Annotated in this window: 60 protein-coding genes (2 of these 60 cut by a window edge); 36 read left to right on the top strand and 24 right to left on the bottom strand. The window is 60.3% G+C overall.

The genetic code is table 11. The annotated features are described in order from the left end of the window. The 8 genes from ACXX9E_RS06210 to ACXX9E_RS06175 form a co-directional block, all read left to right on the top strand. Positions 1–281, top strand: the final stretch of a protein-coding gene (locus tag ACXX9E_RS06210; RefSeq protein ID WP_123470289.1) for an NAD(P)(+) transhydrogenase (Re/Si-specific) subunit beta. 1,153 nt of this gene lie to the left of the window's left edge; only the last 281 of its 1,434 coding nucleotides appear in the window; the start codon falls outside the window, past its left edge; the stop codon is at positions 279–281. A gap of 214 nt (positions 282–495) precedes the next feature. Beyond that, complete coding sequence (gene scpC, locus ACXX9E_RS06205) at positions 496–1,989, top strand: succinyl-CoA:acetate CoA-transferase ScpC (RefSeq protein WP_123470288.1); 1,494 nt, start codon at positions 496–498, stop codon at positions 1,987–1,989. Positions 1,990–2,309: 320 nt separating this feature from the next. Beyond that, positions 2,310–2,525: a DUF1127 domain-containing protein gene (locus tag ACXX9E_RS06200; RefSeq protein ID WP_041074721.1), complete on the top strand. Its 216-nt coding sequence runs from the start codon at positions 2,310–2,312 to the stop codon at positions 2,523–2,525. A 255-nt stretch (positions 2,526–2,780) separates the two neighbouring features. Then, positions 2,781–2,990, top strand: a complete 210-nt coding sequence (locus tag ACXX9E_RS06195; protein ID WP_458555167.1) for a DUF1127 domain-containing protein — start codon at positions 2,781–2,783, stop codon at positions 2,988–2,990. Positions 2,991–3,124: 134 nt separating this feature from the next. Beyond that, positions 3,125–3,442 (top strand): DUF2388 domain-containing protein, encoded by a 318-nt coding sequence (locus ACXX9E_RS06190; RefSeq protein WP_123470284.1) that lies wholly within the window; start codon positions 3,125–3,127, stop codon positions 3,440–3,442. 106 nt (positions 3,443–3,548) lie between these two features. Further along, on the top strand, positions 3,549–3,857 hold the full coding sequence (locus ACXX9E_RS06185; RefSeq protein ID WP_123470282.1) for a DUF2388 domain-containing protein: 309 nt from the start codon (positions 3,549–3,551) through the stop codon (positions 3,855–3,857). Between the two features lie 43 nt (positions 3,858–3,900). Beyond that, on the top strand, positions 3,901–4,221 hold the full coding sequence (locus ACXX9E_RS06180; protein ID WP_123470280.1) for a DUF2388 domain-containing protein: 321 nt from the start codon (positions 3,901–3,903) through the stop codon (positions 4,219–4,221). Then, positions 4,218–6,179: a DUF7844 domain-containing protein gene (locus tag ACXX9E_RS06175; protein WP_128615288.1), complete on the top strand. Its 1,962-nt coding sequence runs from the start codon at positions 4,218–4,220 to the stop codon at positions 6,177–6,179. The genes ACXX9E_RS06180 and ACXX9E_RS06175 overlap by 4 nt, the downstream gene beginning before the upstream one ends. Positions 6,180–6,244: 65 nt before the next feature. Here ACXX9E_RS06175 and ACXX9E_RS06170 read toward each other — a convergent pair whose 3' ends face one another. The 3 genes from ACXX9E_RS06170 to trpB form a co-directional block, all read right to left on the bottom strand. Next, positions 6,245–6,685, bottom strand: coding sequence for an anti-virulence regulator CigR family protein (locus ACXX9E_RS06170; RefSeq protein WP_123470276.1), 441 nt, complete (start codon positions 6,683–6,685; stop codon positions 6,245–6,247). Between the two features lie 122 nt (positions 6,686–6,807). Next, on the bottom strand, positions 6,808–7,620 hold the full coding sequence (trpA, locus tag ACXX9E_RS06165) for a tryptophan synthase subunit alpha (protein WP_123470274.1): 813 nt from the start codon (positions 7,618–7,620) through the stop codon (positions 6,808–6,810). Then, entirely contained in the window at positions 7,620–8,852 is a 1,233-nt protein-coding gene (trpB, locus tag ACXX9E_RS06160; RefSeq protein ID WP_123470272.1) for a tryptophan synthase subunit beta, read from the bottom strand. The genes trpA and trpB overlap by 1 nt, the downstream gene beginning before the upstream one ends. Before the next feature lie 114 nt (positions 8,853–8,966). Between trpB and ACXX9E_RS06155 the strand changes: the two genes are divergently transcribed. Beyond that, complete coding sequence (locus ACXX9E_RS06155; protein ID WP_123470270.1) at positions 8,967–9,884, top strand: LysR family transcriptional regulator; 918 nt, start codon at positions 8,967–8,969, stop codon at positions 9,882–9,884. On the opposite strand, the gene ACXX9E_RS06150 is transcribed toward ACXX9E_RS06155, so the two are convergent. Further along, positions 9,857–10,183, bottom strand: coding sequence for an ElaB/YgaM/YqjD family protein (locus tag ACXX9E_RS06150; RefSeq protein WP_007911686.1), 327 nt, complete (start codon positions 10,181–10,183; stop codon positions 9,857–9,859). The genes ACXX9E_RS06155 and ACXX9E_RS06150 overlap by 28 nt on opposite strands. Before the next feature lie 156 nt (positions 10,184–10,339). On the opposite strand from ACXX9E_RS06150, the gene ACXX9E_RS06145 reads away from it, so the two are divergent. Beyond that, a complete protein-coding gene (locus ACXX9E_RS06145; protein WP_027610201.1) occupies positions 10,340–10,555 on the top strand; it encodes a dodecin in 216 nt (71 codons plus the stop codon). 127 nt (positions 10,556–10,682) lie between these two features. Further along, a complete protein-coding gene (locus ACXX9E_RS06140; protein WP_458555166.1) occupies positions 10,683–10,901 on the top strand; it encodes a DUF1161 domain-containing protein in 219 nt (72 codons plus the stop codon). A gap of 260 nt (positions 10,902–11,161) precedes the next feature. Here ACXX9E_RS06140 and ACXX9E_RS06135 read toward each other — a convergent pair whose 3' ends face one another. After that, on the bottom strand, positions 11,162–12,163 hold the full coding sequence (locus ACXX9E_RS06135; RefSeq protein WP_458555165.1) for an LLM class flavin-dependent oxidoreductase: 1,002 nt from the start codon (positions 12,161–12,163) through the stop codon (positions 11,162–11,164). A 242-nt stretch (positions 12,164–12,405) separates the two neighbouring features. Between ACXX9E_RS06135 and ACXX9E_RS06130 the strand changes: the two genes are divergently transcribed. Next, positions 12,406–12,837 (top strand): OsmC family protein, encoded by a 432-nt coding sequence (locus ACXX9E_RS06130; protein ID WP_267795648.1) that lies wholly within the window; start codon positions 12,406–12,408, stop codon positions 12,835–12,837. A 242-nt stretch (positions 12,838–13,079) separates the two neighbouring features. After that, positions 13,080–13,319 (top strand): DUF1161 domain-containing protein, encoded by a 240-nt coding sequence (locus ACXX9E_RS06125; RefSeq protein WP_128615226.1) that lies wholly within the window; start codon positions 13,080–13,082, stop codon positions 13,317–13,319. A 6-nt stretch (positions 13,320–13,325) separates the two neighbouring features. On the opposite strand, the gene ACXX9E_RS06120 is transcribed toward ACXX9E_RS06125, so the two are convergent. Continuing rightward, positions 13,326–13,745, bottom strand: a complete 420-nt coding sequence (locus ACXX9E_RS06120; protein WP_123470264.1) for a PA0061/PA0062 family lipoprotein — start codon at positions 13,743–13,745, stop codon at positions 13,326–13,328. Positions 13,746–13,785: 40 nt separating this feature from the next. After that, complete coding sequence (locus tag ACXX9E_RS06115; protein ID WP_123470262.1) at positions 13,786–14,208, bottom strand: PA0061/PA0062 family lipoprotein; 423 nt, start codon at positions 14,206–14,208, stop codon at positions 13,786–13,788. Between the two features lie 58 nt (positions 14,209–14,266). Between ACXX9E_RS06115 and ACXX9E_RS06110 the strand changes: the two genes are divergently transcribed. After that, entirely contained in the window at positions 14,267–15,358 is a 1,092-nt protein-coding gene (locus ACXX9E_RS06110; protein WP_186747041.1) for an aminopeptidase, read from the top strand. A gap of 100 nt (positions 15,359–15,458) precedes the next feature. Here ACXX9E_RS06110 and ACXX9E_RS06105 read toward each other — a convergent pair whose 3' ends face one another. Continuing rightward, a complete protein-coding gene (locus ACXX9E_RS06105; RefSeq protein ID WP_458555164.1) occupies positions 15,459–16,109 on the bottom strand; it encodes an HAD family hydrolase in 651 nt (216 codons plus the stop codon). Between the two features lie 28 nt (positions 16,110–16,137). After that, positions 16,138–16,683 carry a gamma carbonic anhydrase family protein gene (locus ACXX9E_RS06100; protein WP_458555163.1) on the bottom strand — a complete coding sequence of 182 codons (546 nt, stop codon included), beginning with the start codon at positions 16,681–16,683 and terminating at the stop codon, positions 16,138–16,140. A gap of 89 nt (positions 16,684–16,772) precedes the next feature. On the opposite strand from ACXX9E_RS06100, the gene prlC reads away from it, so the two are divergent. The 3 genes from prlC (at position 16,773) to ACXX9E_RS06085 (ending at position 21,269) form a co-directional block, all read left to right on the top strand. After that, entirely contained in the window at positions 16,773–18,824 is a 2,052-nt protein-coding gene (gene prlC, locus ACXX9E_RS06095; RefSeq protein WP_225931048.1) for an oligopeptidase A, read from the top strand. Next, a complete protein-coding gene (locus ACXX9E_RS06090; RefSeq protein ID WP_458555162.1) occupies positions 18,821–19,111 on the top strand; it encodes a YheV family putative zinc ribbon protein in 291 nt (96 codons plus the stop codon). Before prlC ends, ACXX9E_RS06090 begins: the two co-directional genes overlap by 4 nt. Positions 19,112–19,223: 112 nt before the next feature. Then, positions 19,224–21,269 carry a M3 family metallopeptidase gene (locus ACXX9E_RS06085; RefSeq protein WP_458555161.1) on the top strand — a complete coding sequence of 682 codons (2,046 nt, stop codon included), beginning with the start codon at positions 19,224–19,226 and terminating at the stop codon, positions 21,267–21,269. Here the strand turns inward: ACXX9E_RS06085 and ACXX9E_RS06080 are convergent. After that, positions 21,256–21,900 carry a dual specificity protein phosphatase family protein gene (locus ACXX9E_RS06080; RefSeq protein WP_128614919.1) on the bottom strand — a complete coding sequence of 215 codons (645 nt, stop codon included), beginning with the start codon at positions 21,898–21,900 and terminating at the stop codon, positions 21,256–21,258. The two genes, ACXX9E_RS06085 and ACXX9E_RS06080, sit on opposite strands and share 14 nt — an antisense overlap. A 304-nt stretch (positions 21,901–22,204) precedes the next feature. On the opposite strand from ACXX9E_RS06080, the gene ACXX9E_RS06075 reads away from it, so the two are divergent. The 3 genes from ACXX9E_RS06075 to ACXX9E_RS06065 are packed head-to-tail and all read left to right on the top strand — an operon-like array spanning position 22,205 to position 26,052. After that, positions 22,205–22,951 (top strand): gluconate 2-dehydrogenase subunit 3 family protein, encoded by a 747-nt coding sequence (locus tag ACXX9E_RS06075; protein WP_447807106.1) that lies wholly within the window; start codon positions 22,205–22,207, stop codon positions 22,949–22,951. 2 nt (positions 22,952–22,953) lie between these two features. Beyond that, positions 22,954–24,738 carry a GMC family oxidoreductase gene (locus ACXX9E_RS06070; protein WP_458555160.1) on the top strand — a complete coding sequence of 595 codons (1,785 nt, stop codon included), beginning with the start codon at positions 22,954–22,956 and terminating at the stop codon, positions 24,736–24,738. Between the two features lie 12 nt (positions 24,739–24,750). Continuing rightward, entirely contained in the window at positions 24,751–26,052 is a 1,302-nt protein-coding gene (locus tag ACXX9E_RS06065) for a c-type cytochrome (protein WP_458555159.1), read from the top strand. A 59-nt stretch (positions 26,053–26,111) separates the two neighbouring features. Here ACXX9E_RS06065 and ACXX9E_RS06060 read toward each other — a convergent pair whose 3' ends face one another. Then, positions 26,112–26,387 carry a hypothetical protein gene (locus ACXX9E_RS06060; RefSeq protein ID WP_123470245.1) on the bottom strand — a complete coding sequence of 92 codons (276 nt, stop codon included), beginning with the start codon at positions 26,385–26,387 and terminating at the stop codon, positions 26,112–26,114. A gap of 234 nt (positions 26,388–26,621) precedes the next feature. Here ACXX9E_RS06060 and ACXX9E_RS06055 point away from each other — a divergent pair, with 234 nt between their 5' ends. Further along, a complete protein-coding gene (locus ACXX9E_RS06055) occupies positions 26,622–27,167 on the top strand; it encodes a hypothetical protein (RefSeq protein ID WP_458555158.1) in 546 nt (181 codons plus the stop codon). A 102-nt stretch (positions 27,168–27,269) separates the two neighbouring features. Here the strand turns inward: ACXX9E_RS06055 and ACXX9E_RS06050 are convergent, their stop codons facing one another. Next, entirely contained in the window at positions 27,270–27,572 is a 303-nt protein-coding gene (locus ACXX9E_RS06050; RefSeq protein WP_123470241.1) for a hypothetical protein, read from the bottom strand. Between the two features lie 244 nt (positions 27,573–27,816). On the opposite strand from ACXX9E_RS06050, the gene ACXX9E_RS06045 reads away from it, so the two are divergent. Next, positions 27,817–28,875, top strand: coding sequence for a PA0069 family radical SAM protein (locus tag ACXX9E_RS06045; protein WP_222833962.1), 1,059 nt, complete (start codon positions 27,817–27,819; stop codon positions 28,873–28,875). A gap of 117 nt (positions 28,876–28,992) precedes the next feature. Here ACXX9E_RS06045 and ACXX9E_RS06040 read toward each other — a convergent pair whose 3' ends face one another. Continuing rightward, complete coding sequence (locus tag ACXX9E_RS06040; RefSeq protein WP_128615048.1) at positions 28,993–29,304, bottom strand: hypothetical protein; 312 nt, start codon at positions 29,302–29,304, stop codon at positions 28,993–28,995. A 498-nt stretch (positions 29,305–29,802) separates the two neighbouring features. Here ACXX9E_RS06040 and ACXX9E_RS06035 point away from each other — a divergent pair, with 498 nt between their 5' ends. Then, positions 29,803–30,534, top strand: a complete 732-nt coding sequence (locus ACXX9E_RS06035; RefSeq protein WP_123470235.1) for a carbonic anhydrase — start codon at positions 29,803–29,805, stop codon at positions 30,532–30,534. Between the two features lie 90 nt (positions 30,535–30,624). Next, a complete protein-coding gene (locus ACXX9E_RS06030; protein ID WP_458555157.1) occupies positions 30,625–32,151 on the top strand; it encodes a SulP family inorganic anion transporter in 1,527 nt (508 codons plus the stop codon). 130 nt (positions 32,152–32,281) lie between these two features. On the opposite strand, the gene ACXX9E_RS06025 is transcribed toward ACXX9E_RS06030, so the two are convergent. Beyond that, positions 32,282–32,914, bottom strand: coding sequence for a hypothetical protein (locus tag ACXX9E_RS06025; protein ID WP_128615046.1), 633 nt, complete (start codon positions 32,912–32,914; stop codon positions 32,282–32,284). 370 nt (positions 32,915–33,284) lie between these two features. Between ACXX9E_RS06025 and coxB the strand changes: the two genes are divergently transcribed. The 4 genes from coxB to ACXX9E_RS06005 all read left to right on the top strand — a co-directional run bounded on the left by coxB (position 33,285) and on the right by ACXX9E_RS06005 (position 37,660). Next, positions 33,285–34,412 (top strand): cytochrome c oxidase subunit II, encoded by a 1,128-nt coding sequence (gene coxB / locus ACXX9E_RS06020; protein WP_128615045.1) that lies wholly within the window; start codon positions 33,285–33,287, stop codon positions 34,410–34,412. Between the two features lie 82 nt (positions 34,413–34,494). Continuing rightward, positions 34,495–36,081: a cytochrome c oxidase subunit I gene (gene ctaD, locus ACXX9E_RS06015; RefSeq protein ID WP_128615044.1), complete on the top strand. Its 1,587-nt coding sequence runs from the start codon at positions 34,495–34,497 to the stop codon at positions 36,079–36,081. Between the two features lie 114 nt (positions 36,082–36,195). Continuing rightward, positions 36,196–36,747 carry a cytochrome c oxidase assembly protein gene (locus ACXX9E_RS06010; protein WP_128615043.1) on the top strand — a complete coding sequence of 184 codons (552 nt, stop codon included), beginning with the start codon at positions 36,196–36,198 and terminating at the stop codon, positions 36,745–36,747. 25 nt (positions 36,748–36,772) lie between these two features. Beyond that, positions 36,773–37,660 (top strand): cytochrome c oxidase subunit 3, encoded by an 888-nt coding sequence (locus ACXX9E_RS06005; protein ID WP_128615042.1) that lies wholly within the window; start codon positions 36,773–36,775, stop codon positions 37,658–37,660. A gap of 84 nt (positions 37,661–37,744) precedes the next feature. On the opposite strand, the gene ACXX9E_RS06000 is transcribed toward ACXX9E_RS06005, so the two are convergent. Then, the gene (locus ACXX9E_RS06000) at positions 37,745–37,948 is read right to left on the bottom strand and encodes a twin transmembrane helix small protein (RefSeq protein ID WP_123470223.1); all 204 of its coding nucleotides are present in this window, start codon (positions 37,946–37,948) and stop codon (positions 37,745–37,747) included. A 70-nt stretch (positions 37,949–38,018) separates the two neighbouring features. Here ACXX9E_RS06000 and ACXX9E_RS05995 point away from each other — a divergent pair, with 70 nt between their 5' ends. Genes ACXX9E_RS05995 through ACXX9E_RS05975 form a run of 5 tightly spaced genes read left to right on the top strand, consistent with a single transcriptional unit; the run spans position 38,019 to position 41,927 of the window. After that, positions 38,019–38,759, top strand: coding sequence for an SURF1 family protein (locus ACXX9E_RS05995; protein ID WP_458555156.1), 741 nt, complete (start codon positions 38,019–38,021; stop codon positions 38,757–38,759). Beyond that, complete coding sequence (locus tag ACXX9E_RS05990) at positions 38,725–39,318, top strand: PA_0111/PP_0108 family redox-active disulfide protein (RefSeq protein ID WP_458555155.1); 594 nt, start codon at positions 38,725–38,727, stop codon at positions 39,316–39,318. The genes ACXX9E_RS05995 and ACXX9E_RS05990 overlap by 35 nt, the downstream gene beginning before the upstream one ends. A 10-nt stretch (positions 39,319–39,328) precedes the next feature. Continuing rightward, on the top strand, positions 39,329–40,408 hold the full coding sequence (locus ACXX9E_RS05985) for a COX15/CtaA family protein (protein ID WP_222833966.1): 1,080 nt from the start codon (positions 39,329–39,331) through the stop codon (positions 40,406–40,408). Then, positions 40,396–41,295 carry a heme o synthase gene (gene cyoE / locus ACXX9E_RS05980; protein WP_123470215.1) on the top strand — a complete coding sequence of 300 codons (900 nt, stop codon included), beginning with the start codon at positions 40,396–40,398 and terminating at the stop codon, positions 41,293–41,295. The genes ACXX9E_RS05985 and cyoE overlap by 13 nt, the downstream gene beginning before the upstream one ends. Next, complete coding sequence (locus tag ACXX9E_RS05975; protein WP_102355457.1) at positions 41,292–41,927, top strand: SCO family protein; 636 nt, start codon at positions 41,292–41,294, stop codon at positions 41,925–41,927. The genes cyoE and ACXX9E_RS05975 overlap by 4 nt, the downstream gene beginning before the upstream one ends. Before the next feature lie 147 nt (positions 41,928–42,074). Here ACXX9E_RS05975 and ACXX9E_RS05970 read toward each other — a convergent pair whose 3' ends face one another. The 3 genes from ACXX9E_RS05970 to ACXX9E_RS05960 all read right to left on the bottom strand — a co-directional run bounded on the left by ACXX9E_RS05970 (position 42,075) and on the right by ACXX9E_RS05960 (position 44,651). Further along, the gene (locus tag ACXX9E_RS05970; RefSeq protein ID WP_123470213.1) at positions 42,075–42,848 is read right to left on the bottom strand and encodes a MetQ/NlpA family ABC transporter substrate-binding protein; all 774 of its coding nucleotides are present in this window, start codon (positions 42,846–42,848) and stop codon (positions 42,075–42,077) included. Positions 42,849–42,927: 79 nt separating this feature from the next. Then, a complete protein-coding gene (locus ACXX9E_RS05965; protein WP_177490549.1) occupies positions 42,928–43,638 on the bottom strand; it encodes a methionine ABC transporter permease in 711 nt (236 codons plus the stop codon). Positions 43,639–43,643: 5 nt separating this feature from the next. Next, positions 43,644–44,651 carry a methionine ABC transporter ATP-binding protein gene (locus ACXX9E_RS05960; protein WP_123470209.1) on the bottom strand — a complete coding sequence of 336 codons (1,008 nt, stop codon included), beginning with the start codon at positions 44,649–44,651 and terminating at the stop codon, positions 43,644–43,646. A 261-nt stretch (positions 44,652–44,912) separates the two neighbouring features. Between ACXX9E_RS05960 and katE the strand changes: the two genes are divergently transcribed. Then, positions 44,913–47,054 carry a catalase HPII gene (gene katE, locus ACXX9E_RS05955; RefSeq protein ID WP_458555154.1) on the top strand — a complete coding sequence of 714 codons (2,142 nt, stop codon included), beginning with the start codon at positions 44,913–44,915 and terminating at the stop codon, positions 47,052–47,054. Positions 47,055–47,177: 123 nt separating this feature from the next. Here katE and ACXX9E_RS05950 read toward each other — a convergent pair whose 3' ends face one another. Genes ACXX9E_RS05950 through ACXX9E_RS05935 form a run of 4 tightly spaced genes read right to left on the bottom strand, consistent with a single transcriptional unit; the run spans position 47,178 to position 49,977 of the window. Continuing rightward, entirely contained in the window at positions 47,178–47,891 is a 714-nt protein-coding gene (locus tag ACXX9E_RS05950; protein ID WP_128615036.1) for a PA5502 family lipoprotein, read from the bottom strand. Positions 47,892–47,928: 37 nt separating this feature from the next. After that, positions 47,929–48,717 carry a zinc ABC transporter permease subunit ZnuB gene (gene znuB, locus ACXX9E_RS05945; RefSeq protein ID WP_128615035.1) on the bottom strand — a complete coding sequence of 263 codons (789 nt, stop codon included), beginning with the start codon at positions 48,715–48,717 and terminating at the stop codon, positions 47,929–47,931. Further along, positions 48,710–49,495, bottom strand: coding sequence for a zinc ABC transporter ATP-binding protein ZnuC (znuC, locus tag ACXX9E_RS05940; protein ID WP_458555153.1), 786 nt, complete (start codon positions 49,493–49,495; stop codon positions 48,710–48,712). The genes znuB and znuC overlap by 8 nt, the downstream gene beginning before the upstream one ends. Further along, entirely contained in the window at positions 49,495–49,977 is a 483-nt protein-coding gene (locus ACXX9E_RS05935) for a Fur family transcriptional regulator (protein WP_123470201.1), read from the bottom strand. The genes znuC and ACXX9E_RS05935 overlap by 1 nt, the downstream gene beginning before the upstream one ends. A gap of 66 nt (positions 49,978–50,043) precedes the next feature. Here ACXX9E_RS05935 and ACXX9E_RS05930 point away from each other — a divergent pair, with 66 nt between their 5' ends. After that, the gene (locus tag ACXX9E_RS05930) at positions 50,044–50,964 is read left to right on the top strand and encodes a zinc ABC transporter substrate-binding protein (RefSeq protein ID WP_222833968.1); all 921 of its coding nucleotides are present in this window, start codon (positions 50,044–50,046) and stop codon (positions 50,962–50,964) included. Positions 50,965–51,054: 90 nt separating this feature from the next. Here the strand turns inward: ACXX9E_RS05930 and ACXX9E_RS05925 are convergent, their stop codons facing one another. Both ACXX9E_RS05925 and ACXX9E_RS05920 read right to left on the bottom strand, forming a co-directional pair. Beyond that, positions 51,055–52,008 carry a homoserine kinase gene (locus ACXX9E_RS05925; protein ID WP_123470199.1) on the bottom strand — a complete coding sequence of 318 codons (954 nt, stop codon included), beginning with the start codon at positions 52,006–52,008 and terminating at the stop codon, positions 51,055–51,057. A 60-nt stretch (positions 52,009–52,068) separates the two neighbouring features. Continuing rightward, a complete protein-coding gene (locus ACXX9E_RS05920; RefSeq protein WP_123470197.1) occupies positions 52,069–52,359 on the bottom strand; it encodes a DUF2782 domain-containing protein in 291 nt (96 codons plus the stop codon). Positions 52,360–52,433: 74 nt separating this feature from the next. Between ACXX9E_RS05920 and polA the strand changes: the two genes are divergently transcribed. Continuing rightward, on the top strand, positions 52,434–54,442 hold the 5' portion of the coding sequence (gene polA / locus ACXX9E_RS05915; RefSeq protein ID WP_128615033.1) for a DNA polymerase I. Its footprint extends 796 nt past the window's final position; the window shows 2,009 of its 2,805 coding nt (coding positions 1–2,009); it begins with the start codon at positions 52,434–52,436; its stop codon lies off the right edge, out of view.

Genomic DNA, 54,442 nt, shown 5'->3' with positions numbered 1-54,442 from the left:
AGATGGAAGACATCAACTCCGAGTTCGGCCAGGCCGACGTGGTGTTGGTACTCGGCGCCAACGACGTGGTCAACCCGGCCGCGAAGAACGATCCGAAATCGCCGATTGCCGGCATGCCGATTCTCGAAGCGTTCAAGGCCAAGACCATCATCGTCAACAAGCGCTCGATGGCCAGCGGCTATGCCGGTCTGGACAACGAACTGTTCTACCTGGACAAGACCATGATGGTGTTCGGCGACGCGAAAAAAGTCATCGAAGACATGGTCAAAGCGGTCGAGTAATCCATCGCTGCTGTACCGGACGCCCCGACTTGTCGGGGCGTTTTTGTTTGCGCAAAGCGTTGGACAATTTGCCGCGTTGTTGCAGATCCGGTAACGGTGTTTTACTTGAAACCCGCTAAATAGACGCCTCGTTTGCGACCTTGGTAGCGGGACAGGCGCCCGCGAAATTCACTAGACTGCGCATCCTGCTACTCGCTTCCCGAGAAAATAATCCATGTACCGTGACCGTATTCGCCTGCCTTCGTTGTTGGATAAAGTGATGAGCGCCGCCGACGCAGCCGCTCTGATTGAAGACGGCATGACCGTCGGCATGAGCGGTTTCACCCGCGCCGGCGAAGCCAAGGCCGTCCCTCACGCACTGGCCGAGCGAGCCAAGGTCACGCCGCTGAAGATCAGCCTGATGACCGGCGCCAGCCTGGGCAACGACCTCGACAAGCAACTGACCGAGGCCGGCGTTTTGTCGCGCCGCATGCCGTTCCAGGTCGACAGCACCCTGCGCAAGGCAATCAACGCCGGCGAAGTCATGTTCATCGACCAGCACTTGTCGGAAACCGTCGAACAATTGCGCAACCAGCAATTGAAGCTGCCGGACATCGCAGTGATCGAAGCCGTGGCCATCACCGAACAGGGCCACATCGTGCCGACCACCTCGGTGGGCAACTCGGCAAGCTTCGCGATCTTCGCCAAGCAGGTGATCGTCGAGATCAACCTGGCGCACAACGCCAACCTCGAAGGCCTGCATGACATCTATATCCCGACCTACCGCCCGACGCGCACACCGATCCCGCTGGTAAAAGTCGACGACCGCATCGGCAGTACCGCGATCCCGATTCCGCCGGAGAAGATTGTCGCTATCGTGATCACCCAGCAAGCGGATTCGCCGTCCACGGTATCGACCCCGGACGCCGACACCAATGCCATCGCCGAGCACCTGATCACATTCTTCAAGCAAGAAGTCGATGCCGGACGCATGACCAACAAGCTCGGTCCGTTGCAGGCCGGAATCGGCAACATTGCCAACGCGGTGATGTGCGGCCTGATCGATTCGCCGTTCGAAGACCTGACCATGTACTCCGAAGTGCTGCAGGATTCGACCTTCGACCTGATCGATGCCGGCAAGCTGAGCTTTGCTTCAGGCAGCTCGATCACCCTGTCGGAGCGGCGCAACAGCGACGTGTTCGGCAATCTGGAGAAATACAAGGACAAACTGGTCCTGCGTCCGCAGGAGATCTCCAATCATCCGGAAGTGGTGCGCCGCCTGGGCATCATCGGCATCAACACGGCGCTTGAGTTCGACATCTACGGCAACGTCAACTCCACCCATGTCTGCGGTACGCGGATGATGAACGGCATTGGTGGTTCCGGCGACTTCGCGCGCAACGCGCACCTGGCGGTGTTCGTGACCAAGTCGATCGCCAAGGGCGGCGCGATTTCCAGCGTGGTGCCGATGGTCAGCCATGTCGACCACACCGAGCATGACGTCGACATCCTCGTGACCGAAGTCGGACTGGCCGACCTGCGTGGCCTGGCGCCGCGTGAAAGGGCACGGGTGATCATCGACAACTGCGTACACCCGGATTATCGCCAGGCGCTGAATGACTACTTCACCGCCGCCTGCGCCATCGGTGGCCATACCCCGCATATCCTGCGCGAAGCGTTGAGCTGGCACATGAACCTGGAAGAAACCGGGCGCATGCTGGCGGTGTAATTCGCACAGTCAACCGCTGATGCAAACACAGTTTGCGTCAGCGGTTTTTTCTACCCGCCTCATCTGGCAAAAACTGTACTGCTGTACCGGTGTTTTCCTACAGCCTTTACCTACGCCAACCTTCGATTTGAGCAAAAATGCACTATTTAAGTGCGGACAGGTACAGTTTGCTCAATTTTGACCCGTACACCCCCTATAAACAGTTAACTGGTCACTCACAATACAGTTGAACTGTATCTAGAGAGACTTGGCAAACGAGAGGATCATGGGCACCAGTTAAACCACTACCTGATCCCGCCACAAGCGGAAGGATGTCAACCATGGAACGTACACTCAGTTCCGAACTGTTCTTCGAAGACAAAGCTGCAAAATCCCAGGCTTCCCTGCCTCTGCGCGTTATCGCCAACCTGATGTTGTGGCAGCGCCGCATCTCCAGCCGCCACCAACTGGCTCGTCTGGATTCGCGTCTGCTGGCTGACGCCGGTATCAGCGAAGCACAACGCTACGAAGAGCTGAGCAAGCCGTTCTGGCGCTAAGTAGCGTCGCTGGCTCTGGTCGCAAGACCCACCGCCAGCACCCGAATTGAACAAACAAAACCCGTTGCGGGAAACCGCAACGGGTTTTGTCGTTTCAGGGCTTGAAAAACATCCGTACAGCGGCGCAGTGGATTAACAGGTACAGTTTTCTAAAAGCCAATTCTGAACCAGTACAATTTCGCATCAGTGTATCTGCTACTCGCGCTGTATTCGACGGAGCATGTCCTTAACCCTCCCCGGCTTAAGGAATGCGCCATGAAAGACTTACAGGATGTTTCAGCAATTCCGGTCCAAGCACTTGTTCGCCCAAACCCGCTGTGGCGCCTGCTACGTGGCGTGTGGCAAGCACTGGAGCGCGCCAGGACAAGGCGTCTGCTGGCTCAGATTGAGCAACGTGATCTCGCGGACCTGGGCCTCAGTCACGCCGATCGGCTCAGCGAACTGGAGAAACCTTTCTGGCGCTAGCATTCTGCCCACTGTTTTAACCCCACGCGCAGGCCTAATATCCATGGCAGAACGTGGCGAATCTTCTGGTACCCACGTCTGACTCATCAGACACAAGCCACTTCTCAATACGGTTTACCTTCAGGAGATACACCATGTCCCGTCTTCGACTGCTCAGCGCTGCCGCCTTGCTGGCCGTGGCTGCCAACGCCAGCGCAACCAGCTTCATCGTGACCACCGACGCCGTGGTTGGCGCGCTGAAATCCTCTTCGGACGCCACCTCCGACGTCAGCTCTTCGCTGCGCGACAACAAAGTCGTGATCGCTGCCCGTGACGATGCGGCCAGCTTCGTTGCCAGCCAAGGCCAGATCCGCGGCGTGAAACTGGAAAGTGCCCTGGACCTCATCCGTCATCAGGCACCGCAACTGAACGCCACCGACGATCAACTGGCGCGAGCCATTCTGGCGATCTGATCCGCATGGCCAGCAGGGACACGCCAGCCGTGTCCCGATGTTTCGCCGCTGGCTCTGGCCCGGGCATTGCGCTAGCCTTGAGACTCGCTAACCGTTATCGAGTCCCATGCGTTTTCTGACCAACCTGCTTATACCTTCTGCCTTGATCAGCGCCTGCTGGGCGACGTCGGTCGATGCCTTCGATGTTTCCACCCAGAACACCGTAGTGACGGTATGGGCTACCGGAATGGTGTCTTCTGCGCCATTCGACCGTAAACTGTTGCTCGCCGCTCACGATGACGCGGCGGCGTTTGTTGCCAGTGACGGTGAATTGCGAGGCGCGCAGCTCGAATCCGCCCTGCATTACCTGCGCAAATCCCGACCAAAACTTCATGTCAGCGACCTTGAACTGGCACAGGCAATTCTCGTCCAATAGTTATCCCAGTCCCTAGTTATCATTACCCCTTCGGAGTCGTTCCATGCGTAGCCCGCTGATTGCTGCCGCCCTTGGCCTGTTTTTGTTGGCCGACGTGGCCCAGGCGCACACCCTGGTAGCCACCAGTAACATCATCGTTCGTGCCTCCCAGCGCACCATTGATTTCACGTCCGATACCACCACGTCGATTCGCGATTCGAAAATCATCCGCGAAGCCCACGATGACGCGGCCAGTTTCGTTGCCACCAACGGCGAGATCCGTGGCGCGCACCTCGAAGCTGCGCTCAACACTCTGCGCACTCGTGTGCCGGAAGCACGCGACGCCAGTGATCAGGTACTCGCCGAAGCCATCCTCGCACTGTGAAGTCACTCGGCGCCTGGCTACTGGCCGGGGCGATGTTGCTGCTTGGCAACAGCGCCCACGCGGGCCTGCAACTGCGGCTCAAGACCGACGGTCTGAGCCCTGCCCAGCAACAGGCCAGTCAGGCGCTGATCGATGAAGCCCTGCAGAAGCTGCCGCCCAGCTTCATCGAGCGGCTGGACCGGCGCATTGATGTCGGCTGGACCGACGACATGCCCGGCAATGCCTATGGCCAGGCCACGCTGGTGGCGGAACTCGATCTGAACCGCAAACTGCTCGCCGGTCTCACCGACGGCAGTGCGGCCAAAGAGAAAACCAATCGCCCCCACGGCACTGTGCGTCAGGAACTGCTCGCCACGGTGCTGCACGAAATCACCCACATCTATGACCGCGCCCGCCTGTGGCCCAGCGCCGAACGTACGCTGATCCAGCGCTGCACCCGGCGTTTCAACAGCGCCGGGCTGATCGGCATTCCCGATGAGTGTCGTGGCCAGAACGGCCGCCGCTTCACCCTCAGCGATGATCCGCGCCTGCTCGACCTCGCCGGATGGCAGCAGTACGTCGGTCGCCGTGGGGAACGTGAACAACACAATCGGCAGATTGCCCGCAGCCCGGACCTGTACGAGATCTCCAGCCCGAAGGAATTCGTCGCGGTCAACATGGAGTATTTCCTCCTCGACCCGAGTTACGCCTGTCGGCGTCCGGCGCTGTACCGCTATTACCAGCAACACTTCGGCTGGGCGCCGCCGACCAAGGACACCTGCAGCAAGACCTTCGCCTTCCTGAACGCCGGTAACGACTTCGCCAAGCAACCCTTGGGACAGGTCGATCCGGAGCGGGTCTACGCCGTCGACTATCTGTTGGCCGAAGCCAATCAGAACTGGGTCAGTCGCTGGGGCCACAGTATGTTGCGCCTGGTGATCTGCGCACCGGGTCGGCCGCGCGGACCGGACTGCCGACTCGATCTGGACCAGCATCTGGTGCTGTCCTATCGCGCCTTCGTCGGCGACGTGCAACTGTCGAGTTGGGACGGACTGGTCGGCAAGTATCCGTCACGCCTGTTCGTGTTGCCGCTGGCCCAGGTCATCGACGAATACACCAAGACCGAACTGCGCAGCCTTGCCTCCGTGCCGCTGAACCTGTCGCGCGCTGAAATCGAAGGGGTGGTCGAGCACGCCGCCGAGATGCACTGGAGCTACGACGGCAACTACTTCTTCCTCTCCAACAACTGCGCGGTGGAAGGCCTGAAACTGTTGCGCAGCGGCAGCGACAACGCGCAACTCGTCGGTCTGGACAGCATCATGCCCAACGGTTTGCTGGAAGTGCTCAAGGGCCGTGGCCTGGCCGATACCAGCGTGCTGGATGATCCGAAAGAGGCGCTGCGCCTGGGCTATCGCTTCGACTCGTTCCGCGACCGCTACCAGGCGATGTTCGATGTGTTGAAGAAGCAGTTGCCGATCAAACAGAACACCGTTGAAGAGTGGCTTTCGTTATCGGCCGAAGAGCGCCGGCCGTGGTTTGAGCGCGCAGACCTGCGCACCAGTGCTGCCCTGCTGCTGTTGGAGCAGGCCAGTTACCGCCGTCAGTTGTTGCTGGCGCAGGATGAGGTCAAGCAGCGCTACCTGGGTGCCCGCGAGCTGGAAAACGGCGGCATGGACAAGGCCAATGCGACCTTGCAGGAGATTCTCGCCAACAGTGGCTTCCTCAGCCGCCCGGCGGAATTGCTCGACAGCCGCGGTTACGGCTTGCCACAGCCGACCGAGTTCAGCCGCCTGGAAGCGGAAAGCAGTCAGCGGCAGAAAAAACTGCTGGCGCTGTCCGGCGATCTGGACGCGGAAGTACGCAAGTTGCTGGAACCCAAGCGCGCGGCCGAAATTGCAGCCAGTGAAACCAATGTGAAACAGATCGGTGAACATCTGCGCAAATTGCACAAGGCTTCCGGCGGACTGGAACTGCCCTGATACACGAAAAGCAACAATCCGTGTGGCGAGGGGCTTGTTCCCTCGCCACACGTGTTCTCCTTACATCAATACAAAACCCCATCCAGAATTTCGTAAATGATCCCGGTGCCCACCGCAATCAGCACGATGTCGCCCCCGGCCCGGCGCCATTCATAGCCTGGGTACACCGGCAAGCGGCTCAGCGCCCGACCGTCCAGCCGTTCGCCGTAATAGCCGCGCGGCAACGGCCGGCCGCGTTCCAGATGGATGCCCGGCGGTGGCGGTGCACCGCGCACGAAGTAGCCGTGGTTGTCGCGGATGGTCTGCCGTACCGGTCCGAAATCGCGCGGCGGGCCGCCACGGTGGTCGTTCTGCGGACCACGGTGATCGTCACCGTGGTTCTCGTAATGGCCCGGTTGCGGGCCGCCGTGGTCATGATCATCACGTGGATCGGCGCTGGCCAGCAGCGGTGTCGCGCTGATCATCAGAGCGCCCAGTCCGGCAATCAGACGTTTCGGCATTTTCATCGGGTTTTTCCTCACTGCACCAACAGCAAAAAGGGATTCAGAACGTGGTTCTGAATCCCTCGGTCTTGCTCATTTAGGCTGTGTAGCGAGGCGCTAATTCCTCTGTATCAGGAACTTTACCTTCAGCTGACGCGGGCCTTACGCACCCCTTCGGACAATGCCGAGCACAGGCTCAGCACGCCGTCGATGGCTTGATCCGGCGTGGTTGCATTGGCGATGTGGTCGATCAATGCCGAGCCCACCACCACACCATCCGCCAAGCGTGCGATGGACGCCGCTTGCTCCGGCGTGCGGATGCCGAAGCCGATGCTGATCGGCAGGTCGGTGTGCCGACGCAGACGCGTCACCGCCTCTTCGACGTGTTCCAGCGTCGCCGCACCGGCACCGGTCACCCCGGCCACCGACACGTAGTAAACGAAACCGGAACTGCCGTTGAGCACCTTCGGCAGACGCGCATCGTCAGTGGTCGGTGTAGTCAGGCGGATGAAGTCCAGACCGGCAGCCTGCGCCGGGTCGCACAGTTCGGCGTTGTGCTCTGGCGGCATGTCGACCACGATCAGACCGTCGACGCCCGCCTCTTTGGCATCCGCGATGAAGCGCTCAACACCGTACATGTGGATCGGGTTGAAGTAGCCCATCAATACCAGCGGAGTGTCACTGTTGCCTTCGCGGAACTCGCGGACCATTTGCAGGGTTTTCGCCAGATTCTGCTTGGCGCCCAGCGCACGAATGTTCGCCAGTTGAATCGCCGGGCCGTCGGCCATCGGGTCGGTGAACGGCATGCCCAGTTCGATCACGTCGGCGCCAGCGCCCGGCAGGCCTTTGAGGATCGCCAGCGACGTGGCGTAGTCCGGGTCACCGGCGGTGACGAAGGTCACCAGCGCAGCGCGATTCTGTTCTTTGAGGTCGGCAAAGCGGGTTTGCAGGCGGCTCATCAGTGTTTCTCCTGCTTCGACTGTTCCATATGGTGCATGACGGTCTGCATGTCTTTGTCGCCACGGCCGGACAGGTTGACCACCATCAGGTGATCCTTCGGAAGTTTCGGTGCGCGTTTGAACACTTCAGCCAACGCATGAGCGCTTTCCAGCGCAGGAATGATCCCTTCCAGACGGCAACATTTGTGAAACGCTTCAAGGGCTTCGTCGTCGGTCACCGAGGTGTACTGGACGCGGCCGATGTCATGCAACCAAGCGTGCTCAGGGCCGATGCCCGGATAGTCCAGACCGGCGGAAATCGAGTGGGCGTCGATGATCTGGCCATCGTCGTCCTGCAGCAGGAAGGTGCGGTTGCCGTGCAACACACCCGGCACGCCGCCGTTGAGGCTGGCCGCGTGCTTGCCGGTTTCGATGCCGTAACCGGCCGCTTCAACGCCGATGATCTCGACGCTCTTGTCATCGAGGAACGGGTGGAACAGGCCCATGGCGTTGGAGCCACCGCCGATGCACGCCACCAGGCTGTCCGGCAGGCGACCTTCCTGAGCTTGCAACTGGTCGCGGGTTTCCTTGCCGATCACGGCCTGGAAGTCGCGCACCATCGCCGGGTACGGGTGTGGGCCGGCCACGGTGCCGATCAGGTAGAAAGTGCTGTCGACGTTGGTCACCCAGTCACGCAGCGCTTCGTTCATCGCGTCTTTCAGGGTGCCGGTGCCGGCTACTACCGGGATCACTTCGGCGCCCAGCAGCTTCATGCGGAACACGTTGGCCTGCTGACGTTCGATGTCAGTGGTGCCCATGTAGATCACGCAGTCCAGACCGAAGCGCGCAGCCACGGTGGCCGTCGCCACGCCGTGCATGCCGGCGCCGGTTTCGGCGATGATGCGTTTCTTGCCCATGCGCCGCGCCAGCAGGATCTGGCCGATGCAGTTGTTGATCTTGTGCGCGCCGGTGTGGTTCAGCTCTTCGCGCTTGAGGTAGATCTTGGCGCCGCCGCAGAATTCGGTCAGGCGCTCGGCGAAGTACAGCGGGCTCGGACGCCCGACGTAGTCACGCTGGAAGTAGGCCAATTCTTCTTTGAACGCCGGATCTTCCTTGGCCGTTTCGTATTCGCGGGCCAGATCGAGGATCAACGGCATCAGGGTTTCGGCCACGTAGCGGCCACCGAACGCACCGAACAGGCCGTTATCGTCGGGGCCGCTGCGCAGATTGGAAGTGTTCGAAGTCTGGGTCATGAGTTGCTCCAGGTGAATTCGGGTCAGAAGACAATGACGACCACTCTACCCCTGACCTTACAGCCTGAAAACCGATAAGATTGCCGCAACCTGTCAGGAAATCTCACAGATATCATGAGCCACGACCTCCCCCCGCTGAACGCCTTGCGTGCCTTTGAAGCCACCGCCCGGCTCAACAGCGTCAGTCAAGCAGCCGAACAGCTGCACGTCACTCACGGCGCGGTCAGCCGCCAGCTCAAAGTGCTCGAAGAGCATCTTGGCGTGAGCCTGTTCGTCAAGGATGGTCGCGGCCTGAAACTCACAGATGCCGGGGTTCGGCTACGGGATGCCAGCGGCGAAGCATTTGATAGGTTACGCAGTGTGTGTGCCGAGCTGACGCAAAGCACCGCTGACGCGCCGTTCGTGCTCGGCTGCTCGGGCAGCCTGTTGGCGCGCTGGTTCATCCCACGTCTGGGCCGGCTGAATACCGACCTGCCGGACTTGCGTCTGCACCTGTCGGCCGGCGAAGGCGATCTTGATCCACGGCGTCCCGGACTCGACGCCTTGCTGCTGTTCGCCGAACCACCCTGGCCGGCAGACATGCAGGTGTATGAACTGGCGGCAGAACGCATCGGGCCGGTGATGAGCCCATTGTTCAGCGGTTATCAGCGCCTGCAGACCGCGCCGGCATCAGCCTTGCTCGGCGAACCATTGCTGCACACCACCTCTCGCCCACAAGCCTGGCCGAGCTGGGCACAGCAAAACCACCTCGACGCCAAGGCGTTGAAGCTCGGGCAAGGTTTTGAACATTTGTATTATTTGCTGGAGGCCGCGGTGGCCGGACTCGGCGTGGCGATCGCGCCAGAGCCATTGGTAGCGGAAGATTTGAAAGCCGGTCGCCTGGTTGCGCCGTGGGGCTTCTGTGAAACCCCGGCGCAACTGGCGTTGTGGCTACCCAAGCGCGCCGCAGACGGGCGCGCCCGGCAACTGGCGCAATGGCTCAAGAACGAGCTGCGCCAGACGGATCACTCGCCGCGCTTGAACAACAAGTAAGCGGCCAGCAGACCGATTGCACCGACCGCCACACCAGCGGTGGTCCAAGGGTGTTCCTGAGCGTAATCGCGAGTGGCAATCCCGGTCTCACGGGTTTTCACTTTGACTTCTTCGTAGGCATCGCTGAGCAGGTGGCGCGAATGTTTCAGCGCACTTTCAGCGTTGCTTTTGAGCGCCTTGAGGGTCTTGCGCGACTCGTCCGAAGCGTCGTCCTTCAGGCTTTCCAACGATTTGAGCAGACTCTCGATCTCGGCTTCCATGCTTTGCAACGAGGCTTTACGTAAAGAGGTGTTGGCCATGGTGGCTCTCCTGCATTGGTGATGAGTGGCGTGTGTTGATTGGGACTTCAGCGGTTTGAGAAAGTGCAGAAAATCTGAACTTCGCTTGCACCGTGGCACCGAAATCAACAGTGCAAATCACTGCTAGTCTCAATTTCACACGCCAAGGAGATCGCCATGAGTGACCATCACACGTACAAGAAAGTCGAGCTGGTCGGCTCGTCCACCAGCAGCATCGAAGACGCCATCAACAACGCGCTGGCGGAAGCGAACAAGAGCATCAAGCACCTGGAATGGTTTGAAGTGGTCGAGACCCGTGGCCACATCAAGGACGGCAAGGCTGCGCATTTCCAGGTAACGCTGAAAGTCGGCTTCCGCATTGCCAGCAGCTGAGTTTGGGCTACGCTTCTGAACTTGCGCGCTGGCCGAGTGCCATAGGAATGGCAAAGCGCTACAAGGTGAGCGCATCGGGTGAATGTCCGATGCCCGCCTCTTTTAATCCGACCAGGGAGTGCGACCGATGAAGAAGTTCATATTGGCAGTAGGTTTGTTGAGCCTTGCGGGTGGTGCGTTTGCTGCCGGCAAGCCTTGTGAAGAGCTGAAAAGCGAGATTGCGGCGAAGCTGGATGCCAAGGGCGTTTCCGGGTATTCGCTGGAGATTGTCGACAAAGGCGCCAATGCCGAAAAAGTTGTTGGCACCTGCGAAGGTGGCAACAAGCAAATCGTCTATAAAAAGTAGGCTGATACCGCCTGAAATACAAAAGCCGACGCGAATGCGTCGGCTTTTTTGTGTCCGGGATTTGGGGTTTTTGGTGGATTTGAAATCCAACCCGCTCACCCCAGCCCGCTCCCCCAAGGGGTAGAGGGGAAAGGGAGCAGATCGGGGGCCGTTCAGAACCTGAGTACGACTGGATATTTCAGGTAGGCGTACCTCGAACAGTCAACCCGGTCAGTCCCCTCTCCCTCCGGGAGAGGGCTAGGGAGAGGGTGAGGGGCTTTTCAGCCCTTCATGACTTTTGCGAGCAGTTCGTAGGAATGCAGGCGATCGGCGTGTTCATACAGATCACAGGTGAAGATCAGTTCATCCGCCTGTGTCTGCTCGACCAACACCTCCAGCTTGGCACGGATCTTCTGCGGACTGCCGACCATCGCCAGACCGAGGAAATCCCCCACTGCTTCACGCTCATGCGGCAGCCACAAGCCATCCATGGTTTTCACCGGCGGACGCTGTACCAGGCTTTGCCCACGCATCAGCGCGAGAATGCGCTGGTACACCGAAGTCGCCAGGTAATCGGCCTGCTCGTCGGTATCCGCCGCCACCAGCGGCACACCGAGCATCACGTAAGGCTTGTCGAGCACGGCGGATGGCTTGAAGTGGTTGCGGTAGACCCGAATTGCCTCGTGCATGAAACGCGGGGCGAAATGCGAGGCAAAGGCGTAGGGCAAACCGCGCTCACCAGCCAGTTGCGCACTGAACAGGCTGGAACCGAGCAGCCAGATCGGCACATTGGTACCCGTGCCCGGCATGGCGATCACCCGTTGATCCGGGGTGCGCGGGCCGAGGAAACGCGCCAGCTCGGCGACATCTTCCGGGAAATCGTCGGCGCTGCCGGAGCGTTCACGGCGCAACGCGCGGGCGGTCATCTGATCGGACCCCGGAGCGCGGCCCAACCCCAGGTCGATGCGTCCCGGATACAGACTTTCGAGGGTGCCGAACTGCTCGGCGATCACCAGTGGCGCATGGTTGGGCAGCATCACGCCGCCGGAGCCGACGCGAATGGTCGACGTCCCGCCCGCCAGATACCCCAGCAACACCGAGGTCGCCGAACTGGCAATGCCGTCCATGTTGTGGTGTTCAGCCACCCAGAACCGCGTGTAGCCGAGCTTTTCGACATGCTGCGCCAGATCCAGCGAGTTGCGCAGCGATTGCGCCGGGCTGCCGTTTTCGCGCACGGGCACCAGATCGAGGGTGGAAAATTTTACGTCGGACAGTTGCTTCATAAACCTGCGTCTCCGAATGAGGAGGCAGGTTTTTCCAGCGAACGAAAACCTGCCGAATCCATAAGCGTGTTCTGTGCAATGAGGGCATATACCCGAGTTTCAATAGCGGCGGCGAAATTTCCTACTAAAAAAGTCAACGATTCACCCGGGCTGAACTTTGCTGCGGCGTCTATCCTCAGAAGCCTTGCAAGCAAAAACCACGACGGCGCGGCGATTCCGCGCCAGATCTTGAGGAGGCAGACATGGCTATCGTGAAGAAAGCATCCGCACACTGGGCAGGCGACCTGAAAACCGGCATCGGTTCGATTTCCACCGAAACCGGCGTCCTCAGAGAAGCACCCTACGGTTTCAAGGCCCGCTTCGAAGGCGGCAAGGGCACCAACCCGGAAGAACTGATCGGGGCAGCGCACGCCGGCTGCTTTTCCATGGCGTTTTCGATGATTCTCGGCGATGCCGGCCTCAAAGCAGAGAGCATTGATACCAACGCTGAAGTCACCCTCGATCAAGTGGATGGTGGCTTTGCCATCACGGCGGTGAAGCTGATTCTCAAGGCGAAGATTCCGGGAGCGACCCAGGCGCAGTTTGAAGAATTGAGCAACAAGGCCAAGGAAGGGTGCCCGGTGTCGAAAGTACTGAACGCGAAAATTACCCTCGAGGCATCGCTGGTCAGCTGATCTGCGCTGGTTTCGATCCAGGCATAAACAGCTCTGACGCCTTCGCGGCAAGCCCGCCCTCCACAGGGATTTGTATCAAACACAGAACCTGTGGGGGCGGGCCTGCCCGCGAAAGCGATCTATAACTCGGCGCAGTGCCCGAGATGTGCGCGAAGTCAGAACTCGCTTCGTCAAAGTGTGGTCGAATAAGTGACAGCAGGTTCAGCGCACGCCCGTGCGCGCTGCTCCAGGGAGCTTCATTGATGAAACGTATCGGCTTGGCGATTTTCTGCAGTGCACTGGCCACAACCGCTCTTGCCGCACCGAAAGACTGTGAAGAATTGAAGAAAGAGATCGAGGTCAAGATCCAGGCGAAAGCTGTGCCCTCTTATACGCTGGAAATCGTCAGCAAAGAGGAGGCAAAAGAACACGACATTGCCATGATTGTCGGTCGATGCGACTACGGTAGAAAAGCGATCATCTATCAGAAGAACGACCGCTGAGTCGCCTCAATTAATGCAGTTGTAATCGTGGTCTTCGGCGACAATCTCGCGCCTGGCGTTATATAGCCTCGCACTCGGGGTGAATGCCAGCGAACGGCCCTCCAGCGTATAACGCTGCCCGGCTTCGAAATGATCGTAGCGGATATACAGGTAACACAAGCGCTCCACCGGGCCAGTCATCAAGGCACCGCCGCCGCCGAAGACTTCGAAATCAAAGCGCACGCGTAGCTCATGACTGCCGGGAGTGACCTGGAAAAAGCGCCCGTCATTCAGGCGCTGGTTATCCAGACGCTCGGCCATCAGCAGTTTGCCGCCGGGGGTTGGCGTCGAGAAGTCGATCCAGGCCATTTGCGGGTCGACCGGGGGCAACGGTGTCTGACAACCAGCCGCGAAACCGACAACGAGCAACAGCAACAACTTGCGCATGATGAATATCCACCGTTCTGAATACTCAGCATAGCGTCGATCATGTGCGCTGGCAGCCTGCCGGTGTTCCCTGCCCTACGACTTTTCGCTGCTCGTCATAGAGCCTGGCCCAAGGCCTGAAGCCGATACTGCCGGCCTGCAGCTGGTAACGCTGGCCAGCGTTGAAGTCCTTGAATTTCACGTTCAACTGGCAATCACGCCACAACGGTTCGGCATCGGGGCCGATATTGGTCGCCTCCACCGGAAACTGATAACGCACCTTCAGCTCATGGCTGCCGGGCTGGACTTCGAAATAACGCTTGTCGACCGTGGCCCGGCTATCGACCTGCAGCGCTTGCAGCGCCGTGTCTTGTTGCCGGGCATCGAGATCGATCCAGGCTTGTGAGGGGTCAGGGTCAGGCATTCCGAATCCGGCACAACCGGCCAATGTCAGCAGGCCTCCTGTCAGCAACAACATGCGCATAGCGAAGCTCCAAATGGCGGGATAGTCTTGCGGGCAGACTTTCCAAAGGATTTTTATTTTGAGCAGGCCGCTTCCAAGCCATGGGTTACTTGATCGCGTTTTTCGGATTTTGTTTCCGGGGGTGATGTTTTTGTTGCTCAACGGTTGCGCCAGCGTCAGCTATTACAGTCAGCTGGCCAGCGGTCAGTTGCAGCTGCTGCGGGCACGCGAGCCCGTGGCCAGGGTGATTGCCGACCCAAGCCGTGACGAGAAATTGCGCGCGCACCTGGCTCAGTCACAAAAGGCCCGAACCTTCGCCAGCGAGCAGCTGCACCTGCCCGACAATCAGAGCTATCGTCTGTACGCCGACATCGGCCGGCCATTTGTGGTGTGGAACGTGTTCGTCACCCCGGAGTTTTCTCTGACCCCGCAGAATCATTGCTTCCCGATCGCCGGTTGCGTGGCCTATCGCGGCTACTACAGCCAGAGCGCGGCACGGGGCGAAGCGGCGATCCAGCGTCTGCAAGGCATGGACGTGGCGATTGGCGGCGTCGAAGCCTATTCGACACTCGGCTGGTTCAATGACCCGATTCTCAATTCGATGATGGGCTGGGGCGATGAGCGTCTGGCCACCCTGATCTTCCATGAGCTGGCCCATCAGCGCTTCTATGTGAAGGATGACACCGAGTTCAACGAGTCCTTCGCCACGTTCGTCGAGCAGGAAGGGACCCGCCAGTGGCGCGCGTTTCGCGGGTTACCGGCGCAGAACGACTCGCAGCTCAAGCAGCGTGACCAGTTCATCGAGCGGGTGCTGGAAACGCGCTCCCGGCTGGAAAAACTCTATGCCCAACCGCTGCCGGCCGAGCAGATGCGCGAACGTAAGGCCGCAGCGTTCGAGCAGTTCCGTCGCGAATATCGAATGATGCGTGACAGCCTGTGGGCCGGGGACAAGCGTTATGACGCGTGGGTGAATTTGCCGCTGAACAATGCGCGGCTGTTGCCGTTCGGGCTGTATGACCAGTGGGTGCCGGCGTTTTCGGCGTTGTTCAGGCAGGTTGGGGGGGATTGGCCGAGGTTTTATGCTGAAGTGGAGAAGTTGGGGGCGCTGCCGGTGGCTAAGCGCAAAGCGGCGCTGAAAGCATTGGCAGACGCTCAGACCTTCCGTGGCTGAATTGGCCTCATCGTTGGCAAGCCAGCCCCCACAGGGACAGTGGTGAACCTGAGCACATCGCTCACCTGTGGGAGCTGGCGTGCCAGCGATGACGTATTAATCAACGCCGCAGGAATGCCCGATGCAACTCGTCCAGCGTTTCAAAATGATAAGCCGGCGCCTCCGCACTCAACTCTTCGAAACTGCCAAACCCGTAACCGACTGCCGCCGCATCCAGCCCATTGCTGCGCGCCCCGATCAGATCGTGCTTACGATCGCCGATCATCAACGTATTGGCCGGGTCCAGCCCTTCTTCCTTGATCAGATGCGCAATCAGCTCGACCTTATTGGTTCGCGTGCCGTCCAGCTCACTGCCGTAGATCACCTTGAAGTGCCGGGCGAAATCAAAATGCCGGGCAATCTCGCGGGCAAATTCCCACGGTTTCGACGTGGCGATATACAGCTGCCGTCCCTGCCCGCTCAGGGTTTCCAATAAAGGCGTGACACCATCAAACACGCGGTTTTCATACAGGCCGGTGACCTTGAAGCGTTCGCGATAGAAATTCACCGCTTGCCACGCCTTGGCCTCATCGAAACCATAGAACTGCATGAACGCCTGCAACAGTGGCGGGCCGATGAAGTGTTCAAGTCTGGTCAGGTCCGGCTCGTCGATGCCGAGCTTGCCGAGGGCGAACTGGATGGAACGGGTGATGCCCTCACGCGGGTCGGTCAGGGTGCCATCGAGGTCGAACAGTACGGTCTGGTAGTGCATGAGAAATCCTGTACGGGTGTCAGTCGTTTCAGAGCTGGTCGTAGCCTTCGGCCAGGTGCAGGTCCTTGAGCTTCACGTAGTTCGCCGCGCTGTAGGTGAAGAAGGCGCGCTCCTTGTCAGTCAGTGCACGCACCTGTTTCACCGGACTGCCAACATACAGAAAGCCGCTTTCCAGGCGCTTGCCCGGCGGCACCAGGCTGCCGGCGCCGATGATCACGTCGTCCTCGACCACCGCGCCATCCATGACGATGCTACCCATGCCGATCAACACGCGACTGCCGACGCTGCAGCCATGCAGCATGACCTTGTGGGCGATGGTCACGTCGTTGCCGATCAGCAGCGGGAAGCCGTCCGGGTTGAACGGACCGGCGTGGGTGATGTGCAGCACGCAGCCGTCCTGCACGCTGGTGCGCGCGCCGATGCGGATGCGGTGCATGTCGCCACGGATCACGGTCAGCGGCCACACGGAGCTGTCTTCGCCGATTTCAACGTCGCCGATCACCACCGCCGAGGCGTCGACAAACGCGCCTTCGCGAAGCTGCGGGGTGTGATTCTGGTACTTGCGAACGGACACGATAAGTTCTCTCTCTGTCGCCGATAGCTGCGGTGAATGCCGATTGTAATTAAGATGGGCGCATGTTTCTTCCAGCCAAGGTGCCAACCGTGAGCGTGAACAACCCTCTGCTGCAGTCCTACGACCTGCCACCGTTCTCCACGATCCGTGCCGAACACGTCCTGCCGGCCATCGAAACCATTCTGGCCGACAACCGCGCCGCCATTGCCGAAATCCTCAAGACCCAAGGCCAGAACCCGACCTGGGCCGGTCTGGTGCTGGCAATGGACGAACTCAATGATCGCCTCGGCGCCGCCTGGAGCCCGGTCAGCCACCTCAACGCCGTGTGCAACAGCGCCGAACTGCGCGAAGCCTACGAGTCGTGCCTGCCGGCCCTGAGCGCCTACTCCACCGAAATGGGCCAGAACCGCGAACTGTTCCAGGCCTATGAGGCGCTGGCTAACAGCCAGGAAGCCGCCGGTTTCGACGTGGCACAAAAAACCATTCTGGAACATGCCCTGCGCGATTTCCGCCTGTCGGGTATCGACCTGCCGGAAGCTGAACAGAAGCGTTACGCCGAAGTGCAGAGCAAACTGTCCGAGCTGGGCAGCCGCTTCTCCAACCAGTTGCTCGATGCCACACAAGCCTGGACCAAGCACATCACCGACGAAGCCGCCCTCGCTGGCCTGACCGATTCGGCCAAGGCGCAGATGGCGGCCGCCGCCCAGGCTAAAGGTCTCGATGGCTGGCTGATCACCCTGGAATTCCCGAGCTACTACGCGGTAATGACCTACGCCCAGGACCGCGCGCTGCGTGAAGAAGTCTACGCCGCCTATTGCACCCGTGCGTCGGATCAAGGCCCGAATGCCGGGCAGAACGACAACGGTCCGGTCATGGAAGAGATCCTCGACCTGCGTCAGGAACTGGCCAGGCTGCTGGGTTTTGCCAGCTTCTCCGAGCTGAGCCTGGCGACCAAAATGGCCGAGTCCAGCGATCAGGTGCTGAGCTTCCTGCGCGACCTGGCCAAGCGCAGCAAGCCGTTTGCCGCGCAGGACCTGCAACAGCTGCGCGCCTACGCCGCCGAACAGGGCTGCGCCGATCTGCAAAGCTGGGACAGCGGTTTCTACGGGGAAAAACTCCGCGAGCAACGCTACAGCGTCGCTCAGGAAACCCTGCGCGCCTACTTCCCGATCGACAAAGTCCTCGGCGGGCTGTTCGCGATCGTCCAGCGTCTGTACGGCATTGAAATCGCCGAACTGAAAGGCTTCGACACCTGGCACCCGGACGTGCGTCTGTTCGAGATCAAGGAAAACGGCCAGCATGTCGGCCGCTTCTTCTTTGACCTCTACGCCCGCGCCAACAAGCGAGGCGGCGCGTGGATGGACGGCGCTCGCGACCGCCGCCGCACTGTCGACGGCGTGCTGCAAAGCCCGGTCGCCAACCTGGTGTGCAACTTCACCCCGGCCGACAGCGGCAAGCCTGCGTTGCTGACCCACGATGAAGTGACCACCCTGTTCCACGAATTCGGCCATGGCCTGCATCACCTGCTGACCCGCGTGGATCACGCTGGTGTCTCCGGGATCAACGGCGTGGCGTGGGATGCGGTCGAGCTGCCGAGCCAGTTCATGGAAAACTGGTGCTGGGAGCCGGAAGGTCTGGCACTGATCTCCGGTCACTATGAAACCGGCGAGCCACTGCCACAGGACCTGCTGGAAAAAATGCTCGCGGCGAAAAACTTCCAGTCCGGGCTGATGATGGTGCGTCAGCTGGAGTTCTCGCTGTTCGACTTCGAACTGCACGCCACCCACGGTGACGGTCGCAGCGTGCTGCAAGTGCTCGAAGGCGTTCGCGATGAAGTTTCAGTGATGCGTCCACCGGCCTACAACCGCTTCCCCAACAGCTTCGCGCACATCTTCGCCGGCGGTTACGCCGCGGGTTACTACAGCTACAAGTGGGCGGAAGTGCTGTCGGCGGATGCCTTCTCGAAATTCGAAGAAGACGGCGTGCTCAACGCTGAAACCGGTCGCGCTTTCCGCGAAGCGATCCTGGCACGTGGCGGTTCGCAGGCCCCGATGGTGCTGTTCGTCGACTTCCGTGGCCGTGCGCCTTCGATTGACGCACTCTTGCGCCATAGCGGCCTGAGTGAGGACGCAGCAGCATGAGCGAGGCACCTGTGATTACCAAGAAACGCTTTATCGCCGGGGCGGTCTGCCCGGCGTGCAGCGAGCCGGACAAGCTGATGATGTGGAACGAGGACAGCGTGCCGCACCGCGAATGCGTGGCCTGTGGTTACTCGGATACGTTGAACGAGCAGGGGCTTTCTGTACCGAAAGAGCTGGGCACGCGGGTCAACACCAGCGCGCTCAAGCCGACAGCGGACAAAAATGTCCAGGCCGTGCATTTCTTCCCCAATCCGAAGCTTGCGAAAAAACCTGACGCACAACATTGAGTCGCTGCCACCTTCCACCGATCAGCGGTGGAAGGTGGTAACTATGTACCGCCCGTCCCCTGCGCTTCCTGCCTAAGCTGGCCCTTTTCAGCCACGCCTCAAGGAAGAAGCCATGCCTGACACCAATCCGCTGTTACAACCCTGGACTTTGCCACCGTGGTCGGCGATACGCGCCGAGCATCTGGTTCCGGCGATCAACGCGATCATCAGCGCAAACCACCAGGTCATTACGCAAGTGATCGCCAGCCAGACCGAACATCCGGGTTGGGACGATCTGGTAGTGGCCGTCGATGAGGCCGAAGCGCGCCTGGATGAAACCATGGCCATTATCGAAACCCTCTCGAGCGTCAAACCCGACGACACCGACTGGCTCAGGGAAAGCGCCTTGTGCAGCCTCGCAGCGGACCAATACCGCGCCGACAAGGCCGCCAATCTGGCGCTGTACCGTACCTATCAACGGCTGGCGAACAGCTCGATTGCCGCCAGTTTCGATGATCAGCGCAAAGCCTCGCTGGCGAAGATTCTGCGCAAATTTCGCCTGTCCGGGATCGAACTGCAGCGTGCTCAACAGCAAACGCTTGCGCGCCTGAATCACGACATCCGGCAGCTGGAGCAACTGTTCCTGAGCAACCTGGAACTGGCCGACGCCGCGTGGAGCAAACGCATTGCCGACGTCACGCAGCTTGAAGGCCTGTCTGCTGCGGTGCAGGCGCGTCTGGCCCGCAATGCAAAACAGGCAGGATTCGACGGCTGGCTGCTGACGCTGGATCGAAACACCTACCAGCACGTCATGACTCACTCGCAAAACAGGGCACTGCGCGAAGAATATTACTTGGCGTGGTTCAGCCGCGCCTCCGACCAGGGCCCCCAAGCGAACAAAACCGACAACCATCCGGTCCTGACGGTGCTGGTCGGCCTGCGACACGAAAAAGCCCGGTTACTCGGATTCGAAAACTTCGTCCAGTTTCGCCTCGAAAACCGCATGGCCGCCTCACCCGAACAAGTCGACGCCTTTGTCCGCCAGCAAGTGGCATCAAATACGCCGGCCTTGCAGCGCGATGCCCAGGCCCTGAAGGCGTTCGCGCTCACCCAGGGGATTGCACCAATACAGCCATGGGATGAAGACTTCCTCGCCGAGCAGTTACGCCTGCGGCAATTGAATGGCGCACTCAAAAGCTTGCGTGAGTACTTCCCGCTCGATGGCACGCTACGTCGGCTCTGTCTATTCAGCGAGCACATGTTCGGCGTCAAGATCGTCGAACAGACAGCGGTCAGCCACGGGCATGAAAGCGTGCGGTTACTGGAGGTACGCGAGTACGAGCAAGTGATTGGGTATATCTACATTGACCCCTATCACCACGAAGAATCGACCGACTATGCCTTCACCTCGGCCTTGCGCGTTCGCCGCATCAATGCCGAAGGGCGCCCATCGCTGCCGATTGCCAGCCTTCACAGTAACTTCCCGCCTGCCACCAAGGACCATCCGTGCCTGCTGTCCCACGAAAACCTGCGGGTGCTGTTCCACGAGTTCGGGCATTGCCTGCAACATGTTTTCACGCGATCCCCGCATCGCAACCTTTCGGGGATTTCGCAAATGGCCCGCGATACTGCCGAGTTCGCCGGGCAGTTGTTCGAACACTGGTGCCTGTCATCGGAGTTTCTGGTGTGGCTAGGCGCCCATTACCAGAGCGGCGAGCGACTGACGAAGGCACGGGCCGAGACTGCGCTGGCCGCCATCAGCGCCCACACCAGCCGGACCACCGCCATGTTGCTGATGACGGCGTTATTTGATTTGGAGCTGCATCGAAGTCATGGCGATGGCCGCAGCATCCAGCAGGTTTTCGAAGATGTGCAACGTGACATCCCCCACCTGCAACTGTCGGGTTATCACCGCCTCGCCTATAGCTTTGATTACCTGGTGACCGGCTACGCGGCATCGGTCTACGCCTACAAATGGTCGGGCGTGCTGGCGAGCGAGGTGTTCAAACGGTTTCAGCGCGACGGTGTGTTCGCCCCGCAGACAGGGCGGGATTTTCGCGAGGCGTTCTTTGCGCCCGGCGACTCCCGCTCATTGCTCAAGGCAGCGCATGGGTTTCTTGGCGAGCCTGTTACCGCACAGCTCTTTGCCGCCGATACGCCCGCGGTTACTTCAGGTTGACCGACTGGAACCAGCTCTTCATCGAGCAGGTGGCAAAGGCACTGGTGCTGCAATCGCCATTGGCCAGAGCGGTACGCAGTTTGTCGACATCAGCCTGCATCACATAGCGCACGCCATCCTTGAAATGGCCGCTTTCACCAAAACCGCCCTGAGTCATCTCGTTCAGCGCGTCTTCCTTGCTCCAGCCCTGCACCACGATCCGGTACATCGCCGCCATCAGGCCGGTGCGGTCGGAACCGTGCTTGCAATGCATCAACACCGGACCATTGGCTTCGGCAGCCTGAATCGCGCGCAGGGTCTTGAGCACATCGGCGTCATCGACATGGTTGGTGCGATAAGGCAGCTGCACCTGATTGATGCCTGGCTCGGACAACCAGCGGCTGTCGGCTTCCGGCAGGAAGTTGATCACCGTCGCCACTTTGAGGTTCTTCAACAACGGCACCGCACCGCCGTCCGGCAAGGCGCTGCGGTAAAGGGTTGGCGACATCTGGAACAGGTTGTACTGCACTTCAACCGGTTGTGCCCATTCAGGGGGACGCGATGTTGCAGCGGCGTCAGCCTGGGCCGGCATCAAGTGCAGCAGGGCAACAAGCGACAAACACAAAGCAGGGAAAAGGCGCACTCGGGACATGCTGGGCTGACCGTATCGGGATTCATCAATGAAAGGCCTTACAGCTTCTACGTACGACGGTCAAAGCCCTGTGAGGCACTTGTCAAAGAATCGTGAATCCGTGCGATTTCATTGAGCGTCGCGGAAAAAACCGCGGTTTTTTCCGCTGAATCGGTTAATCCCGATGATTAGCCTGCTACCATTTGTCACACGATGTTGCAGGCGTCGCCCTTTTCCCGGTCACACGGGCTTCACGCCGCGACGAAAAATGCTCAAGCCGTTCGCAGAAACGGACAACCATCAATGCCTGATGAGGTGCACCCCCATGTCTGATGCAAATCGAGACAACCCGCGGCGTGAGTTCTTGCGCAAATCCCTGACCCTGATTCCCGTGGTCACCCTCGCCGGTAGCGGCCTGGGCAGCAGCGTCTTGCAAGCGGCGCCTGAAGTCACCCCGGCGGCGCCCGCGGCAGCTCCGGCGAAGGCCGAGTCCGGCGCTTACCAGCCAAGCTATTTCACCGCCGAGGAATGGGCGTTCATCAACGCCGCCGTGGCGCAATTGATCCCCAACGACGATCAAGGCCCGGGCGCCCTCGAAGCCGGCGTGCCGGAATACATCGACCGCCAGATGAACACCCCGTACGCCGCCGGTGCCCTGTGGTACATGCAGGGTCCGTTCAACGCCGACGCCGCGCCGGAGATGGGCTGGCAGAGCAAACTGGTGCCCAAAGACATCTATCGCCTCGGCATCGCCGCCACGGATCAGTGGGCAAAATCCCTCAACGGTAAAACATTTGCCGAGCAAGACAGCGCTACCCGAGACGACTTGCTCAAGCAACTCGAAGCCGGCAAGCCGCAGTTCGATGCGGTTCCGGCGAAGATTTTCTTCAGTCTGCTGCTGCAAAACACCAAGGAAGGGTTCTTCTGCGACCCGATCCACGGCGGCAATAAAGGCATGGTCGGCTGGACCATGATCGGCTTCCCCGGCGCCCGCGCCGATTTCATGGATTGGGTGGAACGCAACGAGCAATACCCCTTCCCGGCAGTTTCGATTCGCGGCGAGAGGGCCTAAGCATGGCAACGGTAATGAAGAAGGTCGACGCAGTGATCGTCGGTTTTGGCTGGACCGGCGCGATCATGGCCAAGGAGCTGACCGAAGCGGGGCTCAATGTGCTGGCGCTGGAGCGCGGGCCGATGCAGGACACCTACCCCGACGGCAACTATCCGCAGGTGATCGACGAACTCACCTACAGCGTGCGCAAAAAACTCTTTCAGGACATCTCCAAAGAGACGGTCACCATCCGCCACAGCGTCAACGACATCGCCCTGCCCAACCGCCAGCTCGGCGCGTTCCTGCCGGGTAATGGCGTCGGGGGCGCCGGTCTGCACTGGTCGGGCGTGCATTTTCGCGTCGATCCGATCGAGCTGCGCATGCGCAGCCACTACGAAGAGCGCTACGGCAAAAACTTTATCCCCAAGGACATGACCATCCAGGACTTCGGCGTCAGCTACGAAGAGCTGGAGCCTTTCTTCGATTTCGCCGAAAAAGTCTTCGGCACCTCCGGCCAGGCCTGGACCGTGAAGGGCCAACTGGTCGGTCAGGGCAAGGGCGGCAACCCTTATGCGCCGGATCGCTCCAATCCGTTCCCGCTGCAAGCGCAGAAAAACACGGTGTCCGCACAGCTGTTCGGCAAAGCGGCGACAGAGGTCGGTTACAAACCCTACAACCTGCCGTCGGCGAATACTTCAGGGCCGTACACCAATCCCTACGGCGCACAGATGGGGCCGTGCAACTTCTGCGGTTTCTGCAGCGGTTATGTTTGCTACATGTATTCCAAGGCCTCGCCGAACGTGAACATTCTGCCGGCGCTAAAGCCGTTGCCGAATTTCGAACTGCGGCCTAATTCACATGTGCTGCGGGTCAACCTCGACAGCACCAAGTCCAAGGCCACCGGCGTGACTTACATCGACGGCCAGGGCCGCGAGATCGAGCAACCGGCGGATCTGGTGATCCTCGGCGCCTTCCAGCTGCACAACGTGCGCCTGATGCTGCTGTCGGGCATCGGCAAGCCTTACGACCCGATCAGCGGCGAAGGCGTGGTCGGGCGCAACTTCGCCTACCAGAACATGGCGACCATCAAGGCGTTCTTCGACAAGGACACCCACACCAACAACTTCATCGGTGCCGGCGGCAACGGCGTGGCGCTGGATGACTTCAACGCCGACAACTTCGACCACGGGCCGCACGGCTTCGTCGGCGGCTCGCCGATGTGGGTCAACCAGGCCGGCAGCCGGCCGATTGCCGGTACTTCGAACCCGCCGGGCACACCGGCCTGGGGCAGCGCGTGGAAACGTGCGACCGCCGATTACTACACCCACCAGGTGTCGATGGACGCCCACGGCGCGCATCAGTCCTACCGCGGCAACTACCTCGATCTGGATCCGGTGTACCGCGATGCCTACGGCTTGCCGCTGCTGCGGATGACCTTCGACTGGCAGGAAAACGACATCAAGATGAACCGCTTCATGGTCGAGAAAATGGGCAAGGTCGCCCAAGCCATGGGCCCGAAAGCGATTGCGGTGATCGGCAAGCAGGTCGGTGAGCACTTCAATACGGCGGCCTACCAGACCACTCACCTCAACGGCGGCGCAATCATGGGCACCGATCCGAAGAAGAGCGCCCTGAACCGCTACTTGCAGAGCTGGGATGTGCACAACGTATTTGTGCCGGGCGCCTCGGCATTCCCGCAGGGGCTGGGCTACAACCCGACCGGACTGGTGGCGGCGTTGACCTACTGGTCGGCGAAGGCGATCCGCGAGCAGTACCTGAAAAACCCCGGCCCGCTGGTTCAGGCATAAGGAGCGATGACCATGAACAATCTCGTTATCGCCACCCTGGCCCTGCTCGGCAGCGCTGCTGTACACGCCGCCGACGTCGATCAAGCGTTGATCAAACAAGGCGAATACCTCGCCCGCGCCGGTGACTGCGTGGCCTGCCATACCGCCAAGGGCGGCAAGCCGTTCGCTGGTGGCCTGCCGATGGAAACCCCGATCGGCACGATTTACTCGACCAACATCACCCCCGACCAAACCGGCGTCGGTGATTACAGCTTCGAGGACTTCGACAAGGCCGTGCGCCATGGTGTCGCGAAAAACGGCAGTACGTTGTACCCGGCCATGCCGTATCCGTCCTACGCCCGCGTCAGTGAAGGCGACATGAAAGCGCTGTACGCCTACTTCATGCACGGCGTCGAACCGGTCGCGCAGGAGAACAAAGCCAGCGACATTCCATGGCCGCTGAGCATGCGCTGGCCGCTGATGGGCTGGCGCTGGATGTTTGCGCCGAAAGTCGAGGACTACAAGGCAACCTCGGACGATCCAGTCATCGACCGTGGCGCCTATCTGGTCGAAGGCCTCGGCCATTGCGGCGCCTGCCATACGCCACGGGCCCTGACCATGCAGGAAAAATCCCTGAGCGCCACCGACGGCAAAAACTTCCTCGCCGGCAGTGCGCCGCTGGAAGGCTGGATCGCCAAGAGCCTGCGCGGTGATCACAAGGACGGTCTCGGCAGCTGGAGCGAAGCGCAACTGGTGCAGTTCCTCAAGACCGGACGCAGCGACCGCAGCGCGGTGTTCGGCGGCATGAGCGACGTGGTGACCCACAGCATGCAATACATGACCGACGCCGACCTGACCGCGATCGCCCGCTACCTCAAGTCGTTGCCGGCCAATGATCCTGCCGATCAGCCGCACCAGTACGACGAAAAAGCGGCCAAGGCTCTATGGAACGGTGACGACAGCCAACGCGGCGCAGCGGTGTACATCGACAACTGCGCGGCCTGCCACCGTACCGACGGCCATGGCTATACCCGGGTGTTCCCGGCGCTGGCCGGCAATCCGGTGCTGCAATCGGAAGACCCGACGTCGCTGATCCACATCGTGCTCAAGGGCGGCACCCTGCCGGCCACCCACTCGGCGCCGTCGACCTTCACCATGCCGGGTTTCGCCTGGCGCTTGTCGGATCAGGAAGTAGCCGATGTGGTGAGTTTTATTCGCGGCAGTTGGGGTAACAAGGGCGCGCCGGTCAAGGCTGACGATGTCGCAAGCCTGCGCAAGAACGATATGCAGGCGACTTCCAGGGATGATTTGGGGCAAGTCACCACGCATAACTGACGGCTGTGATTGATACGCCGCTGGCACGGTGCGACTTTTCGTGCGGTGTCAGCGGCCGATCAACGCTTGGACTGAAAGCCTTTGAACTGCGCAAATGCATCGGCCAGCTGCAGGTAAAGCTTCTCGTCGTATTTGTCGATGTCGCCATCGCCGTCAGCATCGACAGCGTCTTCGGAGATCACGTCATAACGACCATTGGCCTGCGACGACGAAGCATAGAGCGAATAGTCGTAATCCATCATCTCGGTCGCGTCTTCATCGTAGTGATAAAACGCGATTTCCGGACTTTCATCTCGGTCCATATCCGAGATTTCCAGCAGTATTCTGATAGCCATGAATAAAATCCCTCAGACTTGAATCCGTGCTTGAGATTAGAGTTGGGGATAATTCCAGTCTACTGTCAGAGTTGACAGGGTGTATAACCACTCAGTCAGTCACGTTGTTCCATCCGTGCTGTAAATGCATACACCTGTCAAGTCTGACAGTAGACGCTCGCATTTACGTTACCTAATGTGCAAAGGGACATAGATTCAGGTCCTTAATATTGCGCTGGCAGGGAGCACACAGACATGAGCTACTCACTGTTATATGAGTTCAGAGACACGGATGGGAATGGCACAGCTGAAGCGGTAATTTCCCGATACAACAATGGTGATGCTGTTAATTCATTGCCCGACATCGTCGTCACAGCGTACGCCAATATCGCCAACGGGAAATATGACACGGTAAGTGGAGTCGACGACGTTGAGGGTGACGGCGACACTGATGAGGATGACGACTCCTATTACACCCTGGCAGGCGACCTCGCCTCTGCGATTGTCGGCTTGAGCACCGTCGGCGCGGGACGTCTTTACAGTTGCATGCTTATCTCATTTGCAGACAACGCCTCAAAGGGCAAACTTGCCGACGTCAATATTGGCTTGTTTAATGTCGCAAACTCCGATTTGACTCGCCCGGATTCAGTCGTGACCGTCACGGGTTATGACAAGGGATTGTATAAAAAAGTGATGGGGTCGACGGACGCTGACGGTGATAACGATATTGATCTGGACGATGAGTTTATTTTCAGAAAAATCGCGGGTTCCTTTGCATCAATGAGGGACTTTAATATTTGAAATAATCACTCACATGGTTGCTACCGTTTTGACCAATCACTGTCCGACAAAAACCTGCAGGCGTAAATCATGCAGGTTTTTTTGCATTTGTCGCCGTGTGCGTTACGGATTAACGATACTTGCATAAGCCTTGGCCAATGCCACTAACTTGGCCTTGTCATCACTATCTATATCACCGTCGCCGTCTACATCTTTTTTGTCCGTGCGAATGGTAAAGGACTTGCCTTGATCGCTGGACACCGCGACCACGTAGATCGAATCGACCAGAGCTTCGGTCGACAACTCCTCCTCGGCATTCCACCCCAGTTCCTTGCGGGCAAGTTGCATCGAAACAATGGTATTGGGTTCCGATTGGCTCGGCAGCAACATTTGTAGGAATACACCACGCTGATTAAGAAACGACATAAATTAAATCCTTTTAGAGTTCATATACAGGCATCAGTGCCGGTAAGTTTCGAAGGCTATAGTTGATAACTTTCCTTCACAACCCAACATATGTTTCGTGGGTTTTCTCTTTTTCCAGTTATTTATATGAACAACCCAGCACATGGCAGACCTAAACCGTGCCCGTATTCTTTGGCCGAACGGTACTGGATCGTTAAGGGCGTAACCTTGTACTGTATGCATGTACAGATTCGAGGTTCGCGCAATGATCAACCCTCTCCCCCCGCGCGGTCGCGGCACCGCGACCAATCCGCACAACCGCTTTGCGCCGAACCGTTCGGTGGCCGAGGATGACGGCTGGTATCAGGAAGTGCCCGAAACGCAGAACACCGAGGTGATGATCGAAACCGCGAAAACCATCATCACCCGCAACACCTCGCCGGACCTGCCCTTCGACCGCTCGATCAACCCCTACCGAGGCTGCGAGCATGGCTGCATCTATTGCTACGCGCGGCCCAGCCATGCCTATTGGGACATGTCGCCCGGGCTGGATTTCGAAACCAGGCTGATTGCCAAGACCAACGCCGCCCAAGTGCTGGAAGAACAGCTCGGGAAAAAAGGCTATCAATGCGCGCCGATCAACCTGGGCTCCAATACCGATCCGTATCAGCCGATCGAGCGCGAACACAAAATCACCCGCCAGACCCTCGAAGTGCTGCTGCGCTATCGGCATCCGGTGACCATCATCACCAAGGGTTCGCTGATCTTGCGCGACCTCGACCTGCTCACTGAACTGGCGCAGCAAAGGCTGGTGGCGGTGATGATCAGCCTGACCACACTGGACGACGAACTCAAACGCATCCTCGAACCCCGCGCCGCAGCGCCCAAGGCCCGGCTGCGGGCGATCCGGGTAATGCGCGACGCGGGGATTCCAGTGGGTGTGCTGTGTTCGCCAATGATTCCGATGATCAATGACAGTGAGATCGAAAGCCTGCTGACTGAGGCGCATGCGGCCGGCGCGCAGAGCGCTGCGTACATGATGCTGCGGCTGCCGCTGGAAGTGGCGCCGCTGTTCGAGGAATGGCTGCAGGCGCACTACCCGCAGCGGGCGGCCCATGTGCTGAGCCTGATCCGCCAGAGCCGTGGCGGTGAACTCTACGACAGCCGTTTTGGCGCACGCATGCGCGGCGAAGGGGTGTTCGCCGACCTGCTGGCGCAGCGCTTTGCCAAAGCCATCAAGCGTTTAGGCATGAATCATCGCGAGGGCTACAACCTCGATTGCACAGCGTTCTGTCCGCCGGGACGCCAGATGTCGTTGATTTAGCAAATCCCTCGAGGTCGCAAACTCGCGTCTATTGAAGTCAGTAAAAAACGGGAACCCTTCGCAGAGCCTTTACGCGGGAACAAAGCCTGTATGAATTCATACAGGCTTTGTTTTTATTCAAGGATTGATAATGGCGCTATAAGCCTTGGCCAGGGCGATTAACTTTGCCTGATCATGACGGTCGATATCACCATCGCCGTCTACATCTTTAAGCCCGCCAATTTTAAACGTTTTGCCTTTATCGGACGATATTGCACCCACGACCTTGGAATCAACAAGCATCTCGGATACCAGTCCGGTCGCTGGATCAGTCACTGCTTTCTTAGTTGAAAAGCGCATTTCCACTAGAATTTCGCTTCGAGGGACAGTTATTTCGACCCTCTCTAAAAAAACCCCTCGAACACTGTCTGGACGTGCAATTGATGTCATAAAAAATCCCTTTCAAGTTTGTTTGCCTAATGACTTCCATGGCTCTTCGGATAATACGCACCGCTGTCAAAGTGGCAATCCACTATATGTTGCATCAAGTATCGTAGTTTTAATCGGCAACTGTTCGCGCGCCCCAATCCCTGAGTACCCCTGGCGCAGCAGCCAAGGTGAGGTGCCGGCGGCGAGCTCGCTGGCTCGAGGGCTTCGGGGTAAATCACACCGCCTTCTGTCCGCCGGGTCGCCAGATGTCGTTGATTTAGCGACAATTAGTCGATGGTTGATGGGTTGGAATCCTTCCGCCGGAACAGGCCAGTCACGTTTTTCGTGACCTGGAACACACGTTCTAGAGCGCTTGATTCAGTTTGAGTTAAGTTTCGGCGGCTACCTTGTTCATCGAGTGACTGACGGGTCGGGATGACCCGGATGTTTTAAACAGCCACTGGCTTCATACCGGAATACACGGGAACGACTCCCCGAATCCGCCAAAGAGGATGAATCATGAGTGACAAGGATAAACAGCCTTTGGCTGCGTCGGCGCAAGCCGTCCCTGGGGCGGAATCCGCCGATGCAGCGCTGCGAACGATCGTTGACGGCTTTTTGCATTTTCATCATGAGGTCTTCCCGCAGCAGGAAGAACTCTTCAAGAAACTCGCCACGGCGCAATCGCCCCGGGCAATGTTCATCACCTGCGCCGACTCGCGCATCGTCCCTGAGCTGATCACCCAGAGCTCCCCGGGTGATCTGTTCGTGACCCGTAACGTCGGCAACGTCGTGCCGCCTTACGGCCAGATGAACGGCGGCGTTTCCACCGCAATCGAGTACGCGGTGCTGGCGCTGGGCGTGCAGCACATCATCATCTGCGGCCATTCCGATTGCGGCGCCATGCGTGCGGTGCTCAACCCGGACAGCCTGGAAAAAATGCCGACGGTCAAAGCCTGGCTGCGCCACGCCGAAGTCGCGAAAACCATGGTGCACGACAACTGTCACTGCGCCGACGAAAAAGAAAGCATGCCGATCCTCACCGAGGAAAACGTCATCGCCCAACTGCAGCACTTGCGTACCCATCCTTCGGTAGCCTCGCGCATGGCGAACGGTCATCTGTTCATCCATGGCTGGGTCTACAACATCGAAACCAGCGAAATCAAAGCTTACGACGCGGATCAGGGACGTTTCCTGCCGCTCGATGGCAGCCACCCGATTCCGGTGGCGACGCCCAAAGCGCGCTTCTAAATCTTCCTAAAAATCTGTGTGGTTTGACGCCGGCCGCTGTTTCAGTGGCCTGGCCTCGCCACGCCTGAAGAAAGCTTCGGGAGAATCACCATGCGTGCTGCTCAATTGAAAGCGGTTCTGCCACGGGAGCTGTTGGCTTCGGTGGTTGTGTTCCTGGTCGCCCTGCCATTGTGCATGGGTATCGCAATTGCTTCCGGGTTGCCACCGGCCAAAGGCCTGATCACCGGGATCATCGGCGGTCTGGTGGTGGGTTGGCTGGCGGGTTCGCCGTTGCAGGTCAGCGGGCCGGCGGCGGGTCTGGCGGTGCTGGTGTTCGAACTGGTGCGTCAGCACGGTATCGAGATGCTCGGGCCGACTCTGCTGCTCGCAGGTTTCCTGCAACTGGTGGCCGGTCGCCTGAAGCTCGGTTGCTGGTTTCGGGTCACGGCGCCAGCAGTGGTGTACGGCATGCTCGCCGGGATCGGGGTGTTGATCGTGCTCTCGCAGGTGCATGTGATGCTCGACGCCAAGCCGCAACCTTCCGGTCTGGATAACCTGACGGCCTTCCCCGGCGCGGTGGCGCAAGCCTTGCCGTCGTTTGGGTGGCAGGCCGGGTTACTCGGGCTGGCGACCATTGCGGTGATGTGGCTGTGGGAGAAATTCCGTCCGCACTCGCTGCGGTTTATTCCCGGCGCGTTGCTCGGCGTAGGTCTGGCCACGGGCGCCAGCCTGCTGCTGGCGTTGCCGGTGAAACGGGTCGAGGTGCCGGAGAATCTGGCCGAAGCCATCGACTGGCTGAAACCGGCGGACCTGCTCAGCCTGGCCGACCCGACGCTACTGATCGCGGCATTTGCCGTGGCGTTTATCGCCAGCGCCGAAACCCTGCTGTCTGCGGCGGCAGTAGACCGCATGCACAGTGGCGTACGTTCTGACTTTGACCGTGAGCTGTCAGCGCAAGGTGTCGGCAACATGCTCTGCGGGCTGGTCGGTGCGCTGCCGATGACCGGGGTGATTGTGCGCAGTTCGGCCAACGTCCAGGCCGGCGCGACCACCCGTTATTCGACGATCTTTCATGGCCTGTGGCTGCTGGGGTTCGTGTTGTTGCTGTCGAGCGTGCTGCAAAGCATTCCGGTGGCGAGTCTGGCCGGGGTGCTGGTCTACACCGGTTTCAAACTGGTCGACCTCAAGGCCTTTCGCGGTCTGGGCCGTTACGGGCGGATGCCGATGTTCACCTACGCCGCCACGGCGCTGGCGATCATCTTCACCGACCTGTTGACCGGGGTACTGATCGGTTTCGGTCTGACCCTGCTGAAACTGGCGTTCAAGGCGTCGCGCCTGAAGATCAGCCTGATCGACCTGCCGCAGGATGGCGAGATGGAGTTACGCCTGGTGGGCGCGGCGACCTTCCTCAAGGTGCCAGCCTTGACCCAGGTGCTGGGCAGCATTCCCGAAGGTACGACGGTGCATGTACCGCTCAATAACCTGAGCTACATCGACCATTCGTGTCTGGAGTTGCTGGAAGAGTGGGGCCGGGCGAATGCGGCGAAGGGGTCGAAGCTGTTGATCGAGTCGCGCGGGTTGAAGCGACGGCTTGAGGGGCGGGTTCGGACCAATACTGGTGTCGGCGCCGCCGGCTGAATCTCCAGGTTGAACTCAAACCCTGCAGGAGTGAGCCTGCTCGCGATGGCGATCGTTTCAATCAACATCTCTGTTGACTGACCCATCGCCATCGCGAGCAGGCTCACTCCGACATTGGATTGTGCGTGGCTTACGCGGCTGGCTGATCCAGTTCCAGGCCCACGCCCAGGCGGCGGCCCATGCATGGCCAGCGCTTCCACGCAGCACCGGTATCCGGGCTGCTCAGCTTGTCGCGGTAAGCTTCGACCGATTCCAGCGCAAAGCTCTCGTCGTCGAGCATTTCGTCGATGGTGTGATGCACCACTTCGTCCAGTTGATTGGCAAATTCCTCACCGAGCAATTGGTGAGCAATCAGATTGGCGACCGTCATGTCCAGGGGGATCAGTGGCTGGCCGAGGTGCTTGATGTACAGGTCGTTGACCTCTTCGACAAAGCGGTGTGCCAGATAGGCTTCGTCCAGCAGACTGTCCAGACCCACCGGCGGCTGGATAAAGTACTGCTCGGCGATTCTCAGCACCGGTTTGATCTGTGACTCGATTCCCGCTTCCCTGGCGACTTCATTGGCTGCATCCAGCATGTCTGGTACTTCGTCGATATAGGCGGTGACGAAGCTCGTCAACGCTTCTTCACGGTTAGCGTCCGGCAACTGGATGGCCGAATGCAGATGAGGCAACTTGGCTTCCAGCTGACGCTTGAGCCGTCCGGTTTGGTTTTCGGTTTGTCGGGCTTTTTGGATCTGCTCGCGCAATGCGGCGGTGTTCATGAAAACTCCAGGGTACAAGGCAATGAAATAGGGAAGACATAAGTTAGCTGGCTTACGAAAAATGCTAAGACGCATTTGTCATAATTATTTCATCCTTGATGCACCGGCGTTATATCGGTTCGCCACCACTCGTCTGCATCCTTCTCCATTCGTGCCCTCGAACGCAAGTACCCGCTGTTTCAGTTCATTTACGTCGGCACATTGCAAATTCCGCTCGCTGTCTATACTCGCCAGTGAATGGAGTTAGCTGATGACGCCCGACTGCACCCGCAGCAAGGCCCGGCGATTCAAGTTCGTAGTCTGATGCAGCCGCTCCCTTGCCGCAGGCGTTACGCCTCCGGGATAACAAGAACGATAAGGGGAACCCGCAATGATGCGACATCCACACGTCTGGATGGGCCTCCTGTTGTGGTCGATTTTCAGCCCGGCCCACGCGGCCTGGACTGTGAATATGGCGCCTGGAGCGACTGAGATCAGTCACGCAGTATTCGATCTGCACATGACCATTTTCTGGATCTGTGTGGTGATCGGAGTCATCGTCTTCGGCGCCATGTTCTGGTCGATGATGGTGCACCGCCGTTCAACCGGGCAGGTCGCCGCAAAATTCCACGAAAGCACCACCGTCGAAATTCTCTGGACCGTCGTGCCGCTGCTGATCCTGGTGGCAATGGCCGTTCCGGCAACCGCCACCCTGATCAAGATGTACGACACCAGTGAGCCGGATATTGATATCCAGATCACCGGTTATCAGTGGAAGTGGCACTACAAATACCTGGGCCAGGACGTCGAATTCTTCAGCAACCTGGCCACGCCCGCCGAGCAGATCCACAACAAGGAAGCCAAGGGCGAGCACTACTTGCTTGAGGTCGACAAGCCATTGGTGCTGCCGACCGGGGCCAAGGTGCGCTTCCTCGTGACCTCCGCCGACGTGATCCACTCCTGGTGGGTGCCGGCATTCGCGGTCAAGCGCGATGCGATCCCGGGGTTTGTCAACGAAGCCTGGACCCGGATCGACAAGCCCGGCCTCTACCGTGGCCAGTGCGCCGAACTGTGCGGCAAGGATCACGGCTTCATGCCGATCGTGGTCGAGGTCAAAGAGAAGGCCGACTACGAGAAGTGGCTCGCCGAGCGCAAAGCCGAGGCCGCGCAGCTCAAGGAGCTGACCAGCAAGGAATGGACCCTCGACGAGCTTAAAGAGCGCGGCGACAAGGTCTATCACACCACCTGCGTGGCCTGTCACCAGGCCGAGGGCCAGGGCCTGCCGCCGATGTTCCCGGCGCTCAAGGGCTCGAAAATCGCCACCGGCCCGATCAAGGATCACCTGAGCATTGTCTTCCACGGCAAGCCCGGCACCGCCATGGCGGCGTTCGGCAAGCAGCTGTCGGAAGTCGATATCGCAGCGGTCGTGACCTACGAACGTAACGCCTGGGGCAACAACAAGGGCGACATGGTCACGCCAAAAGAAGTGCTGGAGCTGAAACAGGCGGAAAGCAAATGAACCGGTCTATCGCGTACGTCGTGAACCGGCCGGGGCAGCGCGCCCCGGCCCGCCCCACCCACTCACGTAAAGGAGACCGGCCATGAGCGCTGTCATTGATGACCACGGTCATGCCGACCACGCCCACGGCCCCGCCAAAGGCCTGATGCGCTGGGTGCTGACCACCAACCACAAGGACATCGGCACGCTGTACCTGTGGTTTGCGTTCCTGATGTTCCTGCTTGGCGGCTCGTTCGCCATGGTGATCCGCGCCGAGCTGTTCCAGCCCGGTTTGCAGATCGTCGAGCCGGCATTCTTCAACCAGATGACCACCATGCATGGTCTGGTGATGGTCTTCGGTGCGGTGATGCCGGCGTTCGTCGGCCTCGCCAACTGGATGATCCCGTTGATGATCGGCGCGCCGGACATGGCCCTGCCACGGATGAACAACTTCAGCTTCTGGCTGTTGCCGGCGGCGTTTCTGCTGCTGGTCTCGACCCTGTTCAGCCCCGGTGGCGGGCCGAACTTCGGCTGGACGTTCTACGCGCCACTGTCCACCACCTACGCGCCGGAAAGCGTGACGTTCTTCATCTTTGCCATCCACCTGATGGGGATCAGTTCGATCATGGGCGCGATCAACGTGATCGCCACCATCCTCAACCTGCGTGCCCCCGGCATGACCCTGATGAAAATGCCGCTGTTCGTCTGGACCTGGCTGATCACCGCGTTCCTGCTGATCGCGGTGATGCCGGTGCTGGCCGGGTGCGTGACGATGATGCTGATGGACATCCACTTCGGCACCAGTTTCTTCAGTGCCGCCGGTGGCGGTGACCCGGTGCTGTTCCAGCATGTGTTCTGGTTCTTCGGCCACCCCGAGGTGTACATCATGATCCTGCCGGCCTTCGGCGCCGTCAGCCAGATCATCCCGACCTTCTCGCGCAAGCCGCTGTTCGGCTACACCTCAATGGTCTATGCGACGGCGAGCATCGCGTTCCTGTCGTTCATCGTCTGGGCGCACCACATGTTCGTGGTCGGCATCCCGCTGGTGGGCGAGCTGTTCTTCATGTACGCAACCATGCTCATCGCCGTGCCGACCGGGGTGAAGGTGTTCAACTGGGCCAGCACCATGTGGCAGGGCTCGCTGACTTTCGAGACACCGATGCTGTTTGCCGTGGCGTTCGTGATCCTGTTCTCGATCGGCGGTTTTTCCGGGTTGATGCTGGCCATCGCCCCGGCGGACTTCCAGTACCAGGACACCTACTTCGTGGTCGCGCACTTCCACTACGTGCTGGTGCCCGGGGCGATCTTCGGGATCTTCGCCTCGGCCTATTACTGGCTGCCAAAGTGGACCGGGCACATGTACGACGAAACCCTCGGCAAGCTGCACTTCTGGCTGTCGTTCGTCGGCATGAACCTGACCTTCTTCCCGATGCACTTTGTGGGTCTGGCGGGGATGCCCCGGCGGATCCCGGACTACAACCTGCAGTTCGCCGACTTCAACATGGTCTCGTCGATCGGCGCGTTCATGTTCGGCGCCACGCAGATCTTCTTCCTGTTCATCGTGATCAAGACCATTCGCGGTGGCGTGCCAGCCCCGGCCAAACCGTGGGATGGTGCCGAAGGGCTGGAGTGGAGCGTGCCGTCGCCGGCGCCGTATCACACCTTTACTACGCCGCCGGAAGTGAAATGACTGTGGGAGCGAGCTTGCTCGCGAAGAACGATAACTCGGTTTCACTGAGAAACCGCAGCGCCTGCTTCGCGAGCAAGCTCGCTCCCACAGAGATTCAGGTGGAGGCTGAAAATCATGGCTGACTCGATCTCGCTGAAAAAACTCGTCACCCGGCTGCTCGGGGTCGTGGTAGCAATGTTTGTCTTCGGCTTTGCCCTGGTGCCGATCTACGACGTGATGTGCAAGGCCTTCGGCATCAATGGCAAGACCGCCGGGCAGTACGAAGGCGAGCAGGTCGTCGATACCTCACGCCAGGTGCGCGTGCAGTTCCTGTCGACCAACACCGCCGATATGCCATGGGACTTCTACCCCAAGCATGACGAACTCACCGCGAACCCAGGCGCGGTCAACGAGATGATTTTCATCGCGCGCAATCCCACCGACAAACCGATGAGTGCGCAAGCCGTGCCGAGCATTGCGCCCAGCGAGGCGGCGGCATATTTCCACAAGACCGAATGTTTTTGCTTTACCCAGCAGGTGCTGCAGCCCGGTCAGCAGATCGAGATGCCGGTGCGTTTCATCGTTGACCGCGACATGCCCAAGGACGTGAAGCACCTGACGCTGTCCTACACGCTGTTCGATATCACCGCCCGACATCCTCCGGTGGCTGTAAACACTGGCGGTTAAGCGTGCCCGATAAGGAGAACAATAAATGGCAACTCATGAGCACTATTACGTCCCGGCCCAGAGCAAGTGGCCGATCATCGCCACCTTCGGCATGGTCATCACCGTGTACGGCCTGGCGACCTGGTTCAACGATCTGAAGGCGGCACGACCGGAATCCCACGGGCCGTACATCTTTTTCGTCGGCGGGCTGTTGCTGGCGTACATGCTGTTCGGCTGGTTCGGCGCGGTGATCAAAGAAAGTCGCGCCGGGCTGTACAGCTCGCAACTCGATCGCTCGTTCCGCTGGGGCATGAGCTGGTTCATCTTCTCCGAGGTGATGTTCTTCATCGCCTTCTTCGGCGCGCTGTTCTACGTGCGGCACATCTCCGGCCCGGCACTGGGGGGCGAAGGCCCGAAAGGCATCGCGCACATGCTCTGGCCGAACTTCCAGTTCACCTGGCCGCTGTTGCATACGCCGGACCCGAAACTGTTCCCGCCGCCCAAGGAAGTCATCAGCCCGTGGGGCCTGCCGCTGATCAACACAATTCTGCTGGTCAGCTCCAGCGTCACCATCACCATCGCCCACCATGCCTTGAAAAAGGGCCATCGCGGCGCGCTGAAAATCTGGTTGGCGATCACCGTGTTGCTGGGCTGCGCGTTCCTCGGCTTCCAGGCTGAGGAATACATGCACGCCTACCACGAACTGGGCCTGACCCTCGGCTCGGGCATTTATGGCGCAACGTTCTTCATGCTCACCGGGTTCCACGGTGCGCACGTGACCATCGGCACGATCATTCTGTTCGTGATGCTGATGCGCATCATGAAGGGCCATTTCGACAACGAGCACCAGTTCGGTTTCGAAGCGGCGAGCTGGTACTGGCACTTCGTCGACGTGGTGTGGATCGGCTTGTTCATCTTCGTTTATGTGCTTTGACAACAGCCGCAAGCGGCAAGCTGCAAGCCTCAAGCTCAAAGCGGTAGAGCTTCTAACTTGTAGCTTGTAGCTGACCGCTTGCAGCTACCACGTAACGTGGGACACCAGTTGGCCGCTGTAAAAGCCCCAGGCGATCAAGCCGACGGTGATGGCGGCCAATGCCACCCGAACACTCAAGGCGATGACCAGGCGATTCGAGCTGCTGTCGTCCTTGACCAGGAAAAACAGGCCGCTGAACAGGCTGATCACCGTGGCAATCAGCAGCACGACAATGGCTGCTTTGAGCATGGGAAGACTCCGGGGGACAGGCGATGCAGTTGAGTATAGCGATCGCGACGACTGACTTTGTGGCGCGGCCATGAAGCGCTTTCACCCGGGCGTGATACCGACCGTGGTGGTGGCGCTGTTGCTGCCGCTGCTGGTGTCGCTGGGCTTCTGGCAACTGGGCCGGGGTGCGGAGAAAACCGCCCTGCTTGCCAGTTATGCCGAACGCCGCGCCGCCGCGCCGATGGCCAGCAGCGAATTACTGCACAGCACCGACCCGGCCTATCGCCGGGTGCATCTTTACGGCCAGTTCGATGGTGGCCACAGCCTGCTACTCGACAACCGTCAGCGCAACGGCAAGGTCGGCATCGAGCTGCTGCAACCGTTTCAGGACCGCGCCACGGGTCTTTGGCTACTGGTCAATCGTGGCTGGCTGCCGTGGCCGGATCGCCGCGTCCCCCCGCAATTCAACACCCCGGCCGAGGCACTGAGTCTCGATGCCTGGGTCTACGTCGCCCCCGGGGCGACCTTTCAGTTGCACGCCGACCCGGCCAGCAGCACCTGGCCGCAAACCATCACCGCCGTCGAGCCGGCCAGGCTGTGGAAAACCCTCGACCGCGACGGTTTCGCCTACGAACTGCGCGCCGAACCCGGCCCTGCCAGCTATGAGGCCGACTGGCCGGTGGTCGCCATGGGCCCGGAAAAACACCTCGGTTACGCCGTGCAATGGTTTGCCATGGCCACCGCCCTGCTCGGTCTCTACATCTACCTTGGATTGCACAACGCAAAGGAGAAACACCATGGGAACGGCCATGAATCCACCCAGCATGTCTGAGGCAAAAACCCCGGCCAGCCGTCGTCGTGGACGGGTCCAGCTGCTGCTGATTCTGCTCGGCGTGATCGGCCCGATGATCCTCGCCACCGGCATGTACAAATTGCAGTTCTGGGTGCCGGAAGGGCGCAGCTACCACGGCGAACTGATCGGCAACGGCCAGTCCCGCGCCGACCTCGGTGTGCAGGCCGATGAACAGCGCTGGCAGATGCTGGTGACCGCACCCAGGGACTGCGCGGTCGATTGCCAGCAACTGGTGTACCTCGCCCGGCAGATCCAGATCGGCCTCGGCCGCGATGCCGGACGCGCCAGCCACGCCCTCGCCGCCGCGCAACCGCTGGGCGCCGACTACGAAGCCAAGCTGAACCGCGAATACCCACAGCTGCAACGCTACCCGCTGGACGCCGCCACCTTCAGCAAGACCACCGGCGACAAGGCCACGCCGCAGCTGTGGATCATCGACCCGCACGGCAACCTCGTGCTGCGCTACGACCCGAGTGTGAAGGGCAAGGACTTGCTCAACGACCTGCGCCACCTGCTGAAACTGTCGAACATCGGATAAGGGCATCGTCATGGCCAAACCTGGATTTCGCCTCGCGCTGTTTGCCACCCTGCTGGCACTGATCGTCGTGCTGCTCGGCGCCTACACCCGCCTGACCCACGCCGGCCTCGGCTGTCCGGACTGGCCGGGCTGTTACGGTTTTATCAGCGTGCCGAAAAGCGAAGCCCAACTGGCCCATGCCGAACTGCATTACCCCGACTCGCCGGTGGTGGCGCACAAGGGCTGGAACGAGATGATCCACCGCTACTTCGCCGGGACCCTCGGCCTGCTGATTTCGATTCTGGCCGGACGCGCCTGGGTCAATCGCCGGCATCCGGGACAGCCGCTGAAGCTGCCGCTGTTTCTGCTGGCGGTGGTGTTCGCCCAGGCAGCGTTCGGCATGTGGACGGTGACGCTCAAACTCTGGCCGCAAGTGGTCACCGGGCATTTGCTCGGCGGCTTCGCGACATTGAGCCTGTTGTTCCTGCTGACCTTGAGACTCTCCGGCGTGCTGCCGGCGCTGACCGTGCCCAGGCGTTTGCAGTATTGGGCGACGGCGGGACTGTTGCTGGTGATCGGCCAGATCGCGCTGGGCGGCTGGGTCAGTTCCAACTACGCGGCGGTGGCCTGCATCGACTTTCCGACCTGCCACGGTCAATGGCTGCCGCCCGCTGATTTTGCCAACGGCTTTCACCTGACCCAGCACATCGGCCCGAATTACCTCGGCGGCCAGCTCGACAGCGATGCGCGCACGGCAATCCACCTGACCCACCGCATCGGCGCGTTGCTGGTGACGCTGGTGCTGCTCGGGCTGGCCTGGCAACTCAGAGCCGTCGGCATGACCCGGCTCGCCGGGCTGGTGCTGGTCGCCCTCGGCGCACAAATCACCCTCGGCATCAGCAACGTGCTGTTCCATCTGCCGCTGCCGGTGGCGGTGGCGCACAACGCCGGCGGTGCGGCGCTGCTGCTGACGATGGTGCTGGTCAATTACCACGCACGGACCAGTCTGGTTCGGGTCAAACAGCCGGTGCTCGCACGCTGGCGCCTCAGCCCGCGTAAACACGTGGCGGCGCCCATCACCATTAAAGGAGAAACGCCATGGCGCTTCTGATCGGCGAACGTCCCGCGCAAGCGCTGTGGCGTGACTATCTGGAGCTGACCAAACCGAAAGTGGTGGTGCTGATGCTCATCACCTCTCTGGTCGGCATGTTCCTCGCGACCCGTGCCGGGGTGCCGTGGACCGTGCTGGTGTTCGGTAACCTCGGGATCGCCCTGTGTGCCGGCGGTGCGGCGGCGGTTAACCATGTGGTGGACCGGCGCATCGACGCGGTGATGGCGCGCACCCACAAGCGGCCATTGGCTGAAGGCCGGGTATCGCCGGCTGCGGCACTGACCTTTGCCTTGGTCCTGGCGCTGCTCGGCCAGGCCTTGTTGCTGACCTTCACCAACCCGCTGACTGCCTGGCTGACCCTCGCCTCTCTGCTCGGCTACGCGGTGATCTACACCGGTTTCCTCAAGCGCGCGACGCCGCAGAACATCGTCATCGGCGGCCTCGCCGGCGCCGCCCCGCCACTGCTTGGCTGGACCGCCGCCACCGGTCATGTCAGCGCCGAACCGTTGCTGCTGGTGCTGATCATCTTCGCCTGGACCCCGCCGCACTTCTGGGCGCTGGCAATCCATCGTAAAGAGGAATACGCCAAGGCCGACATCCCGATGCTGCCGGTGACCCACGGCGAGCATTACACCAAAGTGCACATTCTGCTCTACACCTTTGCGCTGTTGGCGGTGAGTCTGCTGCCGTACGTGATCCACATGAGCGGCGTGCTGTATCTGCTGTGCGCCCTCGCGCTGGGCGCAAGGTTTCTGCAATGGGCCGTGGTGCTGTACCGTGGCACTCGGCCGCACGCGGCGATCAACACCTTCAAGTACTCTATTTATTACTTGTTCTTGTTGTTCATCGCCCTGCTCGTAGACCACTACTTACTGTTGAACTTATGACTCGAACCCAGAAAACCGTCTTCATCCTCGTCGCCGTGATCGCGCTGATCCTGGGACTTACCGTCAACAAAGTGCTGAGTGGCAAGGGCCAGGGCGACCCCACTGCGCTGATCGACGCCGGCATCATCCTGCTGCCGCAGAGCCGCACCCTGCCGGGCGTGACCATGACCAATCAGGATGGCCAACCGGTCGCCATCGACGAGTTGAAAGGCAAGTGGAGCCTGCTGTTCTTCGGCTACACCTTCTGCCCGGACATCTGCCCGACCACCCTCGCCCAACTGCGCCAGATCAAGAGCGAGTTGCCCAAAGACGCTGTGGACAAGTTGCAGATCGTACTGGTCAGCGTTGACCCGAACCGCGATAACCCGCAGCAGTTGAAGCAGTACCTGGGCTACTTCGATCCGCAGTTCATCGGCCTGACGCCGAAGTCGATCGAAGAGCTGCAGAAGGTCGCCAATGCGGTGAGCATTCCGTTTATTCCGGCCGATACCAGCAAGCCCAACTACACCGTGGATCACAGCGGCAACCTGGCGGTGATCGGGCCGGACGGGACGCAGCGCGGGTTTATTCGGGCGCCGTTGAACAACGCCAAACTGGTCGCGCAGTTGCCGGTGATGCTCAACCGCAAATAAACGCCGAAGAGCGAAAAGCCCCTCTCCCTCTGGGCGGTCCGACGTTTCGGGAGGGCTGGGGTGAGGGGAAGCTTCACAGCAGGTCCAAAGCCAGACACAAAAAAGGGGACGCTCATAGCGTCCCCTTTTTCGTTGCAGCAATCTAAATCAGAACGCCGGCAATACCGCGCCTTTGTACTTCTCGGTAATGAACTTCTTCACTTCCGGGCTATGCAGGGCAGCCGCCAGTTTCTGCATCGCGTCGCTGTCCTTGTTGTCCGCACGGGACACCAGGATGTTCACGTAAGGCGAGTCGTTGCCTTCGATCACCAGCGCATCCTTGGATGGATCGAGCTTGGCTTCCAGCGCGTAGTTGGTGTTGATCAGCGCCAGATCGACCTGGGTCAGCACGCGCGGGATGGTCGCGGCTTCCAGTTCACGGATCTTCAGGTCTTTCGGGTTCTCGGCGATGTCTTTGACAGTCGACAGAATGTTCTTCGAATCCTTCAGCTTGATCACGCCCGCCTTGTCCAGCAGCAACAGCGCACGGCCGCCGTTGGTGGCGTCGTTCGGGATCACCACGTTGGCGCCGCTTGGCAGTTCATCGAGCTTCTTGTACTTGTTCGAGTACGCACCCAATGGCTCCAGGTGCACGCCGGTCACAGCGACCAGGCTGGTGCCCTTGGCCTTGTTGAACTCATCGAGGTACGGCTGGTGCTGGAAGAAGTTGGCGTCCAGACGCTTTTCGGCGACCTGTACGTTGGGCTGAATGTAGTCGGTGAACACCTTGACCTTCAGATCCACGCCTTCTTTGGCCAGCGCCGGTTTCACGAACTCGAGGATTTCCGCGTGCGGCACCGGGGTGGCGGCAACGGTCAGGGTTTCTGCAGCGTGGGCCGAAAAAGCGGCTACGGCAGCGAAAGCAGCGATCAGTTTTTTCATTCAGCTAACTCCTTTTCAAAGCGCCCGTGTGGCGCCTGCCAGCGAATGGCCGGCTCATCTCTTGATTTACAAAAACCGGTTATTTGCGCGAAAAATGCACGACCAGTCGATCACCGACCATTTGCAGCACTTGCACCAGAATCAGCAGCAACACCACGGTGACGATCATCACGTCAGTCTGGAAACGCTGGTAGCCGAAACGGATCGCCAAGTCACCCAGACCACCAGCACCGACCACACCGGCCATCGCCGTGTAGGACACCAGTGTAATCGCCGTCACCGTAATCGCCGCGAAAATGCCCGGACGGGCCTCTGGCAGCAAGGCGTTCATGATGATCTGCCGGGTGGTCGCGCCCATCGACTGAGTGGCTTCGATGATGCCGCGATCGACTTCACGCAGTGCGGTTTCCACCAGACGCGCGAAGAACGGGGTCGCCCCCACCACCAACGGCGGAATCGCCCCGGCCACGCCCAGCGAGGTGCCGGTGATCATCACGGTGAACGGGATCATCACGATCAACAGAATGATGAACGGCAGCGAGCGCAGGATGTTCACCGCCAGCGACATGATCGCGTAGACCACCCGGTTTTCCAGCAACTGGCGCGGGCTGCAGAGAAACAGCAGCACACCCAGCGGCAGGCCGAGCAGAACGGTGAACAACAGCGAACCACCGAGCATCATCATGGTGTCGTTGGTGGCCAGGCCGATTTCCAGCCAGTCGATGTTCTGGAAGAACAGCTTGATGGCTTCTACTGCGGCGTCGTAGTTCTTGATTGCAGCGTCGTACATTTCCATTAACGCAGCACCTCCATGTGAACGTCAGCGGCGGCGAAACGGGCGAAGGCCGCTTCCATGTCGCCACCGGTGACGGCGAGGGTCAATTGCCCGTAAGGAATGTCTTTGATGCGGTCGATGCGACCGGCGAGGATGCTGTAGTCGACCCCGGTTTCCCGGGCGACGGTACCGAGCAACGGCGCGTAAGTCGCTTCGCCCTGGAAGGTCAGGCGGACGATGCGGCCCGGCACGTGAGCGAAGTCATCACGCTGCTCGTTTTCGTCGATCTGCTCGCTTTCCTGCACAAAACGCTTGGTGGTCGGGTGCTGCGGATGCAGGAACACATCGGCCACCGAGCCTTGCTCGACGATCACGCCAGCGTCCATTACCGCCACTTGGTCGCAGACGCGACGGATCACGTCCATCTCGTGGGTGATCAGGACGATGGTCAGTTTCAGTTCGCGGTTGATCTCGGCCAGCAGTTGCAGGACCGACGCGGTGGTCTGCGGGTCAAGGGCGCTGGTGGCCTCGTCGCACAGCAGAATCTTCGGTTTGGTCGCCAGGGCGCGGGCGATGCCGACGCGCTGTTTCTGGCCGCCGGACAATTGCGCCGGGTACTTCTTGGCGTGATCGGACAGGCCGACCCGCGCCAGCAACTCGGCGACGCGCTGATTGATCTCGCTGGTCGACAGTTCGCCGGCCAGGGTCAGCGGCAGCGCGACGTTGTCGGCCACGGTCTTGGAGGCGAGCAGGTTGAAGTGCTGGAAGATCATCCCGACTTGCTGGCGGAAACGGCGCAGGCCGTTGGCGTCCAGCGCGGTGACTTCTTCGCCGTCGACGAAAATCTTGCCGCCGCTGGAGTCTTCCAGGCGATTGATCAGACGCAGCAGGGTACTTTTTCCCGCACCGGAATGGCCGATCAGGCCGAACACCTGACCGTTTTCAATCGCAAGACTGGTCGGGTGCAGGGCGGGAATGTCCTTACCGGCGACGCGGTAAGTTTTGTGGACGTTTTGAAACTCGATCACGTAGCGAACCTTGTGGGGCGCGTTAGAAAAGGATCAGCGGTTAGCCGGGCGCGCATTTTAGCCTGTCCGTATAGAGGTTCTTAGCATTTATTTCGCAATTAACCTTCGATTTGGCAATAACAAGATCAAAGGTCATAAAAAAGGAACGCCCAAAACCCTCGTCAGTCATTAGGTAAGCGACTTGAAAACCCTGGGTGCCGTGCCCGGGAACCACTCAAGAGTCCCCGCACTTATCGGGGTCAATCGAGGAGTTTACGTCTGATGAGCAGCAAGAAACCTACGACCGACAAAAGCCAGATGGCCGGAACCGATACCAAGGATCGCGCCAACACCAACGCCAAACTCGACAGCCTGGAGACCTTTCGTTCCGACGCCACCGGCCAGGCCCTGCGCACCAACCAGGGGGTGAAGGTCGCCGACAACCAGAACACCCTGAAGGCCGGCCCACGCGGGCCGTCGCTGCTGGAAGACTTCATCATGCGTGAGAAAATCACGCACTTTGACCATGAGCGAATCCCGGAGCGTATCGTCCACGCCCGCGGTACCGGCGCGCATGGTTTCTTTCAGGCCTACGAGAACCATTCGACACTGACCAAGGCCGGTTTCCTGCAGGATCCGGGGAAAAAAACCCCGGTGTTCGTGCGTTTTTCCACCGTACAGGGGCCTCGCGGCTCCGGCGATACCGTGCGTGACGTGCGTGGTTTCGCGGTGAAGTTCTTCACCGACGAAGGCAATTTCGACCTGGTCGGCAACAACATGCCGGTGTTTTTCATTCAGGACGCAATCAAGTTCCCCGACTTCGTCCACGCGGTGAAACCCGAGCCGCACAATGAAATCCCCACCGGTGGCTCGGCTCACGACACGTTCTGGGACTTCGTATCCCTGGTGCCGGAATCGGCGCACATGGTCATCTGGGCGATGTCCGACCGGGCGATCCCGAAAAGCCTGCGCAGCATGCAGGGCTTTGGCGTGCACACCTTCCGCCTGGTCAACGCCGAGGGCAAATCACGCTTCGTCAAATTCCACTGGCGCCCTACCGCCGGCACCTGCTCACTGGTGTGGGACGAAGCGCAGAAACTCGCCGGTAAAGACACCGACTACCACCGTCGCGACCTCTGGGAAGCCATCGAGATGGGCGATTACCCGGAATGGGAGCTGGGTGTGCAGATCATCGAGGAGGAAAACGAGCACGACTTTGATTTCGACATCCTCGACCCGACCAAACTGATCCCCGAAGAAATCGTGCCGATCACCCCGCTGGGCAAGATGACCCTCAACCGTAACCCGGACAACTTCTTTGCCGAGACCGAGCAGGTCGCGTTTTGCCCAGGCCACATCGTGCCCGGCATCGACTTCTCCAACGACCCGCTGCTGCAAGGTCGACTGTTTTCCTACACCGACACGCAAATCAGCCGACTCGGCGGGCCGAATTTTCATGAGCTGCCGATCAACCGCCCGGTGGCACCGTTCCACAACGGTCAGCGCGACGCGCAGCACCGCACGGTGATCGACAAGGGTCGTGCATCCTACGAACCAAACTCGATTGATGGCGGCTGGCCGAAAGAAACCCCGCCGGCGGCGCAGGACGGTGGCTTCGAGAGCTACCCGGAACGCATCGACGCGAACAAGATCCGCCAGCGCAGCGAATCGTTCAGCGACCACTTCTCCCAGGCGCGGCTGTTCTTCAACAGCATGAGTGAGCACGAGAAGGAACACATCATCGCCGCCTACAGCTTCGAACTGGGCAAGGTTGAGCGGGAGTTCATCCGCGCGCGGCAAGTGAACGAGATTCTCGCCAACATCGACCTGGAACTGGCTAAACGCGTCGCGGCCAATCTGGGCCTGCCGGCGCCGGGCAAAGGCACGGTCGAGGTGCGCAAAACCTCATTCGATCATTCGCCGGCGCTGAGCCAGGCCAATCTGCTGCCAGAAAACATCAAGACCCGCAAAGTGGCGATTCTTGCCGCCAACGGCGTCGATGGTGCGGCGATTGATGCGATGAAGAAGGCCTTGGCGGCTGAAGGTGCACACGCCAAATTGCTCGGTCCGACCTCGGCCCCGGTGAAGACTGCCGACGGCAAAACCCTGGCGGTGGATGCATCAATGGAAGGCATGCCTTCGGTGATCTTCGATGCGGTGTTCGTGCCGGGTGGCGCGGCGTCAATCAAGGCGTTGAGCGGCGATGGCGTGGCGTTGCATTACCTGCTGGAGGCGTACAAGCATCTGAAGGCGATTGCGCTGCACGGCGAGGCCGAACAGTTGCAGGATCTGCTGAAGCTGGAAGCGGATGCAGGGTTGCTGCAGGGCAAGGATGTGAAAGCGTTGACCAAACCGTTCTTTGCCGCGATCGGGCAGCATCGGGTTTGGGCGCGGGAGCCTAAGGCGAAGGCCGTTCCGGCTTAAAAGCTTCGTTGGCTGAAAGGACGCTTTCGCGAGCAAGCTCGCTCCCACAAGGGATCTCTGGTGAACACAGATTTTGTGTCAGGCCCAAGATCAAATGTGGGAGCGAGCTTGCTCGCGAAGCTTTTAAGGTTTACGCGGACTCAAGACCATCTGCGCCGGTACTGTGCGCAGAGTTTGCTTCACAATCTTCAGATCAAAATCCGGGTTCAACTTCTTCACCCGCTTGGTCAGCAGAGTCGCCAGCCACGGATAGTCATCGGTACGCGGCGCCTGAATGCTCACCGCACACTCGTAATTCACCACATCGGCGGCGATCGCATCCAGTTGCCGGCGAAGTTTGCGGCTATCGGTGATGTTCAGCGCCACCGTGGTGCTCTCGGCGGTCGGGTCGATCACCTTGGCTTTCGGTTTGGCTTCGGCAGCGAGCAGTGCGGCTTCAGCTTTTTCCAGCTCGGCTTTGCGGGCTTCGGTGATGGCGCCGTTGACGCCACCGGTCAGCGCCGGAGCCTTGGGCATCAGGGCGCGGGCACGGCTCAGCGCAGTGGCGGCGGCATTCACGTCGCCTTTCTGCAACACGATCTGACTACGGCGCAGGTAGGCTTCGGCCAACTGCCGCTGGTATTGCTCAAGGGACTGATCGTTGGGGCTCTGTGCCTGCAAGGCGGCCAGTTGGTCTTCGGCGGTGGCCAGTTCGCTGCTGGCCAGGCTTTGCTCCAGCTGTGCGATGGCCGTGGCCCGCGCGTCGGGGACTTCAGCCACCGGCGGCGTGCTTTGGCAGGCGCCCAGCAGCACGGAAAATGCGACAAGGAGCAGATAACGGGAGGCGAACGGCTTCATTCCTGCGACTCTCTAATTGCGCAAAAAGCGAGCAAGTCTACACCCCTCGACGGGGCAGAACAAAACTCAGCAGAAACAGTGCGGCCGCCGTCACAACGATTGACGGCCCGGCCGGGGTGTCCTTGAACCACGACAGTGCCAGCCCGCCACACACGGCGAGCATGCCCAGCAGGCTCGCGCCCAGCGCCATCTGCTCCGGCGAGCGGGCGTGACGTTGTGCCGCAGCGGCCGGGATGATCAGCAGCGAGGTGATCAGCAACACCCCGACGATTTTCATCGCCACCGCAATCACTACTGCGATCAACAGCATCAACGCCATACGCAGGCCCGCCACCGGCAGGCCTTCGACTTTGGCCAATTCTTCATGCACGGTGATCGCCAGCAATGGCCGCCACAGCGTCACCAGCAACACCAGCACCGCCGCGCTGCCGCCGAGGATCCACGCCAGATCGGTCGGACTGATCGCCAGCAGGTCACCGAACAGATAGGCCATCAGGTCGATCCGCACTTCATGCATGAAGCTTAGTACCACCAGGCCGAGAGAGAGCGTACTCGGCGCGAGAATTCCCAACAGCGTGTCGGACGCCAGCGGCTGGCGCTGTTGCAAGGTCACCAGCAAAACCGCCAACAACAGGCAACCGACCGTCACCGCCACCGCCGGGCTGACATCCAGCAGAAAGCCGAGCGCCACACCGAGCAGTGCGGCGTGGGACAAGGTGTCGCCGAAATACGCCATGCGCCGCCAGACCACGAACGAGCCAAGCGGACCCGCGACCAGCGCCAGCGCCAGACCTGCAAGCAGGGCATACAACAGAAAATCAGCCATGCTTGCAGTGGTCTCCGTGAACGTGGGTGTGGCCCGCATCGGGCGCCTTGACCACCGAACCGTGCAGGTCGTGGGCGTGGTCGTGATGGTGGTGATAGATCGCCAGGCTTGGCGCATTCTTGCCGAACAGCTCGACGAACGCCGGATCGCCGCTGACCTGCTCGGGATGCCCGGAGCAGCAGACATGACGGTTGAGGCAGACCACCTGGTCGGTGGTGCTCATGACCAGATGCAAATCGTGGGACACCATCAATACGCCGCAGCCGTGACGGTCGCGCAGCCGGGTAATCAGGCTGTACAGCTCGGCTTGGCCGGCAACATCGACGCCTTGCACCGGCTCATCGAGCACCAGCAACTCCGGCTCGCGCAGCAGCGCCCGAGCCAACAGCACGCGCTGCATTTCACCGCCGGAAACGCTTTGCACCGGACTGTCGATGACGTGTTCGGCACCGACTTCCTTGAGCGCCGCCAGTGCACGCGGACGGTCTACGCCGGGCACCAGGCGCAGGAAGCGCAGCACCGAGAGCGGCAAGGTCGGATCGACGTGCAGTTTCTGCGGCATGTAGCCAACGCGCAGTTTCGGCTTGCGCCAGACGCTGCCACTGTCCGGTTTCAGCAGGCCGAGCACGGCGCGCACCAGGGTGGTCTTGCCGGCACCGTTGGGGCCGATCAGGGTGACGATCTGCCCCGGCTCGACGCTCAGTTCGATATTGTCCAGCACCGCCTGCCCGGCAAACGTGACGGCGACGTGCTGAAGACGGATCAACGGGTTGCTCATCAAGCCCCCTGGCAACCGGAGCACAGGCCGACCACTTCGACAGTCTGGGTTTCGACGATGAAACCGACATCCCTGGCGCTGTTGATGATCGCGTCGCTGATCACTTTTTGTTCAAGCTCGATCGCCGCGTGGCAGTCGCGGCAGATCAGGAACTGGCCCTGATGCGCGTGCTCGGGATGCACGCAACCGACGAAGGCGTTAAGCGAAGAGATACGGTGCACCAGGCCGTTTTCCAAGAGGAAATCCAGCGCGCGGTACACGGTCGGCGGTGCGGCGCGACGACCGTCCTGCTCGCTCAACACCGCGAGAATGTCGTAGGCGCCCAGCGGCTTGTGGCTCTGCCAGACCAGTTCCAGCACCCGCCGGCGCAACGCAGTCAGGCGCAGGCCTTTCTGGGCGCACAAGGCATCGGCCTCGGTCAGTGCGCTGTGCACGCAATGAGAGTGGTCGTGGGGACGGCTGGCAATCGGTGTAATAGGCATGGGCGGCGACGAGTTTTGATAGAGACGTTATTATGTTACCCGTTCTCGCCTCCTTGAGTGGTCATCGTGTCCCGACTTTTTTCTGTTTTTGTGGCGTTTGTCGCCAGTTTTCTGCTGATCGGTTCGGCTCAGGCCGAGGTCAAGGTCCTCACCAGCATCAAACCGTTGCAACTGATTGCTGCGGCAGTGCAGGACGGTGTGGCCATCCCGGAGGTGCTGCTGCCGCCGGGTGCTTCGCCGCATAACTACGCGCTGCGCCCGTCCGACGTGCGCAAGGTGCAATCAGTCGATCTGCTGTACTGGATCGGCCCGGACATGGAAGGTTTCCTGCCGCGTGTACTGAACGGGCGGACCCTGCCGAGCGTAGCGGTGCAGGACCTGCCGGGCATGAAACTGCGTCGTTTCGCCGAGGACAGCCACTCCCACGCCGAAGACGCCGACGAGCATGATCACGATCACCGCCCGGGCACACTGGACGCGCATTTGTGGTTAGCGCCGGTCAACGCGCGGGTCATTGCCGAGAAAATGGCCGCCGACCTCAGCGCTGCCGATCCGGCCAACGCCGAACGCTATCAGAGCAACGTCAAGGCGTTTGATGAGCGTCTGGATGCATTGGATCAGCGTTTGAAGAAGCGTCTGGCCAGCGTTGAAGGCAAGCCGTACTTCGTCTTTCACGAGGCGTTTGATTACTTTGAAGAGGCTTATGGCCTGAAGCATGCCGGTGTGTTCAGCGTAGCCGCCGAAGTGCAGCCCGGTGCGCAGCATGTTGCGGCGATGCGCAAGCGCTTGCAGGAAGTGGGCAAGACTTGTGTGTTCAGTGAGCCGCCATTGCGTCCGCGTCTGGCCGAGACTTTGGTGGCTGGCCTGCCAGTGAAACTGGCGGAGCTGGACGCGCTGGGCGGATACACCCCGGCGACGGCTCAGGGCTATGAGCAGGTGCTGGAGAAGCTGGGCAATGATCTGGCAGGGTGCCTGGAATCGCTGTAACCCGGGCATCGGTATTGCCCCCATTCGCGAGCAGGCTCGCTCCCACAGGATCGCCGAAACCCTGTGGGCGCGAGCCTGCTCGCGAAGCTTTTAAAGGGCAAAAGGCAACGGTGTATTGACCTGCTGCCGCTGCGCCAAGCGCTGCTCGAACTCCTTGGGATCGTGAATCAGCACGTCCTGCCCGGCAAACTGCTCCGCCGCGATCAATCGCGACAGCCAGAACCGCACACACGCCACGCGCAGCAGGGTCGGCCACAACTCAGCTTCCGCCGCCGTGAATGGTCGCAACGCGGCATAAGCGCCAAGAAATGCCCGAGCTCGCGGGCCATCAATCAGGCCGTCCTCGTCCGAACACCAGTCATTCAAGGCAATCGCCACGTCGTACAGCATCGGCCCCGAGCAGGCGTTGTAGAAGTCGATCAGCCCGGTCAGGTGCGTGCCTTCGAACATCGCGTTATCGCGGAACAGGTCGGCGTGAATATTCGCCCGAGGCAAGGCGAGAATCCGCTCTTTCTGCACGGTGATTTCATCCAACGCCTTGTGCAGCAGCGCACGCGGGGCATCGCTCAGGTGCGAGAGAAATTCGGTGCCCTCCTCCAGCATCCAGTCCAGGCCACGATCGGTCTTGCGCTTGATCATGCGCTCGCCCTGGGTCGCCAGGTGCAGATGTGCCTGCAACTCGCCGACCTGCGCGCAATGCTGCGCGTTGGCGACCTTGATGTGCTTGCCCGACAGACGTGGCTGCAACAGCGCCGGCTTGCCCTTCAGCTCACGCAGCGCCACGCCGTCGGTGGTGCGCAGTGCGTAAGGCACCGGCAGATCGGCCTCGTGCAGGACGTCGAGCAAGTCGATGAAGAACGGCATTTCCTGCACCGGGCCACGCTCGACCAGGGTCAGGACGAACTCGCCCTGCTCCAGGCTGATAAAGAAATTGGTGTTTTCACTGCCGGCGGCAATCCCCTGGAAATCAAGCAGACGGCCAAGCCCGTAAGGGGCGAGAAAGGTTTCCAGCTCGGGCCGAGCCAGGGGGGTGAACACAGACATGGTTAAAAACTGCTCAGTTCGGGCGCCGCCAGCACAGCGGCGCCGATTAAAGTTAAGAGACTACTTCCATTCGAAAATCTTCCACGACGGAATCAGCATATCCGGCTGATCCGAGCGGATGAAGTTTGCATCGGTACCGTCCGCACGCACCAGAAAATAGGGCGGGAATCCTTTCTTGGTGACCTTGATCGCATACAGGAAACCGTTCTGACGGTACTCCTGGATGGTCTTGTCACCCTCGGTACGGATGGTGACTTCCGGGTCCGCTGACGGCGCATCATCCGCCGCGATCGCAACCAGCGGTGAGACAGCAATCAAACTGACCAGCAGCAAGCGATTTAACGTACGCATGATAACCTTGTCCCTTTGTCGTCAACGGTCCCGCTATTCTAGCGCCGGGCCCGCCGAAAAGGTTGATTCTGCTCATGAGCCAAGCCCCCCTCGTCCTGGTGGACGGTTCGTCTTACCTGTACCGTGCTTTCCACGCACTGCCACCGCTGACCACCTCCAAAGGCCTGCCGACCGGCGCGGTCAAAGGTGTGCTGAACATGCTCAAGAGTCTGCGCAAGCAGTACCCGGACAGCCCGTTTGCCGTGGTCTTCGACGCCAAGGGCGGGACGTTTCGCGATGAGATGTACGCCGAATACAAGGCCAACCGCCCAAGCATGCCCGACGACATGCGCGTGCAGATCGAGCCGCTGCACCAGAGCGTGATCGCCCTCGGCTTCCCGCTGCTGTGCGTGGAAGGCGTCGAGGCTGACGACGTGATCGGCACCCTCGCCCGCAGCAGTGCGGCGGCGGATCGCCCGGTGATCATCTCCACCGGCGACAAGGACATGGCGCAACTGGTCGACGGCCACATTACCTTGGTCAACACCATGTCCGGTAGCTCGATGGACGTAGAGGGCGTGAAGGAGAAATTCGGCGTCGCTCCGGAGCAGATCATCGATTATCTGGCACTGATGGGCGATTCTTCCGACAACATCCCCGGCGTTCCCGGCATCGGCCCGAAGACTGCGTCCGGCCTGCTGGTGGGCGTCAACGGTGGCCTGACCGAGCTCTACGCAAACCTCGACATCGTCCCGACCCTGCCGATTCGCGGGGCCAAGACCCTGCCGGCCAAGCTCGAAGAGCACAAGGAGATGGCGTTTCTCTCCTATCAACTGGCGACCATCAAGGTCGATGTGCCGCTGGACGTTGAACTCGATGATTTGCAGATGGGCGCCGAAGACCCGGCCAAGCTCTACGAGCTGTACTCGCTGCTGGAATTCAAAAGCTGGATCAATGATCTGGATCGCGACGCCAAGCGTCAGGAACTGAGCGCTGCTGCCGAGCCTGCGCCGGCTGGCGATCTGTTCAGCGCGCCAGCGGAAGAAGCGCCTGTCGCTCCCGTCGAAGCTGCCTACGAAACCATCCTCGATCAGGCGCGTTTCGACGTCTGGCTGGAGAAACTGAACAACGCCAGGCTGTTCGCCTTCGACACCGAAACCACCGGCATCGACGCGCAACAGGCGCAACTGGTCGGCCTGTCGTTCGCCGTGCAGGCCAACGAAGCGGCGTACATCCCGCTGACCCACTCCTACATCGGTGTACCGGAGCAACTGGATCGCGACACCGTGCTGCGCGCGCTCAAGCCGATTCTGGAAGACCCGAACAAACTCAAGGTCGGCCAACACGCCAAGTTCGACATGAACATCCTGGCCAACTGCGCCATCGGCGGCGATCAGAGCCAGGGCATCCACGTGCGCGGGATTGCCTTCGACACCATGCTTGAGTCCTACGTGCTCAACTCCACCGCCACCCGCCACGACATGGACAGCCTTGCGCAGAAGTACCTGGACCACACCACCGTGAGCTTCCAGGACATCGCCGGCAAAGGCGCCAAGCAACTGACCTTCGACCAGATCGCCCTGGAACAGGCCGGGCCGTATGCCGCCGAAGACGCCGACATCACCTTGCGGCTGCACCAGACCCTGTTCGAAAAACTCAGCGCGATCCCGAGCCTGGCCAGCGTGCTGACCGACATCGAGATGCCACTGGTGCCAGTGCTGGCGCGCATCGAACGCCAGGGCGCGTTTGTCGACGCCGAGCTGCTCGGTATCCAGAGCATCGAACTGGGCAACAAGATGGTCGCGCTGGAGCGCGAAGCGTTCGAGATCGCCGGCGAAGAATTCAACCTCGGCTCGCCGAAGCAGCTGGGCGTGATCCTTTACGAAAAACTCGGCCTGCCGGTGCTGAAAAAAACCGCCAAGGGCCAGCCGTCCACCGCCGAGGAAGTACTGGCGAAACTTGCCGAGGACGATCATCGCTTGCCGAAGGTGCTGATGGAGCACCGCTCGATGAGCAAGCTGAAAAGCACCTACACCGATCGTCTGCCGGAGCAGATCAACCCGCGCACCGGGCGCATCCACACCTCGTACCATCAGGCCGTGGC

The sequence above is a fragment of the Pseudomonas sp. GNP014 genome, from assembly GCF_054344005.1.
Note: the sequence above shows the minus strand (reverse complement) of the source record. Positions and strands in the feature narration are given on the sequence as shown.

Coding starts and splice junctions, on each gene's coding strand:
- ACXX9E_RS05995 (WP_458555156.1), top strand. CDS start 38,019: ATGAAGCGCTTTCACCCGGGCGTGATACCGACCGTGGTGGTGGCGCTG.
- ACXX9E_RS06125 (WP_128615226.1), top strand. CDS start 13,080: ATGAAACGTATCGGCTTGGCGATTTTCTGCAGTGCACTGGCCACAACC.
- ACXX9E_RS06145 (WP_027610201.1), top strand. CDS start 10,340: ATGAGTGACCATCACACGTACAAGAAAGTCGAGCTGGTCGGCTCGTCC.
- ACXX9E_RS06090 (WP_458555162.1), top strand. CDS start 18,821: ATGAGCGAGGCACCTGTGATTACCAAGAAACGCTTTATCGCCGGGGCG.
- ACXX9E_RS06185 (WP_123470282.1), top strand. CDS start 3,549: ATGCGTTTTCTGACCAACCTGCTTATACCTTCTGCCTTGATCAGCGCC.
- ACXX9E_RS06085 (WP_458555161.1), top strand. CDS start 19,224: ATGCCTGACACCAATCCGCTGTTACAACCCTGGACTTTGCCACCGTGG.
- ACXX9E_RS06190 (WP_123470284.1), top strand. CDS start 3,125: ATGTCCCGTCTTCGACTGCTCAGCGCTGCCGCCTTGCTGGCCGTGGCT.
- trpB (WP_123470272.1), bottom strand. CDS start 8,852: ATGACCCAGACTTCGAACACTTCCAATCTGCGCAGCGGCCCCGACGAT.
- ACXX9E_RS05990 (WP_458555155.1), top strand. CDS start 38,725: ATGGGAACGGCCATGAATCCACCCAGCATGTCTGAGGCAAAAACCCCG.
- ACXX9E_RS05920 (WP_123470197.1), bottom strand. CDS start 52,359: ATGCGTACGTTAAATCGCTTGCTGCTGGTCAGTTTGATTGCTGTCTCA.
- ACXX9E_RS06135 (WP_458555165.1), bottom strand. CDS start 12,163: ATGAAGCAACTGTCCGACGTAAAATTTTCCACCCTCGATCTGGTGCCC.
- ACXX9E_RS06155 (WP_123470270.1), top strand. CDS start 8,967: ATGAGCCACGACCTCCCCCCGCTGAACGCCTTGCGTGCCTTTGAAGCC.
- ACXX9E_RS06025 (WP_128615046.1), bottom strand. CDS start 32,914: ATGAACACCGCCGCATTGCGCGAGCAGATCCAAAAAGCCCGACAAACC.
- ACXX9E_RS05970 (WP_123470213.1), bottom strand. CDS start 42,848: ATGAAAAAACTGATCGCTGCTTTCGCTGCCGTAGCCGCTTTTTCGGCC.
- ACXX9E_RS06070 (WP_458555160.1), top strand. CDS start 22,954: ATGGCAACGGTAATGAAGAAGGTCGACGCAGTGATCGTCGGTTTTGGC.
- cyoE (WP_123470215.1), top strand. CDS start 40,396: ATGGCGCTTCTGATCGGCGAACGTCCCGCGCAAGCGCTGTGGCGTGAC.
- ACXX9E_RS06005 (WP_128615042.1), top strand. CDS start 36,773: ATGGCAACTCATGAGCACTATTACGTCCCGGCCCAGAGCAAGTGGCCG.
- ACXX9E_RS05925 (WP_123470199.1), bottom strand. CDS start 52,008: ATGTCTGTGTTCACCCCCCTGGCTCGGCCCGAGCTGGAAACCTTTCTC.
- ACXX9E_RS05950 (WP_128615036.1), bottom strand. CDS start 47,891: ATGAAGCCGTTCGCCTCCCGTTATCTGCTCCTTGTCGCATTTTCCGTG.
- ACXX9E_RS06180 (WP_123470280.1), top strand. CDS start 3,901: ATGCGTAGCCCGCTGATTGCTGCCGCCCTTGGCCTGTTTTTGTTGGCC.
- ACXX9E_RS06065 (WP_458555159.1), top strand. CDS start 24,751: ATGAACAATCTCGTTATCGCCACCCTGGCCCTGCTCGGCAGCGCTGCT.
- ctaD (WP_128615044.1), top strand. CDS start 34,495: ATGAGCGCTGTCATTGATGACCACGGTCATGCCGACCACGCCCACGGC.
- znuB (WP_128615035.1), bottom strand. CDS start 48,717: ATGGCTGATTTTCTGTTGTATGCCCTGCTTGCAGGTCTGGCGCTGGCG.
- ACXX9E_RS06030 (WP_458555157.1), top strand. CDS start 30,625: ATGCGTGCTGCTCAATTGAAAGCGGTTCTGCCACGGGAGCTGTTGGCT.
- ACXX9E_RS06105 (WP_458555164.1), bottom strand. CDS start 16,109: ATGCACTACCAGACCGTACTGTTCGACCTCGATGGCACCCTGACCGAC.
- ACXX9E_RS06050 (WP_123470241.1), bottom strand. CDS start 27,572: ATGTCGTTTCTTAATCAGCGTGGTGTATTCCTACAAATGTTGCTGCCG.
- ACXX9E_RS05965 (WP_177490549.1), bottom strand. CDS start 43,638: ATGTACGACGCTGCAATCAAGAACTACGACGCCGCAGTAGAAGCCATC.
- scpC (WP_123470288.1), top strand. CDS start 496: ATGTACCGTGACCGTATTCGCCTGCCTTCGTTGTTGGATAAAGTGATG.
- ACXX9E_RS06200 (WP_041074721.1), top strand. CDS start 2,310: ATGGAACGTACACTCAGTTCCGAACTGTTCTTCGAAGACAAAGCTGCA.
- ACXX9E_RS06170 (WP_123470276.1), bottom strand. CDS start 6,685: ATGAAAATGCCGAAACGTCTGATTGCCGGACTGGGCGCTCTGATGATC.
- ACXX9E_RS06000 (WP_123470223.1), bottom strand. CDS start 37,948: ATGCTCAAAGCAGCCATTGTCGTGCTGCTGATTGCCACGGTGATCAGC.
- ACXX9E_RS06115 (WP_123470262.1), bottom strand. CDS start 14,208: ATGCGCATGTTGTTGCTGACAGGAGGCCTGCTGACATTGGCCGGTTGT.
- znuC (WP_458555153.1), bottom strand. CDS start 49,495: ATGAGCAACCCGTTGATCCGTCTTCAGCACGTCGCCGTCACGTTTGCC.
- trpA (WP_123470274.1), bottom strand. CDS start 7,620: ATGAGCCGCCTGCAAACCCGCTTTGCCGACCTCAAAGAACAGAATCGC.
- ACXX9E_RS06045 (WP_222833962.1), top strand. CDS start 27,817: ATGATCAACCCTCTCCCCCCGCGCGGTCGCGGCACCGCGACCAATCCG.
- ACXX9E_RS06150 (WP_007911686.1), bottom strand. CDS start 10,183: ATGGCCAACACCTCTTTACGTAAAGCCTCGTTGCAAAGCATGGAAGCC.
- ACXX9E_RS06140 (WP_458555166.1), top strand. CDS start 10,683: ATGAAGAAGTTCATATTGGCAGTAGGTTTGTTGAGCCTTGCGGGTGGT.
- ACXX9E_RS06130 (WP_267795648.1), top strand. CDS start 12,406: ATGGCTATCGTGAAGAAAGCATCCGCACACTGGGCAGGCGACCTGAAA.
- ACXX9E_RS06055 (WP_458555158.1), top strand. CDS start 26,622: ATGAGCTACTCACTGTTATATGAGTTCAGAGACACGGATGGGAATGGC.
- ACXX9E_RS06010 (WP_128615043.1), top strand. CDS start 36,196: ATGGCTGACTCGATCTCGCTGAAAAAACTCGTCACCCGGCTGCTCGGG.
- ACXX9E_RS06040 (WP_128615048.1), bottom strand. CDS start 29,304: ATGACATCAATTGCACGTCCAGACAGTGTTCGAGGGGTTTTTTTAGAG.
- ACXX9E_RS06035 (WP_123470235.1), top strand. CDS start 29,803: ATGAGTGACAAGGATAAACAGCCTTTGGCTGCGTCGGCGCAAGCCGTC.
- coxB (WP_128615045.1), top strand. CDS start 33,285: ATGATGCGACATCCACACGTCTGGATGGGCCTCCTGTTGTGGTCGATT.
- ACXX9E_RS05985 (WP_222833966.1), top strand. CDS start 39,329: ATGGCCAAACCTGGATTTCGCCTCGCGCTGTTTGCCACCCTGCTGGCA.
- ACXX9E_RS06075 (WP_447807106.1), top strand. CDS start 22,205: ATGTCTGATGCAAATCGAGACAACCCGCGGCGTGAGTTCTTGCGCAAA.
- katE (WP_458555154.1), top strand. CDS start 44,913: ATGAGCAGCAAGAAACCTACGACCGACAAAAGCCAGATGGCCGGAACC.
- ACXX9E_RS05935 (WP_123470201.1), bottom strand. CDS start 49,977: ATGCCTATTACACCGATTGCCAGCCGTCCCCACGACCACTCTCATTGC.
- ACXX9E_RS06195 (WP_458555167.1), top strand. CDS start 2,781: ATGAAAGACTTACAGGATGTTTCAGCAATTCCGGTCCAAGCACTTGTT.
- ACXX9E_RS05975 (WP_102355457.1), top strand. CDS start 41,292: ATGACTCGAACCCAGAAAACCGTCTTCATCCTCGTCGCCGTGATCGCG.
- ACXX9E_RS06080 (WP_128614919.1), bottom strand. CDS start 21,900: ATGTCCCGAGTGCGCCTTTTCCCTGCTTTGTGTTTGTCGCTTGTTGCC.
- ACXX9E_RS06120 (WP_123470264.1), bottom strand. CDS start 13,745: ATGCGCAAGTTGTTGCTGTTGCTCGTTGTCGGTTTCGCGGCTGGTTGT.
- ACXX9E_RS06060 (WP_123470245.1), bottom strand. CDS start 26,387: ATGGCTATCAGAATACTGCTGGAAATCTCGGATATGGACCGAGATGAA.